Annotated in this window: 52 protein-coding genes and 2 riboswitches (2 of these 54 running past the window's edge); of the genes, 25 read left to right on the forward strand and 27 right to left on the reverse strand. The window is 68.7% G+C overall.

The features are described from left to right. On the forward strand, positions 1–6 hold the 3' portion of the coding sequence (locus NSQ78_RS19220; protein ID WP_064239347.1) for a glycosyltransferase family 2 protein. The gene continues 801 nt to the left of window position 1, outside the view; only the last 6 of its 807 coding nucleotides appear in the window; its start codon lies off the left edge, out of view; its stop codon occupies positions 4–6. Between the two features lie 30 nt (positions 7–36). On the opposite strand, the gene NSQ78_RS19225 is transcribed toward NSQ78_RS19220, so the two are convergent. The 5 genes from NSQ78_RS19225 to def form a co-directional block, all read right to left on the reverse strand. Beyond that, on the reverse strand, positions 37–1302 hold the full coding sequence (locus tag NSQ78_RS19225) for an O-antigen ligase (RefSeq protein WP_064239699.1): 1266 nt from the start codon (positions 1300–1302) through the stop codon (positions 37–39). 143 nt (positions 1303–1445) lie between these two features. Continuing rightward, positions 1446–3155 carry a glycosyltransferase family 39 protein gene (locus NSQ78_RS19230; RefSeq protein WP_057493870.1) on the reverse strand — a complete coding sequence of 570 codons (1710 nt, stop codon included), beginning with the start codon at positions 3153–3155 and terminating at the stop codon, positions 1446–1448. 22 nt (positions 3156–3177) lie between these two features. Then, on the reverse strand, positions 3178–4509 hold the full coding sequence (gene rsmB, locus NSQ78_RS19235; protein WP_064239348.1) for a 16S rRNA (cytosine(967)-C(5))-methyltransferase RsmB: 1332 nt from the start codon (positions 4507–4509) through the stop codon (positions 3178–3180). A 3-nt stretch (positions 4510–4512) separates the two neighbouring features. Beyond that, positions 4513–5436, reverse strand: a complete 924-nt coding sequence (gene fmt / locus NSQ78_RS19240) for a methionyl-tRNA formyltransferase (RefSeq protein ID WP_064239349.1) — start codon at positions 5434–5436, stop codon at positions 4513–4515. A gap of 120 nt (positions 5437–5556) precedes the next feature. After that, positions 5557–6069: a peptide deformylase gene (gene def / locus NSQ78_RS19245; protein WP_049470976.1), complete on the reverse strand. Its 513-nt coding sequence runs from the start codon at positions 6067–6069 to the stop codon at positions 5557–5559. Between the two features lie 126 nt (positions 6070–6195). Between def and NSQ78_RS19250 the strand changes: the two genes are divergently transcribed. The 9 genes from NSQ78_RS19250 (at position 6196) to NSQ78_RS19290 (ending at position 15790) form a co-directional block, all read left to right on the forward strand. Next, positions 6196–7326: a LysM peptidoglycan-binding domain-containing protein gene (locus tag NSQ78_RS19250; RefSeq protein ID WP_053461515.1), complete on the forward strand. Its 1131-nt coding sequence runs from the start codon at positions 6196–6198 to the stop codon at positions 7324–7326. A gap of 153 nt (positions 7327–7479) precedes the next feature. Next, complete coding sequence (dprA, locus tag NSQ78_RS19255) at positions 7480–8607, forward strand: DNA-processing protein DprA (RefSeq protein WP_064239350.1); 1128 nt, start codon at positions 7480–7482, stop codon at positions 8605–8607. Positions 8608–8650: 43 nt separating this feature from the next. Then, entirely contained in the window at positions 8651–9124 is a 474-nt protein-coding gene (locus NSQ78_RS19260) for a DUF494 family protein (RefSeq protein ID WP_005419622.1), read from the forward strand. A 39-nt stretch (positions 9125–9163) separates the two neighbouring features. Beyond that, positions 9164–9922, forward strand: a complete 759-nt coding sequence (locus NSQ78_RS19265) for a pilin (RefSeq protein ID WP_064239351.1) — start codon at positions 9164–9166, stop codon at positions 9920–9922. A gap of 49 nt (positions 9923–9971) precedes the next feature. Next, on the forward strand, positions 9972–10901 hold the full coding sequence (locus NSQ78_RS19270; protein WP_049470972.1) for an RDD family protein: 930 nt from the start codon (positions 9972–9974) through the stop codon (positions 10899–10901). A gap of 193 nt (positions 10902–11094) precedes the next feature. Further along, on the forward strand, positions 11095–13566 hold the full coding sequence (locus NSQ78_RS19275; RefSeq protein WP_064239352.1) for a DNA topoisomerase I: 2472 nt from the start codon (positions 11095–11097) through the stop codon (positions 13564–13566). Positions 13567–13718: 152 nt separating this feature from the next. Further along, on the forward strand, positions 13719–14309 hold the full coding sequence (locus NSQ78_RS19280) for a Sua5/YciO/YrdC/YwlC family protein (RefSeq protein ID WP_080355598.1): 591 nt from the start codon (positions 13719–13721) through the stop codon (positions 14307–14309). 43 nt (positions 14310–14352) lie between these two features. Continuing rightward, positions 14353–15042 (forward strand): DUF4124 domain-containing protein, encoded by a 690-nt coding sequence (locus NSQ78_RS19285; protein ID WP_049470968.1) that lies wholly within the window; start codon positions 14353–14355, stop codon positions 15040–15042. A gap of 34 nt (positions 15043–15076) precedes the next feature. Then, positions 15077–15790: a hypothetical protein gene (locus NSQ78_RS19290; RefSeq protein ID WP_049471039.1), complete on the forward strand. Its 714-nt coding sequence runs from the start codon at positions 15077–15079 to the stop codon at positions 15788–15790. 89 nt (positions 15791–15879) lie between these two features. On the opposite strand, the gene NSQ78_RS19295 is transcribed toward NSQ78_RS19290, so the two are convergent. After that, positions 15880–16656: an SDR family oxidoreductase gene (locus NSQ78_RS19295; protein ID WP_049470967.1), complete on the reverse strand. Its 777-nt coding sequence runs from the start codon at positions 16654–16656 to the stop codon at positions 15880–15882. A 111-nt stretch (positions 16657–16767) separates the two neighbouring features. Between NSQ78_RS19295 and NSQ78_RS19300 the strand changes: the two genes are divergently transcribed. Then, complete coding sequence (locus NSQ78_RS19300; RefSeq protein WP_049470965.1) at positions 16768–16980, forward strand: hypothetical protein; 213 nt, start codon at positions 16768–16770, stop codon at positions 16978–16980. Positions 16981–17079: 99 nt separating this feature from the next. Here the strand turns inward: NSQ78_RS19300 and sppA are convergent, their stop codons facing one another. From sppA to NSQ78_RS19320, 4 genes are all read right to left on the reverse strand, one after another. Continuing rightward, positions 17080–19002, reverse strand: a complete 1923-nt coding sequence (sppA, locus tag NSQ78_RS19305) for a signal peptide peptidase SppA (protein WP_049470964.1) — start codon at positions 19000–19002, stop codon at positions 17080–17082. A 114-nt stretch (positions 19003–19116) separates the two neighbouring features. Beyond that, positions 19117–20481 (reverse strand): MATE family efflux transporter, encoded by a 1365-nt coding sequence (locus NSQ78_RS19310; protein WP_064239353.1) that lies wholly within the window; start codon positions 20479–20481, stop codon positions 19117–19119. A 207-nt stretch (positions 20482–20688) separates the two neighbouring features. Further along, positions 20689–21273 (reverse strand): DUF3106 domain-containing protein, encoded by a 585-nt coding sequence (locus NSQ78_RS19315; protein WP_049470960.1) that lies wholly within the window; start codon positions 21271–21273, stop codon positions 20689–20691. After that, positions 21266–22276 (reverse strand): hypothetical protein, encoded by a 1011-nt coding sequence (locus NSQ78_RS19320; RefSeq protein WP_064239354.1) that lies wholly within the window; start codon positions 22274–22276, stop codon positions 21266–21268. The genes NSQ78_RS19315 and NSQ78_RS19320 overlap by 8 nt, the downstream gene beginning before the upstream one ends. A 412-nt stretch (positions 22277–22688) precedes the next feature. Between NSQ78_RS19320 and NSQ78_RS19325 the strand changes: the two genes are divergently transcribed. Next, complete coding sequence (locus NSQ78_RS19325; protein ID WP_064239355.1) at positions 22689–24866, forward strand: primosomal protein N'; 2178 nt, start codon at positions 22689–22691, stop codon at positions 24864–24866. 74 nt (positions 24867–24940) lie between these two features. On the opposite strand, the gene NSQ78_RS19330 is transcribed toward NSQ78_RS19325, so the two are convergent. Together NSQ78_RS19330 and NSQ78_RS19335 are read right to left on the reverse strand one after the other, a co-directional pair. Further along, entirely contained in the window at positions 24941–25561 is a 621-nt protein-coding gene (locus tag NSQ78_RS19330) for a glutathione S-transferase (RefSeq protein ID WP_049470955.1), read from the reverse strand. A 132-nt stretch (positions 25562–25693) separates the two neighbouring features. Next, entirely contained in the window at positions 25694–26473 is a 780-nt protein-coding gene (locus tag NSQ78_RS19335) for an NYN domain-containing protein (protein WP_049470953.1), read from the reverse strand. 123 nt (positions 26474–26596) lie between these two features. On the opposite strand from NSQ78_RS19335, the gene NSQ78_RS19340 reads away from it, so the two are divergent. Further along, positions 26597–27877, forward strand: coding sequence for an NAD(P)/FAD-dependent oxidoreductase (locus NSQ78_RS19340; RefSeq protein ID WP_308306454.1), 1281 nt, complete (start codon positions 26597–26599; stop codon positions 27875–27877). Positions 27878–27975: 98 nt separating this feature from the next. Here the strand turns inward: NSQ78_RS19340 and NSQ78_RS19345 are convergent, their stop codons facing one another. The 3 genes from NSQ78_RS19345 to NSQ78_RS19355 form a co-directional block, all read right to left on the reverse strand. After that, positions 27976–28431 carry a hypothetical protein gene (locus tag NSQ78_RS19345; RefSeq protein WP_057493859.1) on the reverse strand — a complete coding sequence of 152 codons (456 nt, stop codon included), beginning with the start codon at positions 28429–28431 and terminating at the stop codon, positions 27976–27978. Positions 28432–28434: 3 nt separating this feature from the next. Next, positions 28435–28866, reverse strand: coding sequence for a nuclear transport factor 2 family protein (locus tag NSQ78_RS19350; protein WP_064239357.1), 432 nt, complete (start codon positions 28864–28866; stop codon positions 28435–28437). 71 nt (positions 28867–28937) lie between these two features. Next, positions 28938–29213: a GIY-YIG nuclease family protein gene (locus NSQ78_RS19355; RefSeq protein ID WP_053461526.1), complete on the reverse strand. Its 276-nt coding sequence runs from the start codon at positions 29211–29213 to the stop codon at positions 28938–28940. Between the two features lie 41 nt (positions 29214–29254). After that, positions 29255–29344: riboswitch (glycine riboswitch) on the forward strand. Positions 29345–29357: 13 nt separating this feature from the next. Further along, a riboswitch (glycine riboswitch) is annotated at positions 29358–29461 on the forward strand. Positions 29462–29545: 84 nt separating this feature from the next. Between NSQ78_RS19355 and NSQ78_RS19360 the strand changes: the two genes are divergently transcribed. Both NSQ78_RS19360 and NSQ78_RS19365 read left to right on the forward strand, forming a co-directional pair. Next, entirely contained in the window at positions 29546–30163 is a 618-nt protein-coding gene (locus tag NSQ78_RS19360) for a trimeric intracellular cation channel family protein (RefSeq protein WP_064239358.1), read from the forward strand. Beyond that, complete coding sequence (locus tag NSQ78_RS19365; protein ID WP_262088878.1) at positions 30160–30282, forward strand: hypothetical protein; 123 nt, start codon at positions 30160–30162, stop codon at positions 30280–30282. Before NSQ78_RS19360 ends, NSQ78_RS19365 begins: the two co-directional genes overlap by 4 nt. 65 nt (positions 30283–30347) lie before the next feature. Here NSQ78_RS19365 and NSQ78_RS19370 read toward each other — a convergent pair whose 3' ends face one another. The 6 genes from NSQ78_RS19370 to NSQ78_RS19395 all read right to left on the reverse strand — a co-directional run bounded on the left by NSQ78_RS19370 (position 30348) and on the right by NSQ78_RS19395 (position 35500). Continuing rightward, on the reverse strand, positions 30348–31421 hold the full coding sequence (locus NSQ78_RS19370; protein WP_049470944.1) for a 3-deoxy-7-phosphoheptulonate synthase: 1074 nt from the start codon (positions 31419–31421) through the stop codon (positions 30348–30350). A gap of 295 nt (positions 31422–31716) precedes the next feature. Continuing rightward, a complete protein-coding gene (locus NSQ78_RS19375; protein ID WP_049470943.1) occupies positions 31717–31974 on the reverse strand; it encodes a hypothetical protein in 258 nt (85 codons plus the stop codon). Between the two features lie 177 nt (positions 31975–32151). Beyond that, entirely contained in the window at positions 32152–32892 is a 741-nt protein-coding gene (locus NSQ78_RS19380) for a DNA alkylation repair protein (RefSeq protein ID WP_064239359.1), read from the reverse strand. Beyond that, complete coding sequence (locus NSQ78_RS19385) at positions 32889–33389, reverse strand: MarR family transcriptional regulator (protein WP_064239360.1); 501 nt, start codon at positions 33387–33389, stop codon at positions 32889–32891. Before NSQ78_RS19385 ends, NSQ78_RS19380 begins: the two co-directional genes overlap by 4 nt. Positions 33390–33461: 72 nt before the next feature. Further along, on the reverse strand, positions 33462–34760 hold the full coding sequence (locus NSQ78_RS19390) for an ATP-binding protein (protein ID WP_064239361.1): 1299 nt from the start codon (positions 34758–34760) through the stop codon (positions 33462–33464). A gap of 32 nt (positions 34761–34792) precedes the next feature. Further along, positions 34793–35500 carry a response regulator transcription factor gene (locus NSQ78_RS19395; RefSeq protein ID WP_064239362.1) on the reverse strand — a complete coding sequence of 236 codons (708 nt, stop codon included), beginning with the start codon at positions 35498–35500 and terminating at the stop codon, positions 34793–34795. 185 nt (positions 35501–35685) lie between these two features. Between NSQ78_RS19395 and NSQ78_RS19400 the strand changes: the two genes are divergently transcribed. Both NSQ78_RS19400 and NSQ78_RS19405 read left to right on the forward strand, forming a co-directional pair. Further along, positions 35686–36531, forward strand: coding sequence for a pepsin/retropepsin-like aspartic protease family protein (locus NSQ78_RS19400; RefSeq protein ID WP_339207235.1), 846 nt, complete (start codon positions 35686–35688; stop codon positions 36529–36531). Positions 36532–36598: 67 nt separating this feature from the next. Beyond that, entirely contained in the window at positions 36599–37762 is a 1164-nt protein-coding gene (locus NSQ78_RS19405; protein ID WP_049470933.1) for a serine hydrolase domain-containing protein, read from the forward strand. Positions 37763–37824: 62 nt separating this feature from the next. Here the strand turns inward: NSQ78_RS19405 and NSQ78_RS19410 are convergent, their stop codons facing one another. From NSQ78_RS19410 to NSQ78_RS19420, 3 genes are all read right to left on the reverse strand, one after another. Then, positions 37825–38667, reverse strand: coding sequence for a DUF6445 family protein (locus NSQ78_RS19410; RefSeq protein ID WP_223224755.1), 843 nt, complete (start codon positions 38665–38667; stop codon positions 37825–37827). Between the two features lie 110 nt (positions 38668–38777). After that, positions 38778–40427: a chaperonin GroEL gene (groL, locus tag NSQ78_RS19415; protein WP_005411226.1), complete on the reverse strand. Its 1650-nt coding sequence runs from the start codon at positions 40425–40427 to the stop codon at positions 38778–38780. An 81-nt stretch (positions 40428–40508) separates the two neighbouring features. Continuing rightward, a complete protein-coding gene (locus tag NSQ78_RS19420) occupies positions 40509–40796 on the reverse strand; it encodes a co-chaperone GroES (RefSeq protein WP_005411227.1) in 288 nt (95 codons plus the stop codon). Positions 40797–41108: 312 nt separating this feature from the next. Here NSQ78_RS19420 and NSQ78_RS19425 point away from each other — a divergent pair, with 312 nt between their 5' ends. The 5 genes from NSQ78_RS19425 (at position 41109) to NSQ78_RS19445 (ending at position 49119) form a co-directional block, all read left to right on the forward strand. After that, complete coding sequence (locus tag NSQ78_RS19425) at positions 41109–42899, forward strand: endonuclease (protein WP_049470929.1); 1791 nt, start codon at positions 41109–41111, stop codon at positions 42897–42899. Positions 42900–42967: 68 nt separating this feature from the next. Then, positions 42968–43306, forward strand: coding sequence for a divalent-cation tolerance protein CutA (gene cutA, locus NSQ78_RS19430; protein WP_049470927.1), 339 nt, complete (start codon positions 42968–42970; stop codon positions 43304–43306). Further along, positions 43303–45684, forward strand: a complete 2382-nt coding sequence (locus NSQ78_RS19435) for a protein-disulfide reductase DsbD domain-containing protein (protein ID WP_064239364.1) — start codon at positions 43303–43305, stop codon at positions 45682–45684. Before cutA ends, NSQ78_RS19435 begins: the two co-directional genes overlap by 4 nt. After that, a complete protein-coding gene (locus NSQ78_RS19440) occupies positions 45681–46244 on the forward strand; it encodes a TlpA disulfide reductase family protein (RefSeq protein ID WP_064239365.1) in 564 nt (187 codons plus the stop codon). The genes NSQ78_RS19435 and NSQ78_RS19440 overlap by 4 nt, the downstream gene beginning before the upstream one ends. A 352-nt stretch (positions 46245–46596) precedes the next feature. Continuing rightward, a complete protein-coding gene (locus tag NSQ78_RS19445) occupies positions 46597–49119 on the forward strand; it encodes a sulfite reductase flavoprotein subunit alpha (RefSeq protein WP_064239366.1) in 2523 nt (840 codons plus the stop codon). Between the two features lie 44 nt (positions 49120–49163). Here the strand turns inward: NSQ78_RS19445 and NSQ78_RS19450 are convergent, their stop codons facing one another. After that, positions 49164–51701: a methyl-accepting chemotaxis protein gene (locus tag NSQ78_RS19450; protein WP_064239367.1), complete on the reverse strand. Its 2538-nt coding sequence runs from the start codon at positions 51699–51701 to the stop codon at positions 49164–49166. Between the two features lie 200 nt (positions 51702–51901). On the opposite strand from NSQ78_RS19450, the gene NSQ78_RS19455 reads away from it, so the two are divergent. Continuing rightward, positions 51902–52741, forward strand: a complete 840-nt coding sequence (locus tag NSQ78_RS19455) for an arylamine N-acetyltransferase (protein ID WP_064239368.1) — start codon at positions 51902–51904, stop codon at positions 52739–52741. Between the two features lie 72 nt (positions 52742–52813). Here NSQ78_RS19455 and NSQ78_RS19460 read toward each other — a convergent pair whose 3' ends face one another. Continuing rightward, positions 52814–53185 carry a VOC family protein gene (locus tag NSQ78_RS19460; RefSeq protein ID WP_057495256.1) on the reverse strand — a complete coding sequence of 124 codons (372 nt, stop codon included), beginning with the start codon at positions 53183–53185 and terminating at the stop codon, positions 52814–52816. Positions 53186–53267: 82 nt separating this feature from the next. On the opposite strand from NSQ78_RS19460, the gene NSQ78_RS19465 reads away from it, so the two are divergent. Next, entirely contained in the window at positions 53268–53984 is a 717-nt protein-coding gene (locus NSQ78_RS19465; RefSeq protein WP_064239700.1) for a transporter substrate-binding domain-containing protein, read from the forward strand. A gap of 25 nt (positions 53985–54009) precedes the next feature. Here NSQ78_RS19465 and NSQ78_RS19470 read toward each other — a convergent pair whose 3' ends face one another. Next, positions 54010–54909 carry a LysR substrate-binding domain-containing protein gene (locus tag NSQ78_RS19470; RefSeq protein WP_049470912.1) on the reverse strand — a complete coding sequence of 300 codons (900 nt, stop codon included), beginning with the start codon at positions 54907–54909 and terminating at the stop codon, positions 54010–54012. Between the two features lie 98 nt (positions 54910–55007). Between NSQ78_RS19470 and NSQ78_RS19475 the strand changes: the two genes are divergently transcribed. Continuing rightward, on the forward strand, positions 55008–55126 hold the 5' portion of the coding sequence (locus tag NSQ78_RS19475) for a hypothetical protein (RefSeq protein ID WP_176422033.1). Its footprint extends 25 nt past the window's final position; 119 of the gene's 144 nt are visible here — the first part of the coding sequence; its start codon is at positions 55008–55010; its stop codon lies off the right edge, out of view.

The raw sequence follows: 55126 nt of genomic DNA on the forward strand, positions 1-55126 counted from the left end.
CCCTGATCGCCCGGCCCTGTGCGGGGCGCCGCTGGATCACGTCCCGCTGATTGCCCGGTGGCGCGCGCCCTCGACGATCGACAGGCCGGTCAGCAGGCCGACCAGCGTCACGTAGAAACTGGCGGTCATCTGGTGCGCGAACATCGACTGGGTCAGGCCGCACAGTGCGTAGGTGATCACCAGCATGATGCCGGCGGCCGCCGGGCCCCGGAAGGTCGATCGTCCGCTGCGGCGATGCAGGCGCACGAACAGCCAGAGCGGGATGCCATACACCGCCAGCAACAGCAGCAGGCCAGGTGCGCCCTGGGTCGCTGCCCATTCGGCGACATCGTTGTGTGCATGCCCCAGGTGGCAACGCAACTCTTCCGGGTTCTCGCGGCAGACCGGCACGCGCAGCATCGCGCTGTCGAAATGACCGATGCCCACCCCCACCAGCGGATGGTCGAGGAAGGTCTGCCAGGCCACCTGCAGGCGCTCCACGCGGGCCCCGGCGGACGAGTCGCTGTCGCCCAGCTCCATCCGCTGCACGTCACTGTGCAGCTCGCTCAGGCGGACCTGGTGGCGCAGTTCCGGTACCGACAGCAGCAGGGTCGCACCGATCGCCAGCATGCCGGCCAGCACCGACAGGCGCGCCGCGCCGGTGCGCCAGCGCAGGCTCAGCGCAAGCACCACCAGCAGTGCCAGCAGGGCGGCAAACACGCCGCGGCTGCCAGTCAGCACGATGGTGCCGCAGCCAGCGGCCATGCCAAGGATCACCAGCGACCAGCGCCGCGACGGGCGGCAGAACACCAGCAGCACCATCAGCACCATCACGATGTCGGCCAGTACGATGGCGTTGGTGAACAGGTCCGCGCGCGGGGCGCCGCCCAGCACCTGCCACAGCGACATCACGAAGGTGGCGAGCAGGCCGGTCAACGCGCCATACCAGAGCCAGCGCAGGTTGGGACGCAGCGCGCACACCCACAGCGCGATCCACGGGATCACCACGAACCGCGATCGGTTGTCGACGTCACGCAGGCCCTGCTCGAACAGCAGCACCGACAGCAGGCCGAGCGCCAGCACCGCCAGCATCAGCCAGGCCAGCACTTTCACCGGTTGGCCCGCCATGCCGCGCGCACGCCACAGCAGCTCCGGCGCCAGCAGGGTGCTGAGCAGCAGCAGCAGGCCGTACGGCAACAGGTTGATCGGCACGGTCAGCACCAGCGCCGGCAGGCAGAACAGGCCCAGCTGGGCCAGGCCGTGGGCCACCCCGTGACGCCCGCCGGCGGGAACGCCCAGCGGATCGCCGGCCGTGAGGTTCAGGTTGTCCGGTGAAGCTGGCACGTCGGGAAGTATCGCTGCAATCGGCTGGAAGAACGGGAACGGCCGATGCAGGCCATCCCGGCCTGCTGTTTTACTGCCTTTGGCCACGCTTGGGCAGACTGGACAAGCAGGAAGGGGGCGGGCTAGTCATGTTCCTGCAGACGCCGTTCACGTTCCCGCTCCTCCGCGGTGACCACGCAGGGCACCTTCACCGCCGCTGCCGGCACCAGCCACCAGCGCCGGCGGTTGGCCACGCCAGCCAGTTCGGAGCGGTTGCGGTCGATGCACGACAGCATCGCGTATTCATGGACCAGCAGCCAACGGCGATCGGGCGCCAGCCGCTGCCAGCGCGTGGCCGCCAGGAGCTGCTCGTCCCAATCGGTCTCGAAACCGAAGGTCGCCGCAGGGCGATCGGCCAGCAGCAGATGCTGTTCCTTCCAGGCCACCAGTCCCAGCTCGGCATCGGGGGCCAGGCGCGCGCCGACCGTGCGCATCAGGCCGCGGGCGGAACTGGAATCGTTCAGCAACGGGTAGCCGACCAGGCTGTACAGCACCCAGACCATCGCCAGGGTCGATACCAGCGCATGCTGCCGGCGGCGGCCACAGGCCAGCAGGCTCAGGCCGCCCCACAGGCCCATCGCCAGGATCGTCCAGGCCAGTGCATTGACGGCCCCGGGTGCCAGCCCGCGGCTATGGGTCAGGCGCAGCTCGAAGGCCGGGTCGCCCACCACCGCCATCGCGCCGGCCACGGCCAGGCCCAGTGACAGCAGGCCGGTGAACAGCCCCACCACGGCCTGCACATCGCGCCGCTTCAGCAGCCCCGGCAGCAACGGCGCCAGCGCCAGGCAGAACATCGGCAGCGCCGGCAGGATGTAGACATCGCGCTTGCCATCGGGGATCGAGAAGAACAGCACCACCATCAGCCACCAGGCCAGCGGCAGCAGATAGCGCGCGTCGCGGCGGCGCAGCCGGCGGCGCCAGGCCGGAATCGCCCAGGGCAGCGCCAGGAAGGCCGGGATCCACATCAGCGGCATCGTCGCCAGGAAGTACCAGCCGGGCTGGTGGTGGTCCCACGAATGCGTATAGCGCCGCGCGGTCTGCTGGAACAGGATGTCGTCCATGTACGCGCGGTATTCGTCCGAGCCGGTGGCAAAGCCGGCCAGCAGCATCGGCGCCAGCCACAGCGATACCGCCAGCAGGAACGCCAGCGGCGCCAGCCAGAAGCGCACGTCGCGCGCATGCAGGCTTACCCGGGGCCACTGCAGTGCCGCAGCGATCGCCGCGGGCACGATCATCAGCAGCGCCAGCATGCCCACGCCCTTGGTGATCACGCCGATGCCGGCGAAGAACCAGCCCAGCCACCACCAGCGCCACGCCGGCCCCAGCAGCAGGTGGCGCAGCAGGCCATAGTTGGCCAGGGTGATGAACAGCAGCAGCAGGGGATCGATCTGCGCCTTCTTCGCCTGGAAGGTGAACTGCAGCGCGAACAGCAGCGCCCAGCCGGCATACAGCCCCACCCGCCGCGTCCACAGGCGCCGGCCCAGATCGACCACGCACCACAGCGTGCCCAGCGCCGCCAGCAGCGACGGCAGCAGGAACGCCACGCGCCACTGCCCGACCAGCCCGTACAGCGTGGCCTGCCACCACATCAGCATCGGCGGCTTGTCCGAGTACAGCTCGGTGCCGCGGTGCGGGAACAGCCAGTGGCCGCTGTCGATCATCTGCTTGGCCACCAGCGCGAAGCGCGGTTCGTCCGATGGCCACGGATCACGAAGGCCCAGCCCGGCCCCCAGCACCAGCAGGGCCATCACCACCAACAACCACGTCTCGCGCGATGCGCGGGATCTCAGCATGGGACTCGCAACGTCAGCAGGGTCAGGCTGTTTTTAGCAGACGCGCGTAAAAGAATCCGTCAGCATCGCTGTCACCGGGCAGTCGCTGGCGCGCAATGCCCTCGCAGTCCAGGCCGAATCTGTCATCCAGCGGCTCTGCCACCGCGTCCGGATGCCATTTCAGGAAGGCCCTTACCTGATCGATGTTCTCGGCACGCAGGATCGAGCAGGTGGCGTACAGCAGCACGCCGCCCGGGCGCAGCATCGACCAGCAGGCCTCCAGCAGGCGGGCCTGCACGCCGACCAGCGCATCGATGTCCTCGGCGCGGCGATGGAACATCACGTCCGGCTGGCGACGGATCACGCCGGTGGCCGAACACGGAGCATCCAGCAGGATCGCGTCGAACGGCGTGCCATCCCACCAGGCACCGGGGTCGCTTGCATCGGCCACCCGGGTCTGCGCGCCTTCGCCCACGCCGGTGCGGGTGTAGGTGTCGCGCGCACGCGCGAGGCGGCGCGCGTCGATATCCAGCGCCAGCAGGCGCAGGCCCGGGTCACGTTCCAGCAGGTGCGCCGACTTGCCACCGGGCGCCGCGCAGGCATCCAGCACGCGGGCGCCGGCCGCCGGCGCCAGTGCGTCGGCGGCACATTGCGCCGACAGGTCCTGCACCGACAACGCACCGTCCGCGAATCCCGGCAGCTGGTTCACCGCGATGGGCGCCGCCAGGCGCAGCGCGTCGGCGCTGAGCGGGCTGGCTTCGGCGGCAATACCGGCCTCGGCCAGCGTGGCCAGCGCCTTGTCACGGCCCCCCTGCTGGCGGTTGGCACGCAGCCACAGCGGCGCCGGCTGCAGGCTGGCAGCAAAGATCGCCTCGGCCTGCGCCGGCCAGTCACGCTCGATGGCATCGGCCAACCACGCCGGGAAGGCGTCACGCGCAGGCTGCTCCGGGAAACCCTCGCGCTGCGCGCGGCGCAGGATCGCGTTGACCAGCCCGGCCTGGCGCTCACGGCCCAGCGCGCGGGCGGCGTCGACCGTGGCCGACAGGGCCGCATGCGCCGGCAGTTCCAGCACGTCCAGCTGCGCGAAGCCCACCATCAGCAGCGTGCGCAGGTCGGCGTCGCGCGCCGACAGCGGCTTCTGCATCCACGACTGCAGGGCAGCGTCATAGGTACTGCGGCGGCGCAGGACCGCAAAGCACAGTGCTTCCAGCAGGGCGCGATCGCGGCTGTCGGCCAGCTTGGGCAGGGCCCAGGCCAGTTCCGCCTTCAGCGAGCGGCCACGGGTGAACACCTGCGCCAGTACGCGTGCGGCCAGCATGCGGGTGGCCGCGCCCGGCGCCGCCTTGGCGACGGAGAAATCATTCTGCTTCGACACCGCTTATGCCCCCACGTGCAGGTCGCGGCGTGCATTGAGGTAGTCGGCGGCGGTGATCGCCTTGCCGCCTTCGCGCTGCAGCGTGCGCAGGCGCAGCACGCCCTGGCCGCAGGCAATGTCGATGCCGTCGCGGCTGGCCGCCAGCACGGTACCCGGCGCCTGGCCATGGGCCACGTCCAGCGCCACCGCGCCATGGATGCGCACGCGCTCGCCGGCCAGCGTGGCCTCGGCGATCGGCCACGGGTTGAAGGCACGCACGGTACGCGCCAGCGCGTCGGCGTCCTGCGCCCAGTCCAGCCGGGCCTCGGCCTTGTCCAGCTTGTGCGCGTAGGTCACGCCCTGCTCGGGCTGCGGCCGCGCGATCGGCTTGATGCCGGCACGCAGCAGGCCCAGGCCATCAGACAGCACCTGTGCGCCCAGTTCGGCCAGCTTGTCATGCAACTGGCCACCGGTATCGGTCGCCGCGATCGGCAACGGCTGGTGCAGCAGCACCGGGCCGGTGTCGAGCCCTGCCTCCATCTGCATCAGGCACACGCCGGTCGTGGGGTCACCGGCCTGGATCGCGCGCTGGATCGGCGCAGCACCACGCCAGCGCGGCAGCAACGACGCATGCACGTTCCAGCAGCCGTGGGTCGGGATCGCCAGCACGGCCTTGGGCAAGATCAGGCCGTAGGCGACCACCACCATCAGGTCCGGCTGCAGGTCACGCAGCTGCTGCTGGGCAGCCGGGTCCTTCAGCGATTCGGGCTGGTAGACCGGAATGCCGCGGGCCACGGCCTCGAGCTTGACCGGCGACGGCGCCAGGCCACGGCCACGGCCGGCCGGGCGGTCAGGCTGGGTATAGACGGCCACGACCTCGTGGTGGCGCGCCGCAGCGCGCAGCGACGACACCGCGAATTCCGGCGTACCGGCAAAGACAATCCTCATGGCTACCCCACTTGCAGGATGGATTCGTGCAGGAAAGAAAACGGCGCCGTCGGCCGGCGCCGTAGAGCCCGCGCGCGTCGCGCAGGCACGGGCCACCCGAAGGGCGGCCCGGATCGGCGATCACGCCACGTGCTTGCGCTGCTTGGCCAGCTTCTTGCGCACCATCTCGCGCTTGAGCGGCGACAGATAGTCGATGAACAGCTTGCCGTCCAGGTGGTCCATCTCGTGCTGGATGCACGTCGCCAGGACTTCACCCGCCTCCAGCTGCTGTTCCTGGCCGTTGCGGTCCAGGTACTTCACGGTGATGGTGTCGGCACGGGTCACGTCGGCGAAGATGCCCGGCACCGACAGGCAGCCTTCCTGGTACACCCGGCCCCCTTCCTTGGCGACGATTTCCGGGTTGATGAACACATGCGGTTCATTCTTTTCTTCGCTGACGTCGATGACCATGAAGCGCTTGTGCACGTCCACCTGGGTGGCGGCCAGGCCGATGCCGGGCGCGTCGTACATGGTCTGGAACATGTTGTCGATCAGTTCCTGGAAGGCCGGCGTGGTGACTTCGGCGGCTTCGATCAACGCAGCCTTGGTACGCAGGCGCGGATCGGGGAACTCGAGAATGGGGAGAAGGGCCATGGCTGTTTCCGGGTAGGGGGCCGGCACGCCGGCATACGTCGCAGATTCTAGCTCCAACGCTTGCCTTGCGCCCCGGTTTCTGGACTATAGTGCGTGGACCTGTTGGGGAATCAGGGCTTCACACCTATGTTGCTTCGTTTTCGTACGGTCGTCGCCGCGGCGATGCTGACCGTGGCTGCCTATGCTACCGCCGTGGAAGTGAATGGCGGGCACCCGGACACCTACGTGGTCCGAAAAGGGGATACGTTGTGGGATATCGCCGCGCGTTTCCTGCAGAAGCCTTGGCTGTGGCCGGAGATCTGGCAGGCCAATCCGCAGATCGCCAACCCGCACCTGATCTATCCCGGTGACGTGCTGAGCCTGGCCTACCTGGACCGGGTGACCGTGTCCCAGGCCGGTCCGCGCCAGGAGGCCCCGATCGACGCCATTCCGCTGGCCCAGGTCGAGCCGTTCCTGAAGCAGCTGAGCGTCGTCGACAGCATCAAGCAGCTGCCCTACGTGGTCGGCCTGGAGGACAGCCGCCTGCGCGCCGCGGGCGGTGACACCGTCTACGTGCGCCTGGCCGATGCCCAGGTGGGCCAGCGCTGGGCCGTGGTACGCCCGACCGTGCGCTACGCCCAGCCCAAGCCGACCGAGGACCTGACCGCCAATGGCGACGTCACCCCGGGCAGCGGCAACCTGTGGAAGGCCTACAACGCGCCCAACGCGCGCCGTGGCGTGCTCGGCTACGAGCTGGCCCAGGTCGCCACCGGCACCATCACCCGGATCGCCGGCGGCCAGGTCGAGGCCTCCACGCTGGTGCTGGACAAGAACGTCGGCGGCCGCGAAGTGCGCGCCGGCGACCGCCTGGTGCCGATCGAGGCGCGGCCGTACGACCTGCAGTTCGTGCCCCACGTGCCCGCTGCCGGCGTCGAGGGAGTGGACGTGCGCGTGCTGGCCGTCACCGACATGTTCAACGCCGGTGGCCCGCGCGACGTGATCGCGATCTCGGCCGGCCGGGCCCAGGGCGTGGACAACGGCACCGTGTTCTCGCTGTGGCGCCCAGGCCGCCATGTGGCGCACCGCATGAAGTACCCGACCTCCTCGCGCATGGACGATTCGCTCAGCACCGGCGCCGGCCGGGTCTCGCTGCCGGACGAATATGCCGCGCATGCGATGGTGTTCCGTACCTTCGACAACGTCAGCTATGCGCTGGTGATGCAGGGCGTGAAGCCGGTGCAGGTGGGTTACAACGCGCTGCACCCGGACGCAAAGTAGAGTCGGCTGCTTTTCGTCCAGATGCTCGAGAACGCCGGCGCTGGGCGCGATGCTCGACTGACAGTCGACCCTGCAGGGCGGTCCGGCAAACCCTGACGGTCACATGCGAAGGCGCCCTAGGGCGCCTTCGTTGTATCCGGCCGATAGTAGGGGATGACCACGCATGCATATGAGGCGCTGCTGCGCCTGTTGATGGCGGGAGGCGCATTGGCGCCACGACGGGCCCTGCTGCAGGCCGCGGGCGATGCGCAGGCCGCCATCGCGCAGGGCAGCGCGAACTGGCGCGCGCACGGCTGCACGCCGGAGCAATGCGCCGCACTGGAACGTCCTGACCACCGGGCCTGGGCAGCTACCCTGCGCTGGCTGGAACAGGACAACCATGACCTGCTGCCCTGCACCGATCCGGCCTTTCCGCCATCGCTGCTGGAGGTGCCCAACCCGCCGCTGGCGCTGTTCGTCGCCGGTGATCCCTGCCTGGCCTGGCGCCCCTCGGTGGCGCTGGTCGGCAGCCGTTCCCCCACCCCGGGCGGGCGCGCACTGGCCGCGCGTTTTGCGGGCTGTTTCGTCGAGGCCGGCCTGGCCGTGACCAGTGGCCTGGCCGCAGGCATCGATGCGGCCGCGCACCAGGCCACGCTGGACGCCGGTGGCTGCACCGTGGCGGTGATCGGCACCGGCCCCGACCGCGCCTATCCGGACAGCCACGCCCGGCTGCAGGCGCGCATCGCCGCCGAAGGCGCGGTGCTCAGCGAATACCTGCCCGGCACGGCCGCCCGCCCCGGCCACTTCCCTGCACGCAACCGGCTGGTGGCCGGGCTGGCGCTGGTGACCGTGGTGGTCGAGGCCGCCCAGCGCTCGGGTGCGCTGATCACCGCGCGGCTGGCCGCCGAGGCAGGCCGCGAGGTCTGCGCACTGCCCGGATCGCTGCTGAACCCGCGCGCGGCGGGCTGCCACCGCCTGATCCGTGAAGGCGCCGCGCTGGTCGAGCGCCCCGAGGACGTCCTGGAACTGCTGGCGCCCGCCCTCCGCCAGCAGCTGCCGGGCTTGCAATCGCGCCTGGCCACCCCCACTGAACAGGCACCGCCGGCGCTCCTGCCGGCGCGCTGGGCCGACGACCCTGACTACCAGTGCTTGTGGCGGGCGCTGGACCACAACCCAAGCGGTATGGATTCACTGATCACGCGTTGTGGATTGACGGCGTCACAGGTGTCCTCCATGCTGCTGGCCATGGAACTGGCGGGAATCGTGGTGTGCGTACACGGCCGCTACTGTCGAACTCCCTAGTTTCTTCACCTCCACAGCGTCGCGCGACGCAGGCCGAGGGGCAATGAAAGAGAGCATCCTGGATGTACTGCTGTACCTGTTTGAACACTATTTCAGCGAAGATGCGGACCTGATCCGTGACCGCGATTCGCTCCAGAACGGCCTGATCCAGGCCGGTTTCAGCCCCACCGAGATCAACAAGGCGTTCGACTGGCTCGATGCCCTGGCCGCGCAGCGACCGAGCGTGGCCCAGGCGCGGGTCGATGGTCCCGTGCGCATCTACCACGGGCCCGAGCTGGACAAGCTGGACGTGGAATGCCGTGGCTTCCTCCTGTACCTGGAGCAGCACGGCATCCTCGACGCCGACCAGCGCGAGCTGGTACTGGACCGTGCAATGGCTCTGGACCAGGACGAACTGGACCTGGACGACCTGAAGTGGGTCGTGCTGATGGTGCTGTTCAACCAGCCCGGCTCCGAAGCGGCCTATGCCTGGATGGAAACGCAGATGTTCATGGACGAGCCAGAACCCCTGCACTGACCGTACACTTGGGGGCATAGCGCATTCAGGAGCGTCCCCGTGAGCGAGTGGTTCCATGCAGAAGGCAACCGGCAGCAAGGCCCGCTGCCGGCGGAACAGTTGGTCGAGCTGTTCCGCAGCAACCAGATCTCCCTGGACACATTGGTCTGGCGTGACGGCCTGCCGCAATGGCAGCCGTTGCGCACCGTGGTCGATGAGCTGGGCCTGATCGTGCCGGCGCTGGACGTGGCCGCACCGGTCGCCGAGCCCGAGCCCGAGCCTGAACCGGCCGTACCCCCGCCGCCGCAGCCGCCGGTGCTGCCGCCGTCCACGCCCTATGCCACCCCGGCCCCGGCCGGCGTCCTGCCGCCGCCGAAAAAGAAGCTTTCCGGCTGCGCCCTGACCGCGATCATCGGCGGCGGGCTGCTGCTGGTACTGGTGCCGATCGTGGCCATCCTCGCGGCGATCGCACTGCCTGCCTACAACGACTACACCGTGCGCGCCAAGGTCGCCACGGCGGTCAATGCCCTGCAGCCACTGAAGGACCAGGTGCAGCATTTCGCCGATGATGAAGGCCGCTGCCCGGGTGCCAACGACGCCGGTTTCCCGGCCCCGGGTGACTTCACCCAGGCCGGCCTGTCGGCGGTGAACATCGGCCGCTTCAACAATGGCCACTGTGGCATCGAAGCCACGCTGGCCGTGCCCGGCAAGAGCCTTGATGGCGACCTGCTGTGGCTGGAATACGACCGCGACAGCGGCCGCTGGCAATGCAGCGGCGAGAGCGACGACAAGTACCTGCCGCCGTCGTGCCGCGGCTGAACCCCGCGCACGGCTGCACCTCCAAGGACGACCCAACGGGGAACATGCAATGACTGAGTGGTACTACGCCGAAGGACAGCAACGCCAGGGCCCGCTGCCGGTCCAGGAGATCCGCCAGCGCTTCCAGCGCGGCCAACTGAACCTGGACACCCTGGTCTGGCGCGAAGGCATGGCCCAGTGGGCCGCCTTGCGCCAGGTGGTCGATGAGCTCGGCCTGCAGACGCTCGCCGACGCCAGCACGGCCACCGCCAGTGGCGGCTTCGACCTGCGCGGCGACTACGCCGCCATCGACAACGGCACTGCACCGCTGCCGGGCACCGGCGCGCTCAGCAGCTCGCCCTACAGCGCCCCGGGCACCGCCGCTGCCGGTGGCCCGCAGCCGGTGGTGGGCGGGGAAGTGGTCTACGCCGGCTTCTGGAAGCGGGTGGCGGCCTACATGATCGACTACTTCGTGCTGGCCGTGCCGGGCGGCATCATCGGCGCCATCATCGGCGTGGTGCTCGGCGCCAGCATGGGCGCGGTGGGCAGCGGCGAAAGCTCCATCGAGATCGTCGCGCAGCTGGCCAGCGCCCTGATCAACCTGGTGATCGGCGTGGCCTACTACACCTGGTTCCATTCCTCGCAGGGCGGCGCCACGCTGGGCAAGATGGCGGTCGGCATCAAGGTCGTGCGCAGCAACGGCGAACGCCTGACCAGAGGCCGCGCCTTCGGTCGCTACTGGGCCATGCTGCTGAGCAGCTTCACCCTCGGCATCGGCTTCCTGATGGCAGCCTTCACCGAGCGCAAGCAGGGCCTGCACGACATGATCTGCGACACCCTGGTGGTCGACCGCTGGGCCTACACCGACCAGCCGCACCTGCAGCGCCGCGAGCTGGGCACGGTCACCATCGTGATCCTGGTGCTGACCGGCCTGCTGATGCTTGCGGGCCTGGCGCTGCTGGTCGCCGCGGTCGGCTTCATCGCCAAGATGGCCTCCTGAACGGCCATCCTCACGCCTGGCTGCTTGACAGCGGCTGGCCGGGCGTGATTCCTCTAATAAGGTGAAACCTGAACGCCCGGCACACTACCGGGCGTTCAGCGTATTGATTTGTCCGTGGCCGCTTCACTAATGCGGCCGTTTGCTCCACCCTAGCGGCCCCTCCCCTGCGGCTCGCCCCACAGACACTGCTGCCATGCCCAAGCACCTGCTCATCGTTGAATCGCCGGCCAAGGCCAAGACGATCAACAAATACCTCGGCAAGGACTACACCGTCCTGGCCTCGTATGGGCATGTGCGCGACCTGATTCCGAAGGAAGGCGCGGTCGACCCGGACAACGGGTTCGCCATGCACTACGACGTGATCGACAAGAATGAAAAGCATGTCGATGCGATTGCCAAGGCCGCCAAGGGTGCCGACGACATCCTGCTGGCGACCGACCCGGATCGCGAGGGTGAAGCGATCAGCTGGCATATCGCCGAGATCCTGAAGGAACGCGGGCTGGTCAAGGACAAGCCGATGCAGCGCGTGGTGTTCACCGAGATCACCCCGCGCGCGATCAAGGAAGCGATCAGCCAGCCGCGCGCGATCGCCAGCGACCTGGTCGATGCCCAGCAGGCGCGCCGCGCGCTGGACTACCTGGTCGGTTTCAACCTGTCGCCGGTCCTGTGGCGCAAGGTCCAGCGCGGCCTGTCCGCCGGCCGCGTGCAGAGCCCGGCGCTGCGCATGATCGTCGAGCGCGAGGAAGAGATCGAAGCGTTCATCGCCCGCGAATACTGGTCGATCGCCGCCGAGTGCGCCCACCCGTCGCAGCACTTCAACGCCAAGCTGGTCAAGCTGGACGGGCAGAAATTCGAGCAGTTCACCATCACCGACGGCGACACCGCCGAAGCCGCCCGCCTGCGCATCCAGCAGGCCGCGCAGGGCTCGCTGCATGTCACCGACGTGGCCAGCAAGGAGCGCAAGCGCCGCCCGGCGCCGCCGTTCACCACCTCCACCCTGCAGCAGGAAGCTTCGCGCAAGCTCGGCTTCACGACCCGCAAGACCATGCAGGTGGCGCAGAAGCTGTACGAAGGCGTGGCGATCGGTGACGAAGGCACCGTCGGCCTGATCTCGTACATGCGTACCGACTCGGTGAACCTGTCGCAGGACGCGCTGGCTGAAATCCGCGACGTGATCGCCCGTGATTACGGTATCGCCTCGCTGCCGGACCAGCCCAACACCTACCAGACCAAGTCGAAGAACGCCCAGGAAGCGCACGAAGCGGTGCGCCCGACATCGGCCCTGCGCACCCCGGCCCAGGTGGCGCGCTTCCTGACCGACGACGAGCGCCGCCTGTACGAACTGATCTGGAAGCGCGCCGTCGCCTGCCAGATGATCCCGGCCACGCTCAATACCGTCAGCGTCGACCTGTCCGCTGGCAGCGAGCACGTGTTCCGTGCCAGCGGCACCACGGTGGTGGTGCCCGGTTTCCTGGCCGTGTACGAGGAAGGCAAGGACAGCAAGAGCGCCGAGGACGAGGACGAGGGCCGCAAGCTGCCGGCGATGAAGCCCGGTGACCGCGTGCCGCTGGAACGCATCCAGGCCGAGCAGCATTTCACCCAGCCGCCGCCGCGCTACACCGAAGCGGCGCTGGTGAAGGCGCTGGAAGAGTACGGCATCGGCCGTCCGTCGACCTACGCGTCGATCATCCAGACCCTGCTGTTCCGCAAGTACGTGGAAATGGAAGGCCGCAGCTTCCGTCCGTCCGACGTCGGCCGCGCGGTGTCCAAGTTCCTGTCCAGCCACTTCACCCAGTACGTGGACTACGACTTCACCGCCAAGCTCGAAGACGAACTCGACGCCGTCTCGCGTGGCGAAGAAGAGTGGATCCCGCTGATGGCCCGCTTCTGGGAGCCGTTCAAGGAGCTGGTGGAAGACAAGAAGGAATCGGTGGACCGCGCCGAGGCCAGTGGCGCGCGCGAGCTCGGCACCGACCCGAAGACCGGCAAGCCGGTCAGCGTGCGGCTGGGCCGCTTCGGGCCCTATGCGGCCATCGGCAGCACGGCGGAGGACGCCGAGGAAAAGCCCAAGTTCGCCTCGCTGCGCCCGGGCCAGTCGATGCACACCATCTCGCTGGAAGACGCGCTGGAACTGTTCCTGATGCCGCGTGCGCTGGGCGAGGACAACGGCGAGCCGGTCAGCGTCGGCATCGGCCGCTTCGGTCCGTTCGCCAAGCGCGGCAGCACCTACGCCTCGCTGAAGAAGGAAGATGACCCGTACACCATCGACCTGGCCCGCGCCGTATTCCTGATCGAAGAGAAGGAAGAGATCGCGCGCAACCGGATCATCAAGGAGTTCGAAGGCAGCGACATCCAGGTGCTGAACGGCCGCTTCGGCCCGTACATCAGCGACGGCAGGATGAACGGCAAGATCCCCAAGGATCGCGAGCCAGCATCGCTGACCCTGGCCGAAGTGCAGCAGCTGATGGAAGAAACCGGCAAGCCGGTGCGCAAGGGCTTCGGTGCCAAGAAGGCCGCTGCGAAGAAGGCCCCGGCCAAGAAGGCGGCGGTGAAGAAGGAAGCGGCGCCGAAGAAGGCCGCGGCCAAGAAGGCGCCTGCCAAGAAGGCGGTAAAGAAGGCCGCCGCGAAGAAGGCCCCGGCCAAGAAGGCCGCTGCAAAGAAGTAGATGCACGCCAAGCGTGGATGCTGTGTCACGCCATGCGTGGATGAGGGGTAGTGCCGGCCGCTGGCCGGCAACCCCAGAAGCATCAGACGCCGGCCAGCGGCCGGCACTCCCGGGTGCCAGGGTCCACCCCTTCTGCACGCCGCAGGAGGATAATGAAGGCCCACGTCGGGCCGGTCGCCGCCATGAAAGAACTCACCCTGGACTCCGCTGTCGCCACGCTCCGCGCCGGTGGCGTGATCGCCTATCCGACCGAAGCGGTCTGGGGCCTGGGCTGCGACCCCTCGCATGAGGCGGCGGTGCACATGGTGCTGCGGCTGAAGCAGCGCCCGATCGAGAAGGGCATGATCCTGGTGGCCGCCGACCTGTCGCAGCTGGAGGGCTGGGTGCGCCTGCAGGCACTGCCCGACGCCCGCCAGCGCGCGGTCCTGGCCAGCTGGCCGGGGGCCAACACCTGGATCCTGCCGACCGGTCCGCGCGCCAAGCCCTGGGTCACCGGTGAGCACAGCGGCATCGCCGTGCGCATCAGTGCCCACCCGCTGGTGGCTGCACTGTGCCGCGCCTGGGGCGGTCCTCTGGTCTCCACCAGCGCCAACCTGGCCGGAGAGCCGCCGGCCCGCAGCCGTGCCGAACTTGATCCGCGCCTGCTGCGCCTGCTCGATGGCCTGCTCGACGGCGAAACCGGCGGCCTGGCCCAGCCGACCCCCATCCGCGACGCGCTCAGCGGCAACGTGCTGCGCTCCTGAGCGGGCGATTGCACTGCCGCGCACAATCGCGCACCCTGCCGCCATGAACCTGCCGCGCACCGCCCTGGGCCTGTGCCTGCTGCTGTCCTCGACCGCACTGGCCGCCGAGGACGTGCGCGTGTACCGCTGTGTCGCCAGCAATGGCGCCGTCGCCCTGCAGGACAGGCCGTGCAGCAGCGGCCGGCAGGAAGTCCGCGACCTGCAGCGGCCCCGTGATCCCGCGCCGCGGGTGGTGCGCAGTGACGCCCCTCCCGCAGCGCCCAGCGAGGCTCCGGTGATGCGCGATCGCGAAGTCCGCCACGTCTACATCCAGCCGCCACAGCCGTTGTACGAGTGCGTGAGCGACGACGGTCGCCGCTACACCAGCGACAGCAACGAGGGCAATCCGCGCTGGGTCCCGTTGTGGACCAGCGTGTGGCTCCCGCACGGGCACCACGGCGCGGTCCATCCCGGTCCACGCCCGGGCTTCGGCACGCCGGTCGGTGCGCCGATCGGTGAAGGCGCCGGCTACCGGCCGCCTGCGGTGGGCGTCGGCGTGCAGGTGCCGGCCGGCAGCGTGCTGGTCCGTGACAGCTGCCATGCGCTGCCGCCGCAGGAGGTCTGCGCGCGCCTGCGTGACCGCCGCTGGGAACTGGATCGCCGCTACAACAGCGCGCTGCAGAGCGAGCGCACGGACATCAGCAACGAACAACGTGGCATCGACGCGCGCCTGTCGCGGGACTGCGAACGCTGAGCGCGATGCCTGCCGGGGCATGTACGCTGTGCGCATGAAGAATCCGATCTGGCTGGCCCTGGGCCTGTTCGCCGGCAACGCGTTGGCCGACGACGGGGTGATCTACCGCTGTACCTCCAGCAGCAGCGATGTGCCCACCCTGCAACGCACGCCCTGCCCGACCGGCAGCAAACAGCAGGTGGTGCGGGTGCCGGCCAGTGCTCCGCCGGCGCCGGCCTCAGCGGCACCCGTGCCGGCCGCGCCCGAACCGGCCGCGGCCACTGCGCCGTCCGTTCCCGCACCCGCACCTCGCCGCCCCGGTGAAGGGCGCACGATCATGGAAGCCGGCATGGTCGAACGCGAAGGCGGCGATCTGATACTCGACAGTGCAGCGCTGCCGCGCCAGGCCGATGCCGCGCCAGACAGCCATGCGCCGCCGAAGCCGCCGCTGCCACCGATCTTCCAGTGCACCGACAGCCAGGGCGGCGGCTACCTGCACGAGTACGAAGCCGCCCCCGGACGCTGCGAACTGATGACCGTACAGGGCCTGGGCGGCGCCACGCCGGTCAACGCCGCCGGCTGCGAGGTGGTGCGCGACCGCTGCGAGGCGCTGCCGGAAGCGCAGCGCTGCAGCAGTTGGCAGCAACGCTTCCGCGATGCGCGGGGGCGTGAGCGGTTCGCCTCGCCGGAAAACCGCGACACGGCGCGCGGCGAGCGCGAACGACTGCAGGGCGTGCTGGAGGCCAGCAACTGCCCGGTACCGGGGTGACAACCATCCGGTCGTGTAGCCGCTGGTACAATCGCAGGATTTTCAGATGATTGCAGTTGTAGGCCAGCGGCCGCACGACCACCGGAAGATCAGAACCCGTAGCGCAGGAAGCCGCCATCCACTGCGATGCACTCGCCGGTGACGTAGCTGGCCGCCGGCAGGCACAGGAAGCCGACGGCGGCGGCCACTTCCTCCGGCTCGCCGATACGGCGCATCGGCGTACGGTTGATCACTTCCTCGTAGTAGTCCGGGTCCGACAACGGGCCGGAGGTGCGCCGGGTGCGGATGTACCAGGGCGCCACCGCGTTGACCCGGATGCCGTCCTCGGCCCATTCGACCGCGAGGTTGCGGGTCATCTGGTGCATCGCCGCCTTGCTCATGCCGTAGACCACGCCACTGCGCACATGGGTCAGGCCGGAAACGCTGCCGACATTGACGATCGACGACGACGCGTGCCGGGCCAGCAGCGGGTGCGCGTAGCGCGACAGCTCGAAGGCCGAGAACAGGTTGGTCTCGAAGATCTGGCGCCATTCGTCCTCGGAATACTCCGTGGCCGCCTTGGTGACGTTGCCACCGGCGTTGTTGACCAGGATGTGCAGGCCATCGCTGTGGTCTTCCACCCAGTCCAGGATCTGCCGGCGGTCTTCGTCATCGGAGACATCGGCGGCCAGCGCGTGGACCTGCATCTGCGGATATACGTCCAGCAACTCGTCGCGCGCGGTCTCCAGCATGTCGATATCGCGGCCGACGATCATCAGGTCGGCACCGAACCCGGCCAGTTCATGCGCGATGGCCAGGCCGATGCCGGCACTGGCGCCGGTGATCAGGGCGGTCTGGCCGTCCAGGCGCCACCGTTGCTGGGTCATGTGTCCTCCGGGGCCGGGCCCACTGTGTTCCGATGCCACAAGGATACGCGCTCACGGCAGCCGCCTGCGGTAGATGCGACACTGCGCGCACGCCCATCACGGAGTGCCGCCATGCGCATCCTGATCCTGTCCACATCCCTGCTGGCCACCGTGCTGCTGTCGGCCTGCCAGCGTCCGCCCACGCCGAACCCGGAGAAGCCGCCGGAACCGCAGGCCATGGCACGCGCGATCCAGCAGCCGCTGGACCGCGCCAAGGGCGTGCAGAAGACTGTCGATGACGCCGCTGCGAGCGAGCGCAAGGCCGAGGCTGACGCGACGCAGTGACCTGTCGGGTCAGAGCCCTATGCGCTGCAGAGGGGTCCGGCCCCATCAACGAAAAACGCCCGGCCTGAGCCGGGCGTTTTCATTCACTACTGCTGCCGATCAGAACCCGCAGAAGCAGTACGCCAGCGCCTTCACCGGTGCACCGTTGCCCTTCTCGCGGGCGGCGTTCTCGACGAAGCGCAGCTGCGTATCCACGTCCGGCATCGTGCGGGCCAGCATCATCCGCGCCACGCCCGAATCGGCCAGCATCCACGCACCGGCCCGGCTGCCGGCGAACCCGCTGACGAACTGCGCGAACGGCGTGGCCGCCTTCTCGATGTAGCGCACGCGATAGGCATCGGCCTTGCCGAGCTTGGCGCGGCTGGCCGCGTCGGCCACGGCATCCTTCAGCCCGCCAAAGGCATCGACCAGTCCGCGTTCCTTGGCCTGCGCGCCGCTCCAGACGCGGCCACGGGCCACTTCGTCGACGGCCTCGACCGGCTTCTTGCGGGCGTCGGCGACACGGCCGGTGAAGTCGGCGTAGCCCTTGTTGATCACCGTCTGGATGACCTGGCCCACCGCCGGGTCCATCGGACGGGTAACGTCGAAAGCGCCGGCGAAACGGGTGGTGCCGACACCGTCGGTGTGCACGCCGATCTTGTCCAGCGCGCGGCTGAAGTTCGGCACCATGCCGAAGATGCCGATCGAACCGGTGATGGTCGACGGATCGGCATAGATGCGATCGGCGTTCATGCTGATCCAGTAGCCACCGGAGGCGGCCAGGTCGCCCATCGACACCACCACCGGCTTGCCAGCGGCCTGCAGGGCCACCACTTCACGACGGATCTGCTCGGAGGCGAACACTTCACCACCGGGCGAATCCACCCGCAGCACCACCGACTTCACGTTCTCGTCGTCACGCGCGGCACGCAGCAGCGCCGAGGTTGACTCGCCACCGATGCGGCCGGCCGGCAGGTCACCACCGCTGATCTCGCCGGACGCCACCACCACCGCCACCTGCGGACGCGAGTCCACCGGGTTGCGACGGGCGTCGAGCAGGGCCAGGTAACGGCCGAAGTCGACGTTGCGGAAACCGCCGTCGGCATCGTCGTCGGCGACGCCGCGCTCGATCATCAGATCCTCGAATTCCTCGCGGGTCTTCAGCGCGGTCACCAGCTTCTGCTGCAGCGCGAACTTGGCCAGGTCGCCACCGGCGGCGGCAATGCCTTCCGGCAGCGTGTCGATGCCGGCGGCCAGCTGTGCCGGATCCAGGCGGCGGGCCTTGGCGATGTCGCCCAGGTAACGCTGCCAGACGTCGTTCATCCAGAACAGGTCGGCTTCCTTGGAGGCCGGTGACGCCGCGTCGAGCACGTACGGCTCGGCCGCGGACTTGTACTCGCCCACCTTGAACAGGTGCACGTCCACGCCCAGCTTGTCCTGCAGGCCGGTGCGGAAATACTGGCGGTAGCGGCCGAGGCCCTCGAGCACGACCGAGCCCATCGGGTCCAGGTAGACCTCGTCGGCCTGCGCGGCCAGCAGGTACTGCGACTGGCCCATGCTCTCGCTGTAGGCCACCAGCTGCTTGCCGGACGCGCGCAGGTCCTGCAGCGCGGCGGCCACTTCACGCAGCGAGGCGAAGCCGGACGGCTGCAGCTTGTCCAGTTCCAGCACCACGCGCTCGATCTTCTTGTCTTCCTTGGCCGACTCGATCACCCGCAGCAGGTCGCGCAGCTGGATCTCTTCGGCACCGTTGTCACCCACCGCCTTGGCCAGCGCGCGGCTGACCGGATCGGCGCTGAACTGCTCGACCAGGCGGCCTTCCGGCGCGATCACCAGCGTGGTGCGGTCCTGCAGCGACTTGCTGGCACCGGCGCCCATGCCGGCGGCGATGACGAACATCACCAGCAGCAGGAACAGCAGGCCGAAGAACACCAGGTTGAGGATCAACCGGCGGGTGAAGTTCATGACGTCCCACAGCCCGATGAAGAAACTGGCGACGGGATTGCGACGCGCCGGGGGCAGCGGGGGCACGGGTTGATTCATGGAACGCTCCGGATGGCTTCTTGCCGTGGTACCAGCATAGCCGGTGCCGCGTGATGCGGCATCGGACACAAGTCAGGGGATCGCCCGCCATGGGTGGGCAGGCGGGCGGGACGATCAGGACAACATCGACTGGCCGATGCGCAGGCTGCTGCGGCGCAGGCGCCAGCCCATCAGGATGGCAGCGGCAGTCAGGCCGACGATCAGGCCGATCCACATGCCCTGCGGGCCCATGCCCAGCCCCAGGCCGAGCCCGGCGCCGAGCGGCATGCCCAGGCCCCAGTACGCGAACATGGCGATGAACATCGGCACGCGGGTGTCCTTCAGGCCGCGCAGCGCACCGGCCGACAGTACCTGGATGCCGTCCGGGAACTGGAAGGTGGCCGCGTACAGCAGCAGGGTCGAGGCCAGCCCGGCCACCGCCAGGTCGTTGGTGTACACGCCGACGATGGCGTCGTGGCCGAACAGCAGCACCGCCGCCGACAGCGTCTGCGTGCCCATGATGATCGCGTAACCGGCCCAGGCCGCGCGTCGCACGCCGAAGCCATCGCCACGGCCGACCGCATGGCCGACGCGCACGGTGGTGGCCTCGGCCACGCCCATCGGAATCATGAAGCACAGCTGCGCGACGTTGATCGCGATCTGGTGCGCCGCCGCTTCATTGGCACCCAGGCGACCGATCAGCAACGCGGTGACGATGAACAAGCCACCTTCCATCAGCACGGTGATGCCGATCGGCAGGCCGGTGCGCAGCAGCTCCCAGATCGCCTTCCAGCGCGGCCCTTCGAAATGCGAGAACAGCTGCAGGTGGGCAAAGCGCTTGGTGCGCCACAGATAGAGGGCAAACGCCGTGGCCTGCAGCCACATCATCACCGCCGAAGCGATGCCCAGGCCTTCCGCACCCAGTTCCGGGAAACCGAGCTTGCCGTTGGCCAGCACGTAGCCCATCGGCGCCAGCACCAGCAGGCCGCCGAAGCCGAGCAGCATGGTCGGCAACGTCCAGTACATGCCTTCGCTCAGGTAACGCATGCAGAAGTACAGGGTCAGCGCGGGCCCGCCCCAGCGCACCGCGTGCAGGAACGCGGTCGCCCCCGGCACGATGTCCGGCGCGATGCCGAACGACGGCAGCAGCGGTGGCACCACGGTGAGGAAGGTGAACATGATCAGCCCCAGCCCCAGCGCCAGCCACAGTGCCTGGCGGAACAGCGGGCCGATCTCGCGCTCGCGGCCAGCGCCGTGCAGCTGCGACACCGAGGCGGTGAGCGAGATCAGGGTGCCGATCGGAATCAGCATCGGCAGCCACAGCAGCGCCGTACCGATGGTGACTGCGGCAAGGGTGGCCGTGGCGTGGTGGCCGGCAATCACGTTGTCGACGAAGGAGATCAGACCGGTGGACACATGGCCCAGCACGAGCGGCAGGGCGAGCAGACCGGTGGCGCCGACTTCCTTGCTGAAGCGCGGCGTGGAGGTTGCAGTAGACATAAGGTGCTTGACGCGAACTGCGGTTGCGCGCGAAGGGCACAGGCACCGGGTTGCGGGCGCCCATCTTACGCGGGCAGCGCGTGCATTCCCATGACATGGCGTGAATGCCGGGTTGCGGCTGCCCCAAGCAAAAAGGGGACGGAGGGGATTAAGTCGCATTCGGCACTGACTGGCCTGATACGACTTAATCCCCTCCGTCCCCTTTTTCTACTGGCCGGCCTGGCGCTTGAGCCAGCTGTCGCGTTCGGCGGCGGGTACGGCGAGGAAGGCGCTGCGTACCGCATCGCGTTCCTGCGGCGGCGTGCGCTGCGCGACCAGGGTCAGCTGGGCCAGCTGCGCCGGGCTGAGTTGGCGCAGCACGGCCAGCGCCGACTCGCGTTGCTCCGGCGGCACGAATCCGAACAGTCCGTGCAGCTTGGGGAACTCCAGGCCCAGCTGCGGGCCCAGTCGCCACCCGTCGCGGAACGCCTGGTCCTGTGCCTGGAACTGCTGGCGCATGCGCTGCTGTTGATCGGCCGGCAGCGCATTGAAGCGCGCGGCGGCCTGGCGGATGCGCTCGCGCTCGGCTTCCGGCAATGCGCGCCAGGCGGCGTAGTCGGCGCGGCGCTGGCGCTGCTGCTGCGCATCCAGCTGGGCGAACTCCGCAGGGGCTGGAGTGGCAGCGGCCGACGCCGGCGTGGCCGGCGAACTGCCCGGAACCGGTGGCGGCAACGGCACGCTCAACGACTGCGGTGCGGCGGACAGGGACAGCGGCAGGGCCAGCAGCAGGCTGGCGAACATGGACTTATTCATCGGCGGCAGCGGTTTCCAGCGCGGCACTGGCCGGCTCCGGCCGGCTTGGCCTGGACTGCGATTCGTCCACCGGCAGCGGACCGCCGGCGGCGGTCCACGCATATAGATCGGCATCGGCGACCAGCGGGTAGTCACGATCGGCCAGCATCACTGCGTCGTCATGGGCTTGGGCGTGGGTCGCGTCCGGCGTGGCATTGACCTTGCTCGGCGGCAGCGCTTCCACGGTCACCGGACCGGCTTCGCCCACGACGCCCTCCGGCAGCGGCGCATCACTGCCGATGGAATGCCCCTGCAGGTAGCGCCACCCCAGCGCCGCGGCCAGCAGCACTGCCACGGTCGCCAGCAGGATCAGCGGACCGCGCCAGCGCGGCTTGGCACTCGCCCGACGGCGCTTGGCGTTGGCGTGGGCGGTGGCCCGCTCGTCGCGCTGGGGAGCGCGCCAGCTGGACGTGGGCGCCTCGTTGTGCGCGACGGGTGCGGCCGGCTGCTGGAGCTGCTGCAGGCGCGTGGCCGGCAGTTCACGGATACGCGCCTGCACCTGCTCGGCCAGCTGGCGCCAGGCCGCGGCGTCGGGCTGGCCATGGGCATCACGCGGGCACGCGTCGGCCAGCAGGTGCTGGTAGCCGGCCTCGTCCTGGTCGAGCACGCGCATGGCAATGCCTTCGTCGAGGCTGCCGCCCACCCGCAGCAGCAGCGCCAGGCGCGGCAGCGGCGCCATTCCGCCCAGCGCGGCCAACGGCGCGGCCCACTGCCCGCCCACCGGCTCGCGCAGTGCCTGGCGTTGCCCCAGCAGGGTCCAGAAGCGGGTCGGCCACTGCGCCATCGGCAGGTCGCTGGCAACGGCCGCGAACGCGCGCATCACCGCGACCAGCGTCTGCTCGGCACGGGCGGCGTCGCCGCACTGCAGTTCAGCCACCACCAGGGCGCGGCGCTCGACGCCGCGCAGGAACGCCGACAGCGCGCCGGCCGCGGTCGAGGAAACAGGGGCGGGCACAGCCGTCATCGGTCACTCCAGAGGTCTTCCGGCATGATAGCGGCAGGCAATCGACGCCCGTAGGACTTGCGCCCACCGGCACTTCGTGCTGCAGGTTGTGCACAGCACCACGCGGGTTTCGGGGAAAACTGCGGCATCCGCCTGAATTCACTCTGTTTCAGCTTTGTTTCACACATAAGCTGTTGATTTTGATTGTTTTTGCCGTGTGGCGATTTTTTGACCAACCCGAGCGTGAGGCCGTCGCCATCAGCCTCCTGCGCGTCCGCTGGCCGGTAACGCACAACGTTATCCACAGAACATGTGGATAAGACTGAATCTCCAATGGACACCGATATTTAGGTGACATTTATGATTCAACGGACGCCGTCCGGTCGCCCCGTCCGCTGCCATCCGCGCGCGCATGGCCCGGTACACTGGCCCGATGCTTTCACCGATTCCGACCCTGCAGGTCGCCCTGCCCGTCCCGCTACCGCGCCTGTTCGACTACCTGCCACCGGAAGGCGATGGCCCTGCGATTGCGGTCGGCTGCCGCCTGAAAGTGCCGTTCGGCAACCGGGAGCTGGTCGGTGTCGTGACCGGCCACGGCCAGACGGACGACGGGCAGGGGCTGCGCCAGGCCCTGGCGTGGTGCGACCCGCAGCCGTTGCTGCAGGGCGAGCTGTGGCAAAGCCTGCAATGGCTGGCGCGCTACACCCACGCGCCGCTGGGCGAGGTCGTCAGCACCGCCCTGCCCGGTCCGCTGCGGCATGGTGAGGCCCTCCCCGACACCCACCATTGGGGCTGGCAGCTGACAGCCGAGGGCCATGCCCAGCGTGCGACGCTGCGCGCCGGCAGCCGGCCGCGGCAATTGGCCGAACTGCTGGCCGACGCCATCGTCGATGAAGACGTGCTGGGCGAACGCATGGAGGATTGGCGCACTGCCGCACGCAGCCTGGCCAAGCGCGCCCTGGCCGAGCGCGTCGCGCTGGCAGTAGCGCCCCAACACGCGCAGCCGCTGCCGGGCCCTACCCTCAACCCGGACCAGGCCGCCGCCGTGGCCGCGATCACCGCCGCCGAAGGCTTCCAGCCGTTCCTGCTCGATGGCGTGACCGGCAGCGGCAAGACCGAGGTCTACCTGCAGGCGATCATCCATTGCCTGGCGCACGGCAGGCAGGCGCTGGTGCTGGTACCGGAAATCGGCCTCACCCCACAGACCCTGGCGCGCTTCCGTGGTCGCCTCGGCATTGCGGTGCATGCGCTGCATTCGGGCTTGAACGACAACGAGCGCGCGCGCGTCTGGGCAGCGGCCTCTCGCGGCGAAGCGCGGGTCATCGTCGGCACCCGCTCGGCGGTGTTCACGCCGTTGCCGCAGGCCGGCCTGTTGATCGTCGACGAGGAACACGACGGCAGCTACAAGCAGCAGGATGGCATCCGCTACCACGCGCGCGATTTCGCCCTGGTCCGGGCCAAGGCGCTGGGCATTCCGGTACTGCTCGGCAGCGCCACGCCCTCGCTGGAAACCCTGCACAACGCCTATGCAGGCCGCTACACCCACCTGCGCCTGAAGCAGCGTGCCGGCGATGCGCGGCCACCGCGCGTGCGTATCCTCGATGTACGCAAGCGGCCGCTGCATGACGGCCTCTCGGCCGATGTGCTGGCCGGCATCGGCGAGCACCTACAGCGTGGCCAGCAGGTGCTGGTGTTCAAGAACCGCCGCGGCTACGCGCCGGTGCTGCTGTGCCATGACTGCGGCTGGACTGCGCCGTGCCAGCGCTGCGACGCGCCGATGACCGTGCATGGCGGGGGCCGGCGCCTGCAATGCCACCACTGCGGCGCGCGGCAGCCGGCACCGCTGGCGTGCCCGGCCTGCGGCAGCCTGGCGCTGCAGCCGCAGGGCATCGGTACCGAACGCCTGGAAGAGCACCTCACCGTCGCCTTCGCCGACTTCCCGGTGGTGCGCATCGACCGCGGCACCACCTCGCGACGCGACGCGCTGGAACAGCAGCTGGCAAAACTGGGCGACCAACCCGGCATCCTGGTCGGCACGCAGATCCTGGCCAAGGGCCACGACCTGCCCAAGCTGACCCTGGTGGTGGTGGTGGGCATCGACGAAGGACTGTTCTCGGCCGATTTCCGCGCCAGCGAGAAACTCGCCCAGCAGCTGATCCAGGTGGCCGGTCGCGCCGGGCGTGCACGTGATCCCGGCGAGGTCTGGCTGCAGACCCATCACCCCGGGCATCCACTGCTGGAAACCCTGGTCAGCGGTGGCTACCACCCGTTTGCGCAGGCCGAGTTGAACCAGCGCCAGGCGGCCGGGTTCCCGCCATTCGCGCATCTGGCGCTGATGCGTGCTGAAGCGCAGCAGGTCGAGCACGCCAACGCATTCCTGCTGGCCGCGCGGCAGCTGCTGGGCGAACAGGACGTGGTCGAGGCCTACGGGCCGATGCCCGCACCGATGCCACGCCGCGCCGGGTACCAGCGCACGCAGCTGCTGCTGTCGGCCCTGCAGCGACCGCCCCTGCATGGCGTGCTTTCGCAACTGGTACCGCAGCTGTACGCGCTGCCGGAAGCCCGCAAGGTGCGCTGGTCGCTGGATGTGGATCCGACCGATCTGTATTGAGGGGTCAGAGCCCCTTGGTTATCGGGGCCGGATCCCTTTTCGCAGGAAAGGGCTCTGACCCCGAACGCCTTCGCTTACGTCAGCGGCGACATCACGCCGCGCTGGTAAGCCGGTCGCTCGCGCAGGCGCGCATACCACTCGGCCAGGTGCGGCAGGTCCGGGCGCTGGATCGGCAGTTCATACCAGGCGTACACCAGCGAGCCGAGCGGAATGTCGCCCATCGCGAACGTCCCGCCCGACAGCCATGGCTGCGTGGCCAGGGTGGCATCGGCCATCGCCAGGTAGTCACCGGCACGGACGATGGCCGCGTTGATGCGCGCTTCGTCACGGTCGGCCGGCGCGGTGCGCATGATGCCCCAGACCAGGTCGCTGTACAGCGGTGCCATCCGCGAGGTGCTCCAGTCCATCCACTTTTCGGCCTGCGCGCGCTCCATCGGGTCCTCGGCGTACAGCGTGCCCAGCGCATAGCGCGCGCTCAGGTAACGCACGATGGTGTTCGATTCCCACAGCGGCAGGCCGTGGTCCTCGATCACCGGCACCAGGCCGTTGGGATTCATCGCCTGGTACTCCGGCGTCTGCGTGCCGCCGTGGCTGCCGCCGACTTCGATGGATTCGTACGGCAGGCCGATCTCCTCGGCACACCACAGCACCTTGCGGACGTTGCTGGAATTGCGACGGCCCCAGATCTTCAACATGCGGGTTTTCCTTGCTGGCAATGCGAGCGGCAACGATACGCCTGATCGGTGGGTGATGTGCGTGCCGGGTGCGGGATCTGGCATCTGCAGCATGCCGGCCAGCGGCCGGCACTACCGGTTCTCTTGCCGGCACTACCGGTTCTTTTTCGGCAGCGCGCGTACGTAGGACGACTTGCCATCCTTCTTCAGCTCGAACAGGCCGATGGCCGCCAGCAGGTCGCTGAGCTTGCCGTAGCCATAATTGCGCGGATCGAACGAGGCCTGGTTGCCGATCTGGCTGCCGACCGGCCCCAGGTGCGACCAGCCATCCTCGCCCTCGGCCGCAGACACCGCGCGGCGCAGCATCTTCACCAGCCGCGTGTCGCTGCGCATCTCCGCACCGCTTTTGCGCGGGCGTGCATCGTCATTGGCGACGGGCTCGTTGGATGCCTGTTCGCTCGATGCCTGCTCGGCATCCGGCACACTGGCGTGGGTCTGGCCCAGCGCTTCCAGGTAGGTGAACTTCGAGCATGCGTTGACGAAGGGTTCGGGCGTTTTCTTTTCGCCGAAGCCATACACCTTCACGCCATCGGTCAGCAGGCGCATCACCATCGGGGTGAAATCGGCATCGCTGGAGACGATGGCGAAGCCATCAAGGTTGCGCGCGTACAGCAGGTCCATGGCATCGATCACCATCGCCATATCCGAGGCATTCTTGCCCTTGCTGTAGGCGAACTGCTGGATGGGCCGGATCGCATACTCATGCAGTACCGCTTCCCACCCCTTCAGTCGCGGGCTTTTCCAGTTGCCATAGGCGCGGCGCACGTTGGCCACGCCGTAGCGCGCGACTTCGGCCAGGACCTCGTCGATCTTCGAGGCCGGCGCGTTGTCGGCGTCGATCAACAGGGCGATGCGCTTTTCCGGTTCGCTCATGGGCTCCTCACGGGCCGTTGCCTGAACCCGAGTATCGCCGATCCGGGCGGTCGCTGACGTGACAGGTGGCCGCCGTGCGAAGATGCCAGGCGCTTCCCCCAATGCCCCCACTGGAGTGAGTCGATGAGTCGCGAGCGCGTTCCCCACCTGGTCGTTGTCGGCGGCGGTTTTGCCGGTCTCTGGGCCACCCGTGCCCTGGCCCGCGAACGCATACGCATCACCCTGGTCGACCGCCGCAACCATCACCTGTTCCAGCCGCTGCTGTACCAGGTGGCCACCGCCGGCCTGTCCGCACCGGATATCGCTGCACCCCTGCGCCACATCCTCGGCCACCAGCGCAATGTGGAAGTCCGCCTGGGCGAAGTGGTGGCCATCGACAAGCAGGCCCGGCAGATCCGCATGGCCGATGGCAGCGCGCTGGACTACGACAGCCTGCTGCTGGCCACCGGCGCCACCCACGCCTACTTCGGCAATGACCACTGGGCCGACGATGCGCCCGGGCTGAAGACGCTGGACGATGCCATCGCACTGCGCCGCAAGCTGCTGCTGGCGTTCGAGCGTGCCGAGGCCGAGCCGGACCCGGCGAAGAAGGCGGCGTGGCTGAGTTTCGCCATCGTCGGTGGTGGTCCCACCGGCGTCGAACTGGCCGGCACGCTGGCCGAGATCGCGCGCCACACGCTGCGCAACGAGTTCCGCCACATCGACCCGGCCAGTGCCAAGGTGCGGCTGGTCGAGGCCGGCCCACGCGTGCTGTCCTCGTTCCCGGAAGTGCTGTCGCTGAAGGCGCGCCGGCAGCTGGAAAAGCTGGGCGTGGAAGTGCTGACCGGGACCCCGGTGAGCAACATCGACAGCCAGGGTTTCACGCTCGGTGACCAGTTCGTGCCGGCGCGCACCGTGGTCTGGGCCGCCGGTGTGGCCGCTTCACCGCTGGCGCGCACGCTGGACGTGCCACTGGATCGCGCCGGGCGCGTGCAGGTGCAACCGGACCTGACCCTGCCCGATCACCCGGAGCTGTTCGTGGCCGGCGACCTGGCCGCACTGAGCCAGGCCGACGGCAAGCCAGTACCCGGCGTGGCACCCGCCGCCAAGCAGATGGGCAAGTACGTGGCCGAGGTGGTCCGCGCACGCCTGCACGGCACGCCCGAGCCCGGCCCGTTCAAGTACGCCGACTACGGCAACCTGGCCACCATCGGCCGCATGGCCGCGATCGTGCACCTGGGCCGGCTGCAGCTTTCCGGCGTATTGGCCTGGTGGTTCTGGCTGGCCGCGCACGTGTTCTTCCTGATCGGCTTCCGCAACCGCATCGTGGTGCTGCTGAACTGGGCCGTGGCGTACTGGAGCTACCAGCGCAGTGCGCGCATCATCTTCGGTGATGACCAGGAAGACCGTCGCCCCCGACGGTAGTGCCGGCCGCTGGCCGGCTGCTGCGCGGTCGGTTCCCTTTCCGCAGGAAAGGGCACTGACCCCGTCAACACCCTCCACGCATGGCGTGGCTCTAGGCTCTACTTGCTCATCGGGCCACCGGGGACCCGCCGTTTCGACCAGGTCCGGCAGAAATCCTCCTTTCTCGCAGTATCGGCAATCTGCGCGGTACTCCAATGGCGGGTGATCCAGATCGTCAATGCGGTACTGCTGAGATGCCAGCGCAGCATGCCGCGCTGTGGTTGCCGCCACAGGTGGCGCCGGGCAATCCAGAAGGCCTCCCGCTCCACTTCAGGCACCTTCTTCTTCATTCCGTCCTTGTCGAAGAACTGGGCAGTGAAGTGCCAGGGATTCATCGGCTGGTATCCCGCCCGTGGTTCACCGCTGCATGCGGCCACACCACTGGGCACGCGGTCCGCCGGCTTCGGCCGACCGTCCACCAATGCCAGCCCTAGCAGATACAGCAGGCCAGGCAGCAGCGCGATACCGGCGACCAGCACGACGACGGAGATCCATGCGTTGCCGGCGGCACGCATCGCTCACTGCGCCTTCGGTTTCGGGTACCACAGCGCGTTGACGATGACCCAGCGCTGGCCGAAGCGCCCCATGTGGAAGTAGTCGACAAACCACGGCGTCTCCAATCGCACCGAGGCGGCGTTGCCGGTCACGTCCAGCACCGTGCAGCGGCGGTCCCATTGATCCTTCGGCGTCTTCAACGCGCCCTGCTTCGTCAACGAGACCAGTTCTTCCTTCGACATCCGGCGCAGGCCGAGGCGTTCGTCAGATGTATCGCCGAGGACCGCGCGCTTGGCCAGGTCCGGATGCAGGGAGCGGGCGACCCGCTGCGGGTCGGCCTCCAGCTGGCCATCGACGTAGTCGTGGCAGGTGGCTTCGATAGCCGCGAGGGTGGCCGGGTCGGCGGCAGGGCTCGTTGCTGCGGAAAGAGCGAACAGCAGGGCGATCATGGACATCCGGGTCTCCAGCTCTGGGCGCGGGGTGATCATCGCATGGGCCGGGTAGCCCATCCACGCAGGGCGTGGATCTACAGAAGCGTCTCGACCGGTTCCTGCAGCCAGGCCAGCTTGCGCTCGCGGGGCTGCTGCTTGAGCTGCCACTCGGCGCGTGAGGCGGCGGCCCGGTCCGGGTATTCGCGCACGGCCAGCACGCGCAGCGGTGGCCGTGCCCGCGTGTAGCGCGCGCCCTTGCCGGCCTGGTGGGCGGCGAAACGCGCGTCCACGTCCGTGCTGATGCCGGCGTAGTAGCTGCCATCGCGGCATTCAAGCAGGTACAGGAACCACGGGCGGACGGACGGGGCCATGCCCTGGATTATGCCGTGCTGCACTGCAGCGGATATACTGGCCGCCGAATGCAGGAGAGAGGCGCCGCGCTGGCGCCCGCCGAAGGCGCAGGCTCCCATGATCGCTCAGGCCGGTGGGCTGGAATCCCACCAACCATGCATTCGACTCGCCGAGCTGGAGAGAGGTCACCGGGCACGCCCGGGACGATCCGCCGAAGGGGCACGCGGCCCATGCCGCTGAACTCTCAGGCAAAAGGACAGCGGGAGCGGCACCGGTCATCGTCATCCCGTCATTGCGCAGGCAGTGGCGGTCGTCGCGCATGGCCGGCCCCACCGCGACCGGAGCCTGTCCCATGCTGCTGTCCATCATCTACCTGATTGCCATTTCCGCCGAAGCCATGACCGGCGCACTGTCCGCCGGCCGCCGCCGCATGGACCTGTTCGGCGTGGTCATGATCGCCTGCGTCACCGCCCTCGGTGGTGGATCCCTGCGCGACATCCTGCTCGGCCACTACCCGCTGGGCTGGGTGAAGCATCCGGAGTACCTGGGCTTCACCGTATGCGCGGCGCTGATCGCCACCTGGGTGGCGCGCTGGATGCACCACTTCCGCCGCACGTTCCTGGTGCTCGACGGACTGGGCCTGATCGCCTTCACCCTGATCGGCTGCTCGATCGCGCGCGAAGCCGGCCATGCGATGCCGATCGTGCTGATCGCCGGCATGCTGACCGGCGCGTTCGGCGGCGTGCTGCGCGACATCCTCTGCAACGAAGTGCCGCTGATCTTCCAGAAGGAGCTGTACGCGATCATCGCGCTGCTGACCGGCGCCGCTTACCTGCTGCTGCTGCACTGGAGCGTGGCCGACGCCACCGCGATCCTGTGTTGCCTGGGCGGCGGCTTCGCGCTGCGCCTGCTGGCCATCCACTACCGCTGGGAAATGCCGAAGTTCGTGTACCACGACGAAGTGCATTGAGGATCGTGTTCGCCGGGACCCGCACCACCCCGGCGATGGACCTGGCGCTGTCGCTCATGCGCAGCGCCAGGCGCATCGCCGGTGCAGACGGGCCGGTCTCCAACTCCGACCGGCCCTGATCGCGGCCGCACCCCCGCAGGCGCTGGCCGCCATCCACACACGTGCCGCGCTCAGGCGGCTTCCATCAGGCCGCTTCGGACACCTTTACGTCACGACGGGCGCGCACGGCAGCAGCCAGTCGCTCCAGCACCGTCACCGTGGTATCCCAGTCGATGCAGCCATCGGTGATGCTCTGCCCGTAGACCAGCGGCTGGCCTTCCACCAGTTCCTGGCGGCCACCGACCAGATGGCTCTCGATCATCACGCCGACGATGCGCTGTTCGCCCTCTTCCAGCTGAGCGGCGATGTCGTCGATCACCTTCGGCTGGTTTTCCGGGTTCTTCAGGCTGTTGGCATGGCTGGCATCGATCATCAGCCGGGTCGGCAGCTTGGCTTTGGCCAGCACCTGGCAGGCCTCGCCGACGCTGCCTGCGTCATAGTTCGGCTGCTTGCCGCCGCGCAGGATCACGTGGCAATCCGGGTTGCCGGTGGTCGACACGATGGCGGTGCCGCCCTGCTTGGTGACCGACAGGAAGTGATGCGGATTGGACGCCGCCCCCACCGCGTCAGCGGCGATCTTGACGTTGCCATCGGTGCCGTTCTTGAAGCCGACCGGGCACGACAGCCCCGAGGCAAGCTCACGATGCACCTGGCTTTCGGTGGTACGCGCGCCAATCGCGCCCCACGCCACCAGGTCGGCGATGTACTGCGGCGAGATCACGTCGAGGAACTCGACACCGGCCGGCAGGCCGAGCTTGTTGATGTCGCGCAGCAGGCCGCGGGCGATGCGCAGGCCCTTGTCGATCCTGAAGCTGCCGTCCAGGTCCGGATCGTTGATCAGACCCTTCCAGCCCACCGTGGTGCGCGGCTTCTCGAAGTAGACGCGCATGACGATTTCCAGTTCGCCGGCCAGTGCATCGCGCAGCGGCTTGAGGCGCTGGGCGTACTCGATGGCGGCGTTGGGATCATGGATCGAGCACGGGCCCACCACCACGGCCAGGCGGTCGTCACGGCCGTGCAGGATCTGGTGCAAGGCCGCGCGCGAGGCGCTGACGGTGTCGGAGGCTTCATCGTCACAGGGCAGCATCGCCAGCAGCTGGGCGGGCGGTGTCAGCGGTTCGATGGTGCGGATACGCAGGTCGTCGGTGTGCGGGGGCATTGGGGGAGATCTCCGGAACGTTGGGGGTCCCCAGCGTGGCGACATGAAAAAAGCCGCCAGGTTCGCTGGCGGCTTTCGGGAATGCGTCTGAAGCTTTCTTCAGGGTGAGCGCAGTCCTTCCTCCGCCAGTGGCTTCGGAAAGTAATACCAGTAAAAGCGGGTAGCGGCTGCGTTCATGGGATCTATTGATAGCACAGCTTTTGCGCAGTGCAAAATGTTTCATCCGCAACTGGGGACGTGGTTCAGCGAGGTGCGCTCCAGCGCTGCCTCCGTGGCGCCAGCCACGCAATGTCGGTCATTTGCCATGCACTTCCACGTCCAGCAGCAGGCCTTCGTGGATGTCCGCCCAGCGCTCCAGCACGCGGTCCAGCTCCTGCCGGGCCTCATCCAGCTGCTCGGGGTTGAGCAGGGAGCGCGTTGTATAGAGATCGGAGACCAACCGCCGCAGGGTCGCTTCCGGGATGGCCACCGACGGCCCTTCCAGCCCCGGCAACTGCAATGCCGGGCTGTCGCCAAGCGGGCCGAACAGCGTGACCTGGAGCGTGCTCTGCATGATCAACTTCCCTGCGGGTGGACATGGGCAATGTCCTGTTTACCGCGTCCGGGTGACCGGCGCATGTGCCATGCGCGTCCGGGGTGCAGGCGGGGGTGGCGGTATAGCGCTCGATGAAGGTGTGCGACATGCTGCTTGTTCCTTGAAGGTCCGGGGGGTGCTTACCAGCGGCCGGCACTACCGGAGCGAGCGCAGTGCACGCTTGCGGATGTAGGCATTGGCGTCGCTGTGGTGTTCGTACTGCCAGCGCGCGCACACCGCACGCAGCCACTGCGGCTGCGTCTTGCCGGCGTCGTTGAGCCAGTTGCCCACGGAGTCCTGTACGTAGCGCTCCGGGTCGTTGGCCAGTGCTTCCAGCAGCGGCAATGCATGTTCCGGGTGCCGCTTGAACAGCGCGATATGCGTGGCCCATACGCCGCGCGGGCGCAGCGCTTCGCAGGCGAAGCGGCGCAGGTACGGCGATGCTTCCTGCGTCCATGGCTGCAGGTACTCCAGCGCCTGCAGGGGGGCGGTAACAATGTCGGCACGCAGCGCCAGCCACGCCCATTCGCGCACGCCGAAGTGCGGGTCGTCAGCCAGCGGACGCATCGCCTGCAGCTTGGCCGGCAGCGTCGCGCCGGCATCGCTGCCGATCAGGTAGCAGGCCCAGCCGCGCACCGTGTCTGAGACATGCGCCTGCCAACGCGCAGGATCCCCCTGCCCGGCTTCGTGCAGCAACCGCGCCGCCAGCGCCATGCGCTGGGTGATGCCCTTGCCTGAGGCATCACGCATGCATTGCAGCGCTTCCGGCTCAAGGGCTGGCGCCACCACCTGCAGCAGCGCGGTGAAATCCACGGCCAGGCATTCGGCCAGATGGGTGGCAGCGGCGCTGCCACTGTTGAGTGCACGCAGCCTTTGCGCAGGAACGGGCGTGCTCATGCTGCGGATTCCCGCCCAGTGTCCGTGTGCTGCCAGACCTTGTGCAGCAGCTGCGACAGCTGCTGCTGTTCACCCGCGTCCAGGCCGTTGAACAGGCCGCTGATCCAGTGCGTGTGCTGCTCGAACAGCGATTCGGCCAAGCGCTTTCCCGGTGCAGTCAACACGATCTGCACACGGCGGCCATCCCCGTCATCGCTGCGACGCTGCAGCAGGCCTTCACGCTGCAGGCCATCGAGCAGGCCGCTGATGGTGGCGCGGGTCACGCCGGCATGCTCGGCCAGCAGGTGCGGCGGCAGTGCGCCACCGGCCCCGTGCAACAGGAACAGCACGATGAAGCGGCCCTCGCTGAGCCCATGCGGTGCCAGGCGCGCGGCGCAGTCGCGATCGATCGACGAGGACAACGAGAGCAGCTGGAAGCACAGGTGCAGCGGCGCGATGTTGGCGTGGCCGCGTCGCTGCGCTTCTGCCAGAAGAGCGCGGTGCTTGGCTTCGATCATCTGGCGCCCAGATATGGTTAGGCACCTAACTATATTGCAGGATGGCTGAGCCAGGCAAATCGGATCTGAATTTCAGCCAGTGCTTCCCAGCAGCAGGCGTGCGATCAGCCCACCGCCCTCACGGTGCAGCAGCTGCAGTTGGCCGGCATGTCGCCTGGCCACGTTGGCGGCCACGGCCAGCCCCAGCCCGGCCCCGCCGGTGGCGCGGCTGCGCGAGCTTTCGCTGCGCTGGAAGGGTTGCAGCAGGCGTGCACGGTCGGCCTCGGCGATGCCGGGGCCACGGTCCATCACATCCAGCTGCACGTCCTGGCCGGCCAGGGCCACCTGCAGCTCCACGGCCCCCGCGTAGCGCGCGGCGTTGTCGATGAGATTGTCGACCGCGCGCCGCAGCAGCAGTGCATCGCCGTACCACGGCAACGTGTCCGGGCCCTGCAGCACGATGTCCCCCCCGCGCAGCAGCGCCGCCTGCACGCAGTCCTCGAGCAGGGCCGCCAGATCCAGCGCGCGCATCTGCGGCGGCTGCAGTTCGCCACGTGCGTAGTCGAGCACCTGCTCGATCATCGCGTCCATGCGCTCGATGTCCGCCACCATCCGCGCCGCCTGGGGCGCGGGCGCGAACTCGGCGCGCAGGCGCAGACCGGTCAGGGGTGTGCGCAGGTCGTGCGCCACTGCTGCCAGCATGTGGGTCATCTCCTGCGCCTGCGCGCGCAGGCGTTGGCGACCGGTGCTGATCGCGGCGGCCAGCACCTGTACTTCGCGTGGGCCATCATCGGGCAACGGCACTTCGGCCTGCAGGTCGGCACGCGCACTGGCTTCGGCCAGGCGGCGCAGCGGCCGCCCCAGCCGGATCGACGCCCATGCCGCCAGCGGCGCCAGCAATACCGCGCCGCCCAACAGCGCGAGCATCACCTGCCGGCGCCAGGCGGCCAGATCGCTGTGATCGCTGCCGACCACCTGCCAACGTCCATCGGCCTGGCGCACGCCCAGTTCGAACGGCGGCCACTGCATGGCGGTCAATACCGCCGACTGCGCCTTCAGCACACCGGCCCGAGCGGTCGCATCGAGCACCGCGCCGCCCTCGATGACCTGCACGTCGGGCGCCTTGCCCTGCCCGCTCCAGACCCAGCGCACGTCCTTTGCCGGCAGTCCCATCTGCAACGCCGCCAACTGCGTGAGCCAGCCGCTGGCGCTGCCCTGCGGGGGCCCGTCCTGGCGGGCCAGATGCAGGCCCAGCGGCGCGGCCTCCCGTTCGCCGCGCAGCACCTGCATGGCCTGGTCCAGCCGCATCGGCGGTGGCGCGGGACGGGGCATCCAGCCGACCACCGCCACGCTGACCAGGGTCGCCAGCAGCAAGCTGGCCAGGGCCAGCATCGCGATCCAGCGTGCGGTGGACCACCGGCCGCTCACAGCACCTGTACCGCGGCATCGAAGCGGTAGCCTTCACCGCGCGAGGTCTGCACCAGGGCTTCGGCACCCGGCGCGGCCTGCCCCAGCTTGCGGCGCAGCCGGCTGACCGCCAGGTCGACTGCGCGATCGACCGTGTCGCTGGATTCGCCGCGGCTGAGCTGCAGCAGCTGCTCGCGGCCGAGCACCCGCCCGGGCCGCTCGGCCAGCGCCAGCAGCAGGCTGAATTCACCGCGGCTGAGCACCAGTTCGCTTCCATCCGGCGCCAGCAGGCGCCGTTGTTCGGGCAGCAGCCGCCAACCGGCAAACCGCAGCTCGCTGGGCACCTGGGCGCGCAGCTTGTGCTGGCGACGCAGCAACGCGCGCACCCGCGCCAGCAGCTCACGGGGATCGAACGGCTTGGCCAGGTAGTCATCGGCGCCCATCTCCAGGCCGATGACCCGATCGGGCGCGCTGCCCATCGCAGACAGCATCAGGATCGGAATGGCCCGCGCCTGCAACCGACGGCAGACCGAAAGCCCATCTTCGCCGGGCATCATCCAGTCCAGGATGATCACGTCCGGGCGTTCGACCTGCAGCAGCACGTCCAACCCAGTGGCGTCCGCCGCCACGCGTACCTGGTAGCCGTGCAGCAGCAGGCAATCGGCGATGGCGTCGCGGATGCTGGCGTCGTCATCGACGACGATGACATGGGCAGAAGTACTCATGCAGGCAGTATCGGGCAGGTCTGTATCAGGACGGTATCAACACTGATATTCCTGCGATACGCCGCAGCGCGCCAATGGTCGCCCCATGATCACTGCGGAGCCTTCCCTTACGCCTCATCCTTCTCTCCCTGCTTGCTGCCGCGCTGCCCGCGTGGGCGTCCGACGCCCCCGAGCACGTCCTGCCGATGTGGATGCAGGGCGGCCACCCGGCGGTGGCCGTCTCGCTGGACGGACGCGCCGAACCGCTGCGCTTCGTGGTCGACAGTGCCGCCGGGGCAACCCTGGTCGATGCACGCGTGGTCCGGCGCTATGGCCTGGACGATGCGCAAGCGGCAGTGTCGCAGGCCCAGGGTGCCAGCGCGAACGCGGCCCGGCTGCAGCGCATGCGCAGCACGGCGTGGCAACTGGGAAGCTGGCAATTGAATGCCAGTGGCATGCAGGTCGATCTGTCCTCCCTGGCGAAAGACGATGACCCGGCGATCGACGGCTTGATCGGCAATGATCTGACCGGGCGCTGGGACACCCGCTGGGATTTCGGCCGCGAGCAGCTGGCGCTGTGGACGCCCGGGCGGTTGAACCTGGAGGGACCGGGCTGCCAGGCCAATGCACTGCCCGGGCGCAGCGCTGGCCTGCGACAGTTCGGCTTCGTCATGCTGACGCTGGGCACGCCGGGCGTTGAGGCGGTCGCCGTGGTCGATACGGGCGCGGCGCAGACCGTGCTCAATGCCGAAGCCGCCCGCGCACTGGGGCTGCGCACCGACGGCAGCGATGCACGGGTGCGCCTGCGTGCAAAGGGCACCGAAGGCCTGGGTGGCGGTGCGCAGGCGACCTGGCTGTACACCCTGCCCGGCATGAACGGCGGCGGCTGGCAGCACCCTTCGATGGAGGTCCGGATCAGCGAACTGCCGGTGTTCAAGGCGATCGGCCTGGAGGCACGACCGGCGCTGATCCTCGGTGCCGATGCGATGCGCGGCGGCCAGGTGGACATCGGTGCGGGGGCGGCGCGGATCTGCCTGCGCCGGCCCGGCTGACCTCCGGCCCATGACGGTGGGACCTGGCTGGCGTAGCATCCGCCCGGTCCCGCCAGGAGTTCCACGCATGCGCCGTGCCGTCCTGATGTTGCTGACGCTGCTCCCGCTGGCCGTGCTGGCCGCGCCGCCTCCACTGCCCTCGCCCGCCCGCATCGATGCCGAAGCACAGCGCCTGATGCGGGCCGCCCATGCGCGCGGCATGGCACTGGCCGTGGTCGATGGCGGCAAGGTCGTGCATGTGGCCGCCTATGGTGAACGCAACGCCACGGGCGAGCCGTTGCGCACCGACACCGTGATGTACGCCGCGTCATTGACCAAGATGGCCTTTGGTCACCTGGTCGCGCAGCTGGCGCAGGACACGCCGATCCAGCTGGACGCCAGCATTGCCACCGCACTGGACAAGCCGCTTCCGGCGTATCCGCCCGAACCGAAGAAGTACGCCGACTACAGCGTGCTGGCCGGCGATGCGCGCTGGCGCCAGCTCACGCCGCGCCTGCTGCTCAATCACGCCAGCGGTTTCGCCAACTTCGGCTTTCTCGAACCGGATGGCCGGCTGAAGTTCCACTTCAACCCGGGCGCCCGCTACGGGTATTCCGGCGACGGACTGATCCTGCTGCAGTTCGTGATCGAACGCGGGCGGCTAGGCCAGGACGTGGGGACGCTGATGCAGGAGCGCATCTTCGACCGCTTCGGCATGACGCGCACCAGCATGACGTGGCGCGCGGACTTCGCCGGCAACCTGGCCGACGGCTGGACCGCCGAAGGCGATACGGTGCCGCACGATGAACGCAGCCGCGTGCGTGCGGCCGGTTCGATGGACACCACGATCGCCGACATGGCCCGCTTCGCCGCCGGCTACGTGCGCGGCGACGGGCTGTCGGCTTCAATGCGCAGGGAGCTGGTGCGGCCACAGCTGCCGATCACCACCGCCAGCCAGTTTCCCACGCTGCAGCCGGAGCTGCCTGCGGCCCGGCAGCACAAGGGTCTGGCCGCCGGCCTGGGCGTGGTGACGTTCCGCGGCCCGCAGGGCGCAGGCTTCTACAAGGGCGGCCACGACGATGCGGTGGGCAACACGCTGGTGTGCGTGGAGCGGCACCAGCGCTGTGTGGTCATCCTGGGCAACGATGTGCGGGCCGAGGCCACCTTCCCGGCACTGGTGGCGTTCGTGCTGGGCGATACGGGCGTGCCGTGGCAGTGGGAGTACGGCGCGTCGAAGGCCTTCGTCGAATGAGGGTGCGTTGACGCCTGCGTATCGCGTGCGGCTGGACGGGCGCATCCACGCATGGCGTGGATCTACCAGCGAAACCGTGCACCTGTAGATCCACGCCATGCGTGGATGCCTGCTCCGCTCAGCGCGCCTGCTCGAAGAACATCAGGTACACCAGCCGGCCATTCTCCGGGCGGTCGCCGAATGCCGGGCCGGCGGTGTGCCAGAACCAGGGCCGCAGCAGCACCAGCCGGTTGAAGCGCATCGGGATGCGCATGGTCATTTCCCACTGGCTGTCGTCGTTGCTGTCGCGCTCGATGATGTCGCGATGCATGTCGCCGCCGTTGGCATACCCCAGCGCTGCCAGTGCGGTCGCCGAATGCCGGGCCGGCGGTGTGCCAGAACCAGGGCCGCAGCAGCACCAGCCGGTTGAAGCGCATCGGGATGCGCATGGTCATTTCCCACTGGCTGTCGTCGTTGCTGTCGCGCTCGATGATGTCGCGATGCATGTCGCCGCCGTTGGCATACCCCAGCGCTGCCAGTTCTGCCGCATCCAGGGCCATGCGCTCGGTGCCTGTACGCCGGTGGCGGAAGAACTCGGTGCCACCCTCGCAGTGCTCGGCCGCACTCAGGTAGAGGATGCCCGACCAGTGCGAGTGATCGGCGTGCACTTTCGCGCGGCCGACATCGCCGGCCAGGGTCAGCCGGAACTTGCCGTGCGACTGCAGCGGATTGACCGGCCGCAGCGGTTCATTGACCAGCCGTGACGCCGCCTCGGCCAGGCCGTCCAGTTCCAGCCGCTGCAGAGAGTTGCGACCGGGAAATGCGCCGTCCTGTACCGGATAGGTCAGGCCCAGCGCTGCCTGGCGCAGGGCGTGCGCGTCGGCCGGTGCAAGGAAGTCGTCAACGACGATGAACGAGGTAGGCATGGCCACCGAGCGTAGCGATGCACTGCGGCGGCGGCAACCGCGCAACGAAAAACCCCGCCTTGCGGCGGGGTTCTTCTTTTGCAACGGGAAGGGATGCCAGGGGCGTGGACTTAGAAGTCCATGCCGCCCATGCCACCCATGCCGCCCATGCCACCGGCGCCACCCATGGCCGGCTCGTCCTTCTTCGGAGCTTCGGCAACCATGGCTTCGGTGGTGATCATCAGGCCGGCGATCGAGGCTGCGTTCTGCAGGGCCGAACGGGTCACCTTGGTCGGGTCCAGGATGCCGAACTGCAGCATGTCGCCGAACTCGCCGGTGGCCGCGTTGTAGCCGAAGCTGCCGGTGCCTTCCTTGACCTTGTTGATGATGACCGACGGCTCGTCGCCGGCGTTGGCCACGATCTCGCGCAGCGGGGCTTCCATCGCGCGCAGGGCGATCTGGATGCCGTGGTTCTGGTCTTCGTTGGCACCCTTCAGGCCGGCCAGCGCGGTGATCGCGCGCACCAGCGCCACGCCGCCGCCCGGGACCACGCCTTCTTCAACGGCTGCACGGGTGGCGTGCAGGGCGTCGTCGACGCGATCCTTCTTTTCCTTCATTTCGATTTCGGTCGAGGCGCCGACCTTGATCACGGCAACGCCGCCGGCCAGCTTGGCCACGCGTTCCTGCAGCTTCTCGCGGTCGTAATCCGAGGAGGTGTCCTGGATCTGGGTCTTGATCTGCGCCACGCGTGCATCAACGTTGGCCTTGTCGCCGACGCCGTCGATGATGGTGGTGTTCTCCTTGGAGACCTGCACCTTCTTGGCGCGGCCCAGGTCCTTGATGGTGGCCTTTTCCAGCGACAGGCCGACTTCTTCGGAGATCACGGTACCGCCGGTCAGCACGGCCATGTCTTCCAGCATCGCCTTGCGACGGTCGCCGAAGCCCGGGGCCTTGACGGCCACGACCTTGACGATGCCGCGGATGGTGTTGACCACCAGGGTCGCCAGCGCTTCGCCTTCGACTTCCTCGGCCACGATCAGCAGCGGCTTGCCGGCCTTGGCGACGCCTTCCAGCACCGGCAGCAGGTCACGGACGTTGGAGATCTTCTTGTCGTGCAGCAGGATGAACGGGTCATCCAGGTCAGCGGTCTGCGACTGCTGGTTGTTGATGAAGTACGGCGACAGGTAGCCGCGGTCGAACTGCATGCCCTTGACCACGTCCAGCTCGTTGTCCAGGCCCGAGCCTTCTTCAACGGTGATCACGCCTTCCTTGCCGACTTCCTTCATCGCGTCAGCGATGATCTGGCCGATCGACTCGTCCGAGTTGGCCGAGATGGTACCGACCTGGGCGATCGCCTTGTCGTCGGCGGTCGGCTTGGAGATGTTCTTCAGCTCGGCGACGGCGGCCGAAACGGCCTTGTCGATACCGCGCTTGAGATCCATCGGGTTCATGCCGGCGGCAACGGCCTTGGCGCCTTCGCGGATCAGGGCCTGGGCCAGCACGGTGGCGGTGGTGGTGCCGTCGCCAGCGTCGTCGTTGGTGCGCGACGCGACTTCCTTCACCATCTGCGCGCCCATGTTCTCGAACTTGTCAGCCAGTTCGATTTCCTTGGCGACGGAGACGCCGTCCTTGGTGATGGTCGGGGCGCCGAAGCTCTTTTCCAGCACGACGTTGCGGCCCTTCGGGCCCAGGGTGGCCTTGACGGCATTGGCGAGAACGTTGACGCCGCGCACCATGCGCGAGCGGGCGTCTTCACCGAAACGAATATCCTTGGCAGCCATTGCATTTACCTCATTGGTAGCGCCGGACGATGCCCGGCGGCTGGGATTTGGGGATCAGGTTGAAACAGGTCGCGCGGAGGCTCAGCCGATGACGGCGAGCACGTCGTCTTCGCGCAGGACCTTGTACTCGACGCCTTCGCTCTTGTACGAGCTGCCGGCGTACTGGCCGTAGATGACCTTGTCGCCGACCTTCAGCGACGGCGCGCGCACGTTGCCGTTGTCCAGCGGCTTGCCCGGGCCGACGGCCACGACCTCACCCTTGGTGGACTTTTCCTTGGCCGAGTCGGGGATGACGATGCCACCGGCGGAGATTTCGTCGGCTTCGATCGGCTTGACCACAACGCGGTCGTGCAGCGGCTTGATGCTCATAGGAGACCTCTTAAGTGATTGATTGGTCTAAAAAAGTCCGGCGATGTTAGCACTCACCCCAGGCGAGTGCCAGAACCGCACGTGAAGAAACCCGACAACGTCGGGAGCAGGGCAGAGATGGAGCCCCGCGCCCTCCTTTCAAGGGTGGCATCAAAAAAATTTTTCCCGCCCGTGTCGCTTGGCGCTGGTCGGGATCCCGCCAATTTCGGTGACAAGCGTCGCACTGTCAGATATCTGACGTTCATTTACGACAAAGTGTCACTGGATCGGCCTTAGGCTCGACCGGGCATTCCCAATCACAAGGAGGAGTCGATGCGATTGCTGTCACCGCTTGCCGCGGCCTGCCTGCTGGCCCTGGCCGCTGCGCCGGCCCAGGCCGAGGTCTTCATCAATGAACTGCACTACGACGACAGCACCGCCGCCGGTGACGTCGGCGAAGCGATCGAGGTCGTGGCCACCGCCGGCGAGGACCTGTCCGGCTACCGCCTGTACCTGTACAACGGGTCCAACGCATCGGCGGCCGTGGTCTACGCCAACACGCCGGTCCCGGCCGGCACCGCCGCCGGCTGCGGCAGCGCGACCATCGCCGTGGTCAACTACCCGACCAACGGCATCCAGAACGGCCCGAACGATGGCATCGCGCTGGTCGATGCCAGCGGTAAGGTGGTCCAGTTCCTCAGCTACGAGGGCACCATCACCGCGTCCGGCGGCCCCGCCGCGGGGATGACCAGCCAGAACATCCCGGTGGCCGAGACCAACAGCACGGCACCGGGCACGTCGCTGCAGCTGACCGGCAGCGGCAGCCAGTACGCCCACTTCACCTGGGCCGAATCGGCCGGCCAGACGTTCGGCAGCTGCAACAACGGACAGACCTTCAGCGGCGGCGGCACCCCGGGCCCCAACACGCCGCCGTCGGTGTCCACCACCACCCCGGCGCAGGGCAGCAGCACCTTCCCGGCCGCCGCCGACCTGGAAGTGGTGTTCAGCGAAACGGTGAACCTGGCCAGCGGCGCCTTCGCCCTGAGCTGCGGTACCTCCGGCAGCGTGCCGCTGACCTTCCCGGCCAGCGGCCGCAGCGTGAAGCTGTCCACCAACACCGCGCTGGTGGCCGGTGAAGCCTGCCGCTTCGACATCCGCGCCGCGCGCATCACCGACCTGCAGGGCGCTCACCCGGCCGCCGACAGCCGCATTGCCTTCACCGTGGCCAGCACCGGCGGCAATCCGGACCCGGGCAACCCTGGCGTGCCGGCCGGCTATTACTCCAAGGTCAACACCAGCAGCCCCAGCCAGCTGCGCTGTTCGCTGCACGCCACCATCAAGGGCCACACCGCCTATCCGTACAGCGGCTCGGGCACCAGCACCTGGACCATCCTGGAAATCGCCGACGAGGATCCGAACAATTCCGGCAGGATCCTGGATGCGTATCGCAACCACAGCTACGCCAAAGTGACCGATCGCGCCGGCAGCGGCAGTGGCCTGAAGTACAACCGCGAGCACACCTGGCCGAACTCGCTGGGCTTTGCCACCACCACCGGTGACAAGGGCCTGCCGTACGCGCCGTATACCGACACCCACATGCTGTACCTGACCGACGCGCAGTGGAACGCCGATCGTGGCAACAAGCCGTTCGGCAAGTGCGACGCCAGCTGCGGCGAGCGCGCCACCGAGGCCAACAACGGCCAGGGTGGCGGCAGCGGTGGCTATCCGGGCAACTCCAACTGGGTGCGCACGCCGGACGGCAACACCGGCACCTTCGAGGTGTGGGGCAAGCGCAAGGGCGACATGGCGCGTGCAGTGATGTACATGGCGATCCGCTACGAGGGCGGCAAGGATGCGGCGACCGGCCAGTCCGAGCCGGACCTGGAGCTGACCGACGACCGCAGCAAGATCGTCAAGACCAGCAGCTCACCGGCCTACATGGGCCTGCTGTCGACCCTGATCGACTGGCACCTGTCCGACCCGCCGGATGATGCCGAGCGTGCGCGCAATGACGTGGTCTACAGCTTCCAGGGCAACCGCAACCCGTTCATCGACCACCCCGAGTGGGCCACCCCGGCCCTGTTCACCTCGGCCAAGCCGGCCACCTGCCAGCTGGCCAACTGACCGCGCAACGCAGCGGTCCACGGCCGCCGCCGGGCCCTGGCCCGGTGGCGGCCCTATACTCGACGGTCATGTCGACCGTCGATCCCGTCCTGCTGCTGTTGACCACCTGCCCGGACCGGGCCAGTGCCGAGCGCATCGCGCACGCGCTGGTCGGCGAGCGCCTGGCCGCGTGCGTGACCCGCCTCGATGGCGCGCAGTCGACCTACCGCTGGCAGGGCGAGGTGACCACCGACGCCGAGCTGCAGTTGCTGGTGAAAACCACCGCGAGCCGCGTCGATGACGCGATTGCCCGGATCGTCGAACTGCATCCGTATGAACTCCCGGAGTGCATCGCGGTCGAAGCCCGGGCCGGCCTGCCGGCGTATCTGGATTGGATCCGGGCACAGACCCGGGAGGACACTGATTGAAGACTCTGTTTGCGCGTGGCGCCGCCCTGTGCGCCCTGTTGTGGCTCTCGCTGCCCGCCTTCGCCCTGGATGAGAAGGACCTGCTGCCGGTGGACCAGGCGTTCGCGCTGACCGCGACCGCCCCCGAACGTGGCCAGGTGCAACTGCAGTTCAAGATCGCGCCGGGCTATTACCTCTATCGCCACCGCACCAGCGTCAAGGCCGACCCCGCCTTCAATGCCGGCGCGCTGCAGATGCCCAAGGGCGACCGCCACCACGACGATTTCTTCGGCGAGGTCGAAACCTATCGCGAGCGCCTGCAGGCCACCCTGCCCGGCACGCCGACCGAGGCCGCCGGCACCATCAGCCTGGAAGTGCGATACCAGGGCTGTGCCGATGCCGGTGTCTGCTACCCGCCGCAGAAACGCGTGGTGCAGGTCACCCTGCCCGGCGCCGGCGCCGCGTCCGTGCCCCCTGCCGCGCGTACCGGTGCGGCGAACCCGTTCAACAACCCGCTGGCCGGTGCCGGCAACAGCGGCGGCCTGCGCCTGCCGGGTGCGGCCAGCAACAGCCAGGCGCTGCCGCTGCCGTCGGAACAGGCATTCGGCTTCGATGCCATCGCCAGCGATGGCAACACCCTGCTGCTGCGCTTCAGCCCGGCGCCGGGCTATTACCTGTACCGCGACCGCACCTCGCTGAAGCTGGAAGGCAGCGCCGGCGTGCTCGCCGACGCCCCACGCTGGCCGGCCGCGCAGTCGCATCGCGACGAGCACTTCGGCGATGTCTCGGTCTACTTCAACCAGGTGGAAGTGCCGCTGCCGCTGCGCCGCACCGTCACCGACGCGGTCGACAGCACCCTGGTGGTGACCTTCCAGGGCTGCCAGACCGATGGCATCTGCTACCCGCCGATGACCCGCCGGGTCAAGCTGTCGATTCCGGCCGGCAAGCTCAGCACGGGCAGCGATCCGGCGCCAGCACGCACTGCGATGGTCAGCCCGCTGCCGGCCGCCGGTGCGCCGCGCGAATCCGCCGATGGCGCGCCGCTGCGCCTGCTGCCGACCGTGCCCAACGAGAGTGGCGCCGCCGCTACCGCTGCCGGCAGCGCGACCGCGGGCACTGCATTCGCCGACGATGCGCGCGGTGACAACGCACTGCGCACGCGGCCGCCGGTGACGACGCCGAATCCGGATCGTTCGTTCGTCTGGGTCCTGCTGCTGGCGCTGGCCGGTGGCCTGGTACTGAACCTGATGCCCTGCGTGCTGCCGATCCTCTCGCTGAAGGTGCTGAGCCTGGCGCAGAGCGGCGAAAGCCCGCAGCGTGCGCGCAGCCATGCGCTCTGGTACACGCTGGGCGTGCTGGTCGCGTTCGCGGTGATCGGTGCGCTGATGGTGGGCCTGCGTGCGCTCGGCAACGCCGTCGGCATCGGCTTCCAGTTGCAGCACCCGGGCGTCGTGGCCGCACTGGCCTACATCATGTTCGCAGTGGGCCTGAGCCTGTCCGGCGTATTCACCCTCGGCGGTGGCATCGGCAACCTGGGCCAGTCGCTGGCCAGCCGCAGTGGCCCGGCCGGTGATTTCTTCACCGGTGCGCTGGCCTGCGTGGTCGGCAGTGCCTGTGTCGGTCCGTTCATGGGCGGCGCGATCGCCTACGCGTTCATTGCCCCGCCGCTGAAGGCAATGACCGTGTTCCTGTTCCTCGGCCTGGGGCTGGCCCTGCCATTCCTGCTGATCGGCTTCGTGCCGGCGCTGGCGCGGCGCCTGCCCAAGCCCGGGCCGTGGATGGAAACCCTCAAGCACGTGCTGGCCTTCCCGATGTACGCCACCGCGCTGTGGCTGCTGTGGGTGCTGGGCAAGCAGCGTGGCGTGGACGGCATGGCACTGGTGCTGGGTGGCCTGCTGCTGTTCGCCTTCGGCCTGTGGCTGTTTGAACGCAACCGCTGGACCGGCTCGCGTGCGGTGACCCTGCTCGGCGTGCTGCTGGCGATCGGTGCGCTGGTACCGGCCTGGGGCGTGACCCAGCTGGCACCGCCGGCGCGGGCCGCACAGGCCGCCAGCGACAACGTGGTCGAGTATTCGCCGCAGTTGCTGGACCGCCTGCGTGCCGACAACCGCGTGGTGTTCGTCAACATGACGGCCGACTGGTGCGTGAGCTGCAAGGCCAACGAACGTGCGGTGCTGTCACGGCCGGAGTTCAAGGAACTGCTCAAGCGCACCAACGCGGTGTACATGCGCGGTGACTACACCAATGTCGACCCGCAGATCACCACGTTCCTGGAGGAGCACAAGGCGGTGGGCGTGCCGCTGTACGTGGTGTACGGCCCCGGCGCGCCGCCGACCGTGCTGCCGACCCTGCTGACCCAGGCGGTGGTCGAGGAAGCGCTGCTGCGCACCGCACGATGAAGTGGCAACGGCCCGCGCTGCTGTGGACAGCGGTGCTGGCCGCCGGCCTCGGCCTGTGGGCCGGGCATCGACTGTCACCCGCCCTGCCTGCACCCGCCACGCCAGCGACGGCTTCCACAGCCACTGCCGCGACGCCCACGCTGCAGGTGGGCGATCAACTGCCGGCGCTGACCTTGCCGGACCTGGCGGGACAGCCCCTCGACCTGCGCCAGCGCTTCGCCGGCCGCCCGCTGCTGATCAATGTCTGGGCCAGCTGGTGTGCGCCCTGCGTGGAAGAGATGCCCGAGCTGGCGCGCTTCGCCGATGCGCAGGGCGATAACGGCGTGCAGGTGCTGGGCCTGGCGCTGGATACCGCGGACGACGTGCGCGATTTCCTGCAGCGGGTGCCGGTGGAGTACCCGATCGTGATCGAGACCCCGGGGCCACGCGATGCCAGCGTGCAGCTGGGCAATGCGCAGGGCCTGCTGCCTTACAGCGTGCTGTTCGATGCGCAGGGGCGGCTGGTCAAGGCGAAGCTGGGGCCGTTCGCCCAGGGCGAGATCGACCGCTGGGTGAAATGAGGGATCGACAGCACCGCGCCCTGCACCTGCGGTAGTGCCGGCCGCTGGCCGGCAATTTCAACAGCAACAGCAACAGCGGGCATTCCGTGGGATGGCGGGGCACTGCGGGTGGTCAGGACACGCCGTAACCGGACCCATCCCGTCATCCCACGGAATGCCCGCCGTTGCTGTTGCGTTGGCTGTTGCTTCCGAGATTGCCGGCCAGCGGCCGGCACTACCACGGGTGCCGGGCCGCGCCCGGCCGCTGGCCCCTGCTTGACCGCAGGCAAGGCGCCACGGAGAATTACGCGACTAATTCTCATTTGCTGTTGCGCAGGATGCGGGCGGCAGCCTCCCGGGCCCTCCTCCTTCGATGTTCAAGAACGTCCTGTTCCAACTGCACTGGCTGCTGGGCATCACCGCCGGTGCCGTACTGGCCGTGATGGGCCTGAGCGGCGCGACGCTGTCCTTCGAGGACGAGCTGCTGCGCGCCGCCAATCCCGGCTTTGCCGAGATCGCCGCGCACCATGCCGACGGCCAGCAACCGCTTGCCCTCAGCGAGCTGGTGCCGCTGCTGCAGGTCGGCAGTGAACGCCCGCTGCAACGCCTGCGCGTGGACGCCACCGGCCAGCGGCCGTCGGTCGCACGCTTTGCCGGCGGCAAGCAAAACTGGGTGTACTTCGATCCGTACAGCGGTGAGCGCTTCAGCACGCTGCGCGGACAGGCGTTCTTCGACTTCGTCGAGGACCTGCATCGCCACCTTGCCGCTGGCGACCGCGGCAAATGGGTGACCGGCGGCTGCGCCATCGCCCTGCTGTTCTTCACCTTGTCCGGGCTTTACCTGCGCTGGCCGCGGCGCTGGTGGCACTGGCGCAGCTGGCTGGCGATCGAGTGGAAACGCAGCGGCCGCGGCTTCCTGTGGAGCCTGCACTCGGTGCTTGGCACCTGGGTGCTGCTGATCTACCTGATGAGTGCGCTGACCGGCCTGTGGTGGTCGTTCGACGGGTACCGCAGCGCTGCCAATTCCCTGCTGGGCGTCGCGCCGGCCGCCAGGCACAAGGTCGATCCCGATGCCGCCCTGGACCTGGAGCGCGTTGAAACCACGCTGTACGCCCTGCCCGGCGTGCGCACCGGCTACATCGACCTGCGCCTGCCGGAGAAGCCGGGGCAGGCGCTGAACGTGCGGGTGATGGCCGGTGATCCATCGCAGCGCGGTGGACAGCATGACCGCGCACACGACCTGCTGCAGCTGGATCCGGCCACGGGTGCGGTGCTTGAGGCACGCCCGTATGCGCGCCAGGGCACGGGCGGCCAGCTGGCCACGAGCGTGTTCGCGCTGCACTCGGGCAGTTACTTCGGGCTGCCCGGGCGTGTCGTGGTGATGCTCAGCAGCGCAGCCATGAGCGTGTTCTTCATCACTGGCTGGCTGCTGTACCTGGATCGCCGTCGCAGCCAGCGCCTCGCGCGAGGGTTGCGCCAGTCGCTGACACCGCCGGTCGCCGACGGTGAGGGCACCCCGTGGCTGGTGCTGCATGCCAGCCAGAGTGGACTGGGCGAACAGCTGGCGTGGCGTGCGGCCGCGCAGCTGCAGGCCGCTGGCCATCCGGTACAGGTGCTGCCGCTGGCCCGGATCGACGCCGCCCAGCTGCAGCAGGCATCGCAGGCGCTGCTTGTGCTGAGCACGTTTGGCGATGGCGAGCCACCGGATGCAGCGCGGCGCGCGGCACGCCAGCTGATGGCGCAGACACCGGACCTGTCGGGCCTGCGGTTCGGCCTGCTCGCGCTGGGGGACCGCCAGTATCCGCGTTACTGCGGCTTCGGCCGCCAGGTCGATGGCTGGTTGCTCGACAACGGCGCGCGCCCCCTGTTCGAACGCATCGATGTCGATGCTGCGGCCGTTCCGGCCCTGCGCCGATGGCAGCAACAACTGGGCGCGCTGACCGGCATCGTCACCGATGACAGCGTGCTGCCTGCTGCCGCGCAGATGCATGAGTGGCGACTGCTCGGGCGCCAACGCCTCAACCCGGGCAGCCTCGGCGGGGCCATCTGGCGTGTGCGCCTTGCGGCCCCAGGCACGGTGCAGTGGCAGGCCGGCGATATCCTGCATATCGCGCCTCGCCACAACGCGCAGCATGCCAGTGCCGTGCTGAAGGCACATGGCCTGGATCCGCTGCTGCCCCTGCTGATGGACGGCCAGCCGCGCACGCTGCTGGCACTGGCCAGTGAACGCGAACTGCCCGACGCCGACGCCGCACTGGCGGTGCAGGACCCCGGCCTGTGGCTGGCCGGATTGCCGCTGCTGCCGGGGCGCGAGTATTCGATCGCATCCGCGGCCGACGATGGCGTGGTGGAGCTGGTGGTGCGGCTGGTGCATGACACGTCCGGTCGTGCCGGGCTCGGCTCCGGATGGCTGACGCTGCATGCGCCGATCGGCGCCAGCATCGTCGCCCGGGTGCATCGCAATCCCGGCTTCCATCGCCGCGGCGATGCGCCGATGGTGCTGGTCGGCAACGGCACCGGCATTGCTGGCCTGCGCAGCCTGTTGCGCGAAGCCGCCCATGCCGGCGAGCACGGGCACTGGCTGTTGTTCGGCGAGCGCCAGCGGGCACACGACTTCCTGTTCGCCGACGAGATCGAGGCCTGGCAGGCGCAGGGCCATCTGGCGCGGGTGGACCTGGCGTTCTCGCGCGATGGCGACGGTGGTTATGTGCAGGACCGCCTGCAGGCGGCCAGCGATACGCTGCGCGACTGGCTGCAGCGCGGCGCGGTGATCCATGTCTGCGGCTCGCTGCAGGGCATGGCCGAAGGTGTGGACCAGGTACTGCGTGGCGCGCTGGGCGAGGACGCAGTGGAAACGCTGCTGGAAAGCGGACGCTACCGCCGCGACGTGTACTGAACCATTCGGTGGTGTAGGCCGGCGGGCCGGCACCACCGGCAGAGTCAGGCCGCCGCGCGCGCCTGTGGCATCGACTGCAGGCGGAATGCGCCCACCGCTTCGGCCAGGGCATGCACCTGCGCCTGCATCTGCGCCGTCGAGGCACCGGCCTCTTCCACCAGGCTGGCATTGCGCTGGGTGCTGGCTTCCATCTGCACGATGGTCTGCTTCACCTGCGCAATACCTGCATGCTGGTCCTGCGACGCACGACGGATGCCGGCAAGCAGATCGGCCAGCTGCTGCACGCTGCCGACGATCTCCCCCATGGTCGCGCCGGCCTGCCCGGCCTGAAGGTTGCCTTGGCCGGCACGCGCCACTGAATCTTCGATCAGCCCCTTGATCTGCTTGGCCGCCTCAGCACTGCGCTGCGCCAGCAGGCGCACTTCCGCAGCCACCACGGCGAAGCTTCGGCCCTGCTCGCCGGCGCGCGCCGCTTCCACCGCCGCGTTCAGGGCAAGGATGTTGGTCTGGAAAGCAATGCCATCGATCAGCTGGGTGATGTCGCCAATCCGCCGTGAGGCCTCGCTGATGCCGTGCATGGTCGCGACCACCTGCCCAACCGCCTCACCACCACGCCTGGCCACTGCCGCCGCGCCCTGGACCAGGGCATCGGCGCGACCTGCTGCATCGGCAGTGCGGCCGACGGTGTCGGTCAGCTCATGCATCGACGCCGCGGTCTCTTCCAGGTTGGCGGCCTGCTGTTCAGTGCGCTGCGACAGGTCATGGTGACCGGCAACGATCTCGCCGACGCCGGCATCGAGGCTGGAGGCTGCCTGCTGGATGCGGGTGACGATGTGGCCCAGCTGCGCGACGGTGGCGTTGGCATCGTCGCGCATGCGCGCGAACACCCCCTGCAGTTCTCCTTCCATGCGCACGCTCAGATCGCCACGGGCCAGTGCGGCCAGCAGCACCTGCAGATCGCCGAGATTGCTTTCGAAGGTGGCCAGCAGGCGATTGATGCTGGTGGACAGCGTGCGCACGAAGCCCTGCTTGCCGTCCAGCCCGATGCGGCCGTGCAGGTCGCCCTGTGCGGCGGCATCGACCAGCGCTGCCACTTCGGTCTCCAGCAGGGTTTCCAGCGCACGGCTGCGCCACTCCACTGCCACGCCGAGGAATTGTCCTTCGTCGATGATGGCATTGGCGATCAACTGGTAGCGGACGCCGGCATGGCTGATCTCGCGCTCCTCGCGCTGGCGCATGCCGGCCAGGCTGGCCAGCGCCGGATGCAGGCGCACGGCTTCGCCGCCAAGCAGCGCTTCGGCCGGGCGTTCCAGCTGCTGCAGCAGCGCCGGATTGGCATAGGCCACCCGGCCTTCGGCATCGATCACCATCAGGCCGGCCTGCGCACTGTCCAGTGCCTGGCGCACGCGGGTGTTGCCGCGCGCCACGGCACGCTCGGTCTCGATGCGTGCGCGCAGGCGCTGCTGCATCTCCACCAGGCGCTGGGCCAGCTGGCCGATCTCATCGTTGGCGTTGTACACACGCAGCGTGGTGTCCAGGCGGTCGTCGGCGATGTCGCTGGCGAAGCGCAGGGTGTCCTGGATCGGCTGGCGCACCGCCCGCCGCACCAGCACCAGGCTGGTGATCAGCACACCGGCAACCAGCAGCAGGGTCAGCGCGAACAGTACGCTCATGGCGCGGGCCCCGGCCTGCTGGCGCGCCTGGGCATGGGCCAGCGCGGCGACCTGCGCCTGCTGGAACGCGGTCAGCGCCGGGGCCACGGTGGCAGCGGTATCCAACAGCGACTGCGCCTCCACGTCCAGGCCAACGCGGGCAGCGGTGTATGCCAGCACGGCGGCCTGATACGCCTCCATCCCGCTGCGCAGGGTGTCCTGCGCATCGGTGGGCAGGCCCGCCAGCGCGAGGTCGAACGGCAGCTTTTCCTCGCTGACGCGGTCGGCGTGGGTGGAGTCGCCGTCAAGCAGCAGCAGCGCCTCCTGCCTGCGCATCTTCTGCAGGGACAACGCCAGCGACGGCCGTTGCAGCGCATCCACCTGTGCCTGCAGGGTGTCGGCCGCCTGCTGCAGTTGCGCGGCCAGGCCGGCCTGGCCGCGCCCCATCTCATCGACCCGTTCGAACAGGGCAGCCACACCCTGCGAAAACGCGCCGGCGGCCTCGGTCAACGCCTGCAGCGCCTTGCGCCGCCCGGCATCCATCGGCATCGCGCGCAGCGCCTGCAGATCGAGCTGCAGCGCTTTCTGCGTAGCCAGCAGCTGCGCGCGGTCGGCATCGTCGAAACTGCGCGCATACTGGGTCTGCAGACGTCGCGCCTCGGCCACCCGCGTGGCCAGGCGCGCGGCCAGGTCGCTGCCGCGCTGGTAGCTGGCCTGGCTGCGCGCCGCCTGTGCGCTGGCATGGCCGGTCCAGGCGTAGACGGCGGCGATCGCAACCAGGCCCAGGCCGCACACCCAGAGCGTGGCCTTGAGCTTGTTGGCCACGCTGAGCCGGTGCGGTTGCAGCCACAGCAGCAGGCCGGGGGATGCCGAGCGCAACGCGGCAAGGCGCGTGCGCACGGACCGGAGGTGGGGGACAACGGCCGACATGACAGACTCCAGGCGGAAAGACGCACCTGTATCGGCCGGAACCTGAGCGACTTTAGGCCATTTTCCTCCCAGCGCCACCGGCGGCGGGGGACGCGCTCTTTGTACCGGGCACAGGCGACGGCGGCATGACACCGCCGCCGCGCTTGACCTCAACCCCGGTTGCGGGAGCACAGTGAACCTCCCCTCCCCCCGGTGACTGCATGACGACGCTCGATGTCCCCCGCTACCTGCAACGCCTGGAGCTGGATGCGCCGCCACCGCTGACGCTGGCGGGCCTCACCCTGCTGCAGCAGCGCCACAATGCGCTGCTGCCGTTCGAGACCCTCAGCTGCCTGTTGCGCGATGCGGTACCGATCGACCTGGACAGCGTGCAGCGCAAGCTGCTGGACGACCGCCGTGGCGGTTACTGCTTCGAACTCAATGGCGGCCTGCTGGCGCTGCTGCAGGCGTTGGGATTCGATGCGCAGCCGTTGAGCGCGCGCGTACTGCTGGCCGCCCAGGACGGCGAACTGACCGCGCGCACCCATCTGCTGCTGCGCGTTGAGGTGGACGGCGATGACTGGCTGGTGGATGCCGGTTTCGGCAGCCTCACGCCGACCGTGCCGCTGCGCCTGCATGATCCACAGCCGCAGGCCACGCCGCACGAGCGCTATCGGCTGCGGCGACTGCCCGGTGACGGTGATTTCGTGCTGTCGGCCGAATCCAGCGATGGCTGGCGGGCGATGTACCGCTTCGACCTGCAGGCACCGGCACCGATCGACAACGTGGTGGGCAACTGGTACGTGTGCACGCATCCCGATTCCAGTTTCCCCGGCCAGCTGCGCGCGTCACTGACCGGGCCGGACTGGCGACGCACCATCGGCAGCGGCAACTACACCGAATACCGCCCCGGGCAGGCACCGGACAAGCGCCCGCTGCATGATGTTGGCGACGTGCGCGAGGTATTGCAGCAGCGCTTCGGCCTGCGGTTGCCGGACGATCCACGGCTGGACCCGGCGATCAACGACTGGCTGCAGCGTTCGCGCGCCGCGACGATGTAGCGGATGCACGCGCAGCGTCGTGCCATGCCTGGCGGGAGGCGTCATCAACAGCCGCCGGGCATGGGCTCGGCGCTACGGCATCCTGCGCGCCTGCAGCGCAATGCGGTTGCCTTCGCTGTCCACTATCTCGGCCACGCGCCAGTGGCCGGCATCGGCCGGGCCGAAGCGCAGCTCCGCGCCCGCCTTCAGCGCGCGGCCGAGGCTGGCGTCCAGGTCAGCAACCCCGATGTAGATGCGCGCCCCGTGCTCGGACGACTGGTAGTCGGCTCCCTGCACCAGCGCCATGCTGGCACCTGCGGCCTCGTCGGCAAACGGCAGGTAGGCCATCCTGCAGTCATGCAGCAGGATCGGGGCGTCCACCACCACCTGCAGCCAGTGCTGGTAGAACGTGATGGCCCGGGCCAGGTCACGGACCGGTATCTCGACGTGCAGAATCGGGTTCATGCGCGCAGCTTAGCCGGATACTGACACTCCCTTGCAGGGCAGCACTGGCATGCTGGACGGCCCCTTCCCCGCGGAGTCCTGCATGTCCCTGGCCGAACACCGAAGTGCGCTGGCACCGCTGGGCTTTCTGCGCGTGGCCATCAACCTGGGCAATCCAGTCCTGGCGCAGGGCGATGCGCGTTCACCCCGCGGGCCGTCACTGGAACTGGCCACCGCACTGGCGCAACGCATCGGCGTGCAGGCACGTTTCCGCTGTCACGACGCCGCAGCCTCGGTGGTCGCTGCAGCCAACGAGGATGGCTGGGACCTGGCCTTCCTGGCCATCGATCCGGCGCGCGCCGACCGCATTGCCTTCAGCGCGCCCTACGTCGAGATCGAAGGTACCTACCTGGTGCGCGAGGACAGCCCTGCACGGCAGGTTGACGACCTTGACCACGAGGGCCTGCGCATCGCGGTCGGGCGCGGGGCGGCCTACGACCTGTTCCTCAGCCGCGAACTGCGCCACGCCACGATCGAGCGGGCCGAGACGTCGGCAGCGGCGATCCGCCTGTTCGCGCAGCAGCGCCTGGATGCCGCCGCCGGCGTGCGCCAGCCGCTTGCCGCCTGGGCGCAGGCACACCCGGGCCATCGCGTCCTGGCCGACCGCTTCACCGCGATCCAGCAGGCCGTGGCGGCGCCGGCTTCGCGCCCGGCCGAAGCGTTGCAGGCCCTGTTCGACGAGGTGGAGGCGATCAAGGCCGGCCCGTTGCTGGAAGCCGCGTTCGGCCGTGCCGGGCAAGCGGTGACGCTGGTCCGATGACGGTAGCGTCGAGCCATGCTCGACGTTACAAGCGCGCGTTTTCCATGTGCCGCACGTGCTCGTCGGCCTGTGCGTGCAGCCAGTCGCGGAAGGCAAGGAAGCCGCGATGACGGGCAGACCGCTGCGGATAGACCAGCCAATGGGGCCAAGCCGTTTTCAGGCGCTGGCTGGACAGTGCCACCAGTTGGCCGGAGTCCAGCAGCAGGCGCGCGCGCGTCACCCGCCCCAGCGCCACGCCCACCCCGTCCAGTGCCGCGCGATGGTGCGCCTCCGAATCATCCAGCACCGCCACGAAGCGCGACGGAGGGCGCTGACCGCTCAGTGCAAACCATGCGCCCCACGCACCATCGGGATCGCCCAGCAGCGGCCATTGGTTCAGCGGCACCCGGTCGGTCCCTCCCATGCGTTCGATCAGCGCCGGGCTGGCCATCGGCAGCAGCCACTCATCGAACAGCGGTTCCACCACCAGGCCCGGCCATTGCCCGCTGCCCAGCCGCAGGGCCGCGTCGAACTGGCGCTGCCGCTCGAAATCGACCAGGCGTTCACTGGACTGCAGATTGATCTCGATCTGGGGGTGTGCTGCCACGAAGTGTCCCAGGCGCGGCACCAGCCACGCCGAGGCCATCGAGGGCACCGCACTGATCGTCAGCACGTGTTCGGCGCGCGCGGCATAGGGCTGGAAGGCTTCGTTGATCGCATCCAGATGCGGGCCCACCTGTTCCAGCAGGCGCTGGCCCTCCAGGGTGAGGGTGACGCCACGCGGCTGGCGGACCAGCAGCGGGTGCCCCAGGCGCTCTTCCAGCTGGCGCATCTGGTGGCTGAGGGCGCTGACGGTCAGGTTCATCGCCGCCGCCGCGCGCGACAGGTTGCCCAACCGTGCGGCGGCCACGAAGCCCTGCAGGGCGTGAAGCGGGGGACGGGACATCCGGCTTGAATTTCTCTCAAGGCTAGCTTGCGGAAATGTCGCTTTTTCGGCCCCCATGCTGCCCGTATCGTGCAGTCCACTCAAGTGGAGGCACGCTCATGAACATCTTCGGCAGCCTGTTGTTCCTGCACGGCCATGTGACCAACGCTGAACTGGCGCGGCAGCTGGCCAGCCCGTCTCCGGCCCCGCCGCGGCATGCACCGCAGCCGTCCGTGCC

This window comes from Stenotrophomonas sp. FSL W7-1447 (assembly GCF_037966425.1).
GTDB lineage: Bacteria > Pseudomonadota > Gammaproteobacteria > Xanthomonadales > Xanthomonadaceae > Stenotrophomonas > Stenotrophomonas pavanii.

Excerpts from the sequence above, each read along its gene's own strand:
- dprA (WP_064239350.1), top strand. The coding sequence starts at position 7,480 with ATGACCACGCATGCATATGAGGCGCTGCTGCGCCTGTTGATGGCGGGA.
- NSQ78_RS19425 (WP_049470929.1), top strand. The coding sequence starts at position 41,109 with ATGCGATTGCTGTCACCGCTTGCCGCGGCCTGCCTGCTGGCCCTGGCC.
- NSQ78_RS19285 (WP_049470968.1), top strand. The coding sequence starts at position 14,353 with ATGAACCTGCCGCGCACCGCCCTGGGCCTGTGCCTGCTGCTGTCCTCG.
- NSQ78_RS19330 (WP_049470955.1), bottom strand. The coding sequence starts at position 25,561 with ATGTTGAAGATCTGGGGCCGTCGCAATTCCAGCAACGTCCGCAAGGTG.
- def (WP_049470976.1), bottom strand. The coding sequence starts at position 6,069 with ATGGCCCTTCTCCCCATTCTCGAGTTCCCCGATCCGCGCCTGCGTACC.
- NSQ78_RS19395 (WP_064239362.1), bottom strand. The coding sequence starts at position 35,500 with ATGAGTACTTCTGCCCATGTCATCGTCGTCGATGACGACGCCAGCATC.
- fmt (WP_064239349.1), bottom strand. The coding sequence starts at position 5,436 with ATGAGGATTGTCTTTGCCGGTACGCCGGAATTCGCGGTGTCGTCGCTG.
- NSQ78_RS19420 (WP_005411227.1), bottom strand. The coding sequence starts at position 40,796 with ATGAGCATCAAGCCGCTGCACGACCGCGTTGTGGTCAAGCCGATCGAA.
- NSQ78_RS19320 (WP_064239354.1), bottom strand. The coding sequence starts at position 22,276 with ATGACGGCTGTGCCCGCCCCTGTTTCCTCGACCGCGGCCGGCGCGCTG.
- NSQ78_RS19360 (WP_064239358.1), top strand. The coding sequence starts at position 29,546 with ATGCTGCTGTCCATCATCTACCTGATTGCCATTTCCGCCGAAGCCATG.
- NSQ78_RS19450 (WP_064239367.1), bottom strand. The coding sequence starts at position 51,701 with ATGTCGGCCGTTGTCCCCCACCTCCGGTCCGTGCGCACGCGCCTTGCC.
- NSQ78_RS19390 (WP_064239361.1), bottom strand. The coding sequence starts at position 34,760 with ATGCTGGCCCTGGCCAGCTTGCTGCTGGCGACCCTGGTCAGCGTGGCG.
- NSQ78_RS19270 (WP_049470972.1), top strand. The coding sequence starts at position 9,972 with ATGACTGAGTGGTACTACGCCGAAGGACAGCAACGCCAGGGCCCGCTG.
- NSQ78_RS19400 (WP_339207235.1), top strand. The coding sequence starts at position 35,686 with ATGTGGATGCAGGGCGGCCACCCGGCGGTGGCCGTCTCGCTGGACGGA.
- NSQ78_RS19290 (WP_049471039.1), top strand. The coding sequence starts at position 15,077 with ATGAAGAATCCGATCTGGCTGGCCCTGGGCCTGTTCGCCGGCAACGCG.
- NSQ78_RS19445 (WP_064239366.1), top strand. The coding sequence starts at position 46,597 with ATGTTCAAGAACGTCCTGTTCCAACTGCACTGGCTGCTGGGCATCACC.
- NSQ78_RS19310 (WP_064239353.1), bottom strand. The coding sequence starts at position 20,481 with ATGTCTACTGCAACCTCCACGCCGCGCTTCAGCAAGGAAGTCGGCGCC.
- NSQ78_RS19385 (WP_064239360.1), bottom strand. The coding sequence starts at position 33,389 with ATGATCGAAGCCAAGCACCGCGCTCTTCTGGCAGAAGCGCAGCGACGC.
- NSQ78_RS19375 (WP_049470943.1), bottom strand. The coding sequence starts at position 31,974 with ATGCAGAGCACGCTCCAGGTCACGCTGTTCGGCCCGCTTGGCGACAGC.
- cutA (WP_049470927.1), top strand. The coding sequence starts at position 42,968 with ATGTCGACCGTCGATCCCGTCCTGCTGCTGTTGACCACCTGCCCGGAC.
- NSQ78_RS19340 (WP_308306454.1), top strand. The coding sequence starts at position 26,597 with ATGAGTCGCGAGCGCGTTCCCCACCTGGTCGTTGTCGGCGGCGGTTTT.
- NSQ78_RS19440 (WP_064239365.1), top strand. The coding sequence starts at position 45,681 with ATGAAGTGGCAACGGCCCGCGCTGCTGTGGACAGCGGTGCTGGCCGCC.
- NSQ78_RS19355 (WP_053461526.1), bottom strand. The coding sequence starts at position 29,213 with ATGGCCCCGTCCGTCCGCCCGTGGTTCCTGTACCTGCTTGAATGCCGC.
- NSQ78_RS19380 (WP_064239359.1), bottom strand. The coding sequence starts at position 32,892 with ATGAGCACGCCCGTTCCTGCGCAAAGGCTGCGTGCACTCAACAGTGGC.
- NSQ78_RS19370 (WP_049470944.1), bottom strand. The coding sequence starts at position 31,421 with ATGCCCCCGCACACCGACGACCTGCGTATCCGCACCATCGAACCGCTG.
- NSQ78_RS19315 (WP_049470960.1), bottom strand. The coding sequence starts at position 21,273 with ATGAATAAGTCCATGTTCGCCAGCCTGCTGCTGGCCCTGCCGCTGTCC.
- NSQ78_RS19230 (WP_057493870.1), bottom strand. The coding sequence starts at position 3,155 with ATGCTGAGATCCCGCGCATCGCGCGAGACGTGGTTGTTGGTGGTGATG.
- NSQ78_RS19260 (WP_005419622.1), top strand. The coding sequence starts at position 8,651 with ATGAAAGAGAGCATCCTGGATGTACTGCTGTACCTGTTTGAACACTAT.
- NSQ78_RS19325 (WP_064239355.1), top strand. The coding sequence starts at position 22,689 with ATGCTTTCACCGATTCCGACCCTGCAGGTCGCCCTGCCCGTCCCGCTA.
- sppA (WP_049470964.1), bottom strand. The coding sequence starts at position 19,002 with ATGAATCAACCCGTGCCCCCGCTGCCCCCGGCGCGTCGCAATCCCGTC.
- NSQ78_RS19410 (WP_223224755.1), bottom strand. The coding sequence starts at position 38,667 with ATGCCTACCTCGTTCATCGTCGTTGACGACTTCCTTGCACCGGCCGAC.
- NSQ78_RS19295 (WP_049470967.1), bottom strand. The coding sequence starts at position 16,656 with ATGACCCAGCAACGGTGGCGCCTGGACGGCCAGACCGCCCTGATCACC.
- NSQ78_RS19250 (WP_053461515.1), top strand. The coding sequence starts at position 6,196 with ATGTTGCTTCGTTTTCGTACGGTCGTCGCCGCGGCGATGCTGACCGTG.
- NSQ78_RS19335 (WP_049470953.1), bottom strand. The coding sequence starts at position 26,473 with ATGAGCGAACCGGAAAAGCGCATCGCCCTGTTGATCGACGCCGACAAC.
- NSQ78_RS19275 (WP_064239352.1), top strand. The coding sequence starts at position 11,095 with ATGCCCAAGCACCTGCTCATCGTTGAATCGCCGGCCAAGGCCAAGACG.
- NSQ78_RS19405 (WP_049470933.1), top strand. The coding sequence starts at position 36,599 with ATGCGCCGTGCCGTCCTGATGTTGCTGACGCTGCTCCCGCTGGCCGTG.
- NSQ78_RS19465 (WP_064239700.1), top strand. The coding sequence starts at position 53,268 with ATGTCCCTGGCCGAACACCGAAGTGCGCTGGCACCGCTGGGCTTTCTG.
- NSQ78_RS19280 (WP_080355598.1), top strand. The coding sequence starts at position 13,719 with ATGAAGGCCCACGTCGGGCCGGTCGCCGCCATGAAAGAACTCACCCTG.
- NSQ78_RS19455 (WP_064239368.1), top strand. The coding sequence starts at position 51,902 with ATGACGACGCTCGATGTCCCCCGCTACCTGCAACGCCTGGAGCTGGAT.
- NSQ78_RS19345 (WP_057493859.1), bottom strand. The coding sequence starts at position 28,431 with ATGCGTGCCGCCGGCAACGCATGGATCTCCGTCGTCGTGCTGGTCGCC.
- NSQ78_RS19350 (WP_064239357.1), bottom strand. The coding sequence starts at position 28,866 with ATGTCCATGATCGCCCTGCTGTTCGCTCTTTCCGCAGCAACGAGCCCT.
- groL (WP_005411226.1), bottom strand. The coding sequence starts at position 40,427 with ATGGCTGCCAAGGATATTCGTTTCGGTGAAGACGCCCGCTCGCGCATG.
- NSQ78_RS19460 (WP_057495256.1), bottom strand. The coding sequence starts at position 53,185 with ATGAACCCGATTCTGCACGTCGAGATACCGGTCCGTGACCTGGCCCGG.
- NSQ78_RS19470 (WP_049470912.1), bottom strand. The coding sequence starts at position 54,909 with ATGTCCCGTCCCCCGCTTCACGCCCTGCAGGGCTTCGTGGCCGCCGCA.
- NSQ78_RS19300 (WP_049470965.1), top strand. The coding sequence starts at position 16,768 with ATGCGCATCCTGATCCTGTCCACATCCCTGCTGGCCACCGTGCTGCTG.